Genomic DNA, 55,446 nt, shown 5'->3' on the forward strand with positions numbered 1-55,446 from the left:
CCGACGATGACTGCGTAGATGAGGCCGCTGCTGCTCACGCCTCACACGGTAGAGGGGTTTGCTTGGGGCCATCCGCCAATTGAGCCGGTGTGTCGCACGATCTGGCTGATATTTCGAACTTTTTTTGTGATCGATGCGATCAGCTGACTACCAGGGTCGCGAAATTATCCGATTCGGACGGTCGCACTCGGGCGCCGCACGCATCATTTTCGAACGTTTATTCAATTACCGGTCTTCCGCGTACTCCGGTCCCGTGACCGGTGCCAGCGCCGCAGCAGCCCCTCCGGGACCTCTTCCGCGGTGAGCGCGAAGACGAGATGGTCGCGCCAGGCTCCGTCGATGTGGAGATAACGCGGCCGGAGGCCCTCCTCGCGGAATCCGAGTTTCTCCACGACCCGGCGGCTGGGTGCGTTCTCGGGGCGAATGCAGACCTCGACACGGTGCAGCCCGACGGTGCGGAAACAGTGGTCCGTCACCATCGCCACGGCGGTCGGCATCACCCCGCGGCCGGCCACCGACTCGTCCACCCAGTAGCCGACGTGTCCGGAGCACATCGATCCCCAGGTGATGCCGGCCACCGTCAACTGCCCGACCAGCCGCCCCTGGTACTCGATGACGAACGGCAGCATCCTGCCCGCGTGGGCCTCGGACCTGAGGTGCCGCACCATCTGCCGGTAGGTGGGCCGGTGCGTGAGCGGGCCGCCGGGCGTCGGCGGCGGGATCGTCGCCTCCCACGGTCGCAGCCAGTCGCGGTTGCGCCGGTTGACCTCCCGCCAGGCCCGCTGGTCGCGCAGCCTTATCGGCCTGAGGACGATGTCGCCGTCCACCAGCTCCGCGGGCCAGGATGGGCTGTTCAGTTCGCACCCCCACCACTGGCGGGCCCGGGGTGGTCGCCGCCGCGGAGCTGGTCCACGGCGTGCGTCAGCAGCGGCTCCAGCACGGCGAGACCGTCCTTGACCCCGCCGGAGGAACCCGGCAGGTTGACGATCAGCGTGCCGCCCGCCACTCCGGCCAGGCCCCGGGAGAGCACCGCGGTCGGCACCTTGTCCCGGCCGTACGCCCGGACGGCCTCCGCGATGCCGGGGACCTCGTGGTCGATGACCGCCCGCGTCGCCTCGGGGGTGCGGTCGGTGGGCGAGATGCCGGTGCCGCCGGTGGTGACGATCACGTCGTAGCCCGCCTCGGCGCCCGCTCGCAGGGCGGCCTCGACGGGGTCGCCGTCCGGGACGACCTGGGGGCCGTCCACGGCGAAGCCGAAGCGGCGCAGGCCCTCGGCGATCAGCGGGCCGCCCTTGTCCTCGTAGACCCCGGCGGCGGCCCGGTTGGAGGCGGTGACCACGAGGGCGCTGTACGGCGCGAGAAGGGCACCCCCGATCGGTCCGTCCAGTGTCATGCCCGGCTCCAGTCGCCCGACTTGCCGCCCGTCTTCTCCTCCACGCGCACGTCCGTGATGACCGCTCCCTTGTCGACCGCCTTGACCATGTCGATCACGGTGAGCGCGGCGACGGAGACCGCGGTGAGCGCCTCCATCTCGACACCCGTGCGATCCGTCGTGCGCACCGTGGCGGTGATCTCCACGGCGTCGTCCGCGACCGACAGGTCCAGTTTCACACCGGAGACCGACAACGGGTGGCACAAGGGGATCAGGTCCGGGGTGCGTTTGGCGCCCATGATGCCCGCGATGCGTGCGGTGGCGAGGGCGTCGCCCTTGGGAACCCCCTCGCCGCGCAGCAGCTCTACCACTCGGGGCGTGACGAGGACGCGTCCGCTCGCGCGCGCGGTGCGTGCGGTCACTTCCTTGGCGGACACGTCGACCATCCGGGCGGCGCCCGCCTCGTCGATGTGCGTCAGCCGGTCCTGCGGGCCGTGCGCGTCCTGGCCGTGGTGCGGGGGTCGGTCCTGCGTACTCATGCTCGTGTGGCGCTCCCGGTCCGGGCCCGGCGCGGTGCGGCGCGTGGGCCTGCTGTGCGCGACACGGTACCGCCAAGCGGGCGGGCTCAGCCGAGCAGGACCACCTCGACGTCGGCGCCGGGCTCGACGGACTCGGTGTCCTCAGGGACGACGATCAGCGCGTCGGCGTGCGCGAGGGCGGCCACGAGGTGGGAGCCCGAGCCGCCGACCGGGGTGACCGAGCCGTCGGCGTAGCTGCCGCGCAGGAACTGCCGGCGCCCCTTCGGCGAGGTCAGTGCCTTCTCCGCGGCCAGGGACGCGGTGGCCGTCGGGCGGTGGACGTCGGTGAGGCCCATGAGGGTGCGGATCGCGGGGCGGACGAACAGCTCGAAGGAGACGTACGACGACACCGGGTTGCCGGGCAGGGCGAGCAGCGGGGTGTGGTCGGGGCCGATGGAGCCGAAGCCCTGGGGCTTGCCGGGCTGCATGGCGAGCTTGCGGAAGTCCACGCCGCTGCCCGGCTCGTCCTCGTCGGCGACGTGCGCCAGCGCCTCCTTGACCACGTCGTACGCTCCGACGCTCACCCCGCCGGTGGTGACCATCAGGTCGGCGCGGACCAGCTGGTCCTCGATGGTGGACCGCAGGGTCTCGGCGTCGTCGGCGACGGCGCCCACGCGGTACGCGATGGCGCCGGCGTCGCGGGCGGCCGCGGTGAGGGCGAAGCTGTTGGAGTCGTAGATCTGACCGTGGGCCAGTTCCTCGTCGGGCTGGACGAGTTCGCTGCCGGTGGAGAGCACCACCACGCGGGGGCGCGGGCGGACGCGGACCCTGCCCCGGCCGATCGCGGCGAGCAGCGCGATCTGCGGCGGGCCGAGGACCGTGCCGGCCTCCAGGGCGCGGTCGCCGGACCTGACGTCGCTGCCCTTCGCGCGGACGTGCGCGCGCGCCTCGGCCGGGCGGTACACGTGGACCTGGCCCTCGGCGCCCTCGGGGGCGAGGCTGCGGGCGCGCATTCCGGCCACCGGGCCCTCACCGAGCCCGCCGTCGGTCCACTCGACGGGGACGACGGTCTCGGCGCCGGGCGGGAGCGGGGCGCCCGTCATGATGCGGGCGGCCTGGCCGGGGCCCACGGACAGCGGGTCGGCCCGGCCGGCGGCGACGTCCCCGACGACCACCAGGGCGGCGGGGAACTCCTCGCTCGCGCCCGCGACATCGGCGACCCGCACCGCGTACCCGTCCATGGAGCTGTTGTCGAACGGGGGCAGGGAGAGCGGCACCGTGATGTCGTCGACCAGGACGCAGCCCTGGGCGTCGAGCAGGTTCAGCTCGATGGGTTCCAGGGGGCGGACGGTGGCGAGGATGTCGTCCAGGTGGTCCTGCACCGACCACAGCCGGTCCGGACCGAAGTCCGCGGGGGCGTGGTCGTGGCCGGTGTCACGGTGCGCTGCGCTGCTCAACGTCCCTACATCTCCTCGGCTACGTAACTGCGAAGCCAGGTCCGGAAGTCCGGGCCCAGGTCTTCACGTTCGCACGCGAGTCTGACAATGGCACGCAGATAGTCGCCGCGGTCACCGGTGTCATAGCGGCGGCCCTTGAAGACGACGCCGTGCACCGGGCCGCCGACCTTTTCGTCCTCGGCGAGCTGCTGGAGGGCGTCGGTCAGCTGGATCTCGCCGCCGCGGCCGGGTTCGGTCTTGCGGAGTATGTCGAAGATGTGCGGGTCGAGCACGTAGCGGCCGATGATGGCGTAGTTGGAGGGCGCGTCGGCCGGGTCGGGCTTCTCGACCAGTCCGGCGACCTTGACGACGTCGCCGTCCTCGGTGCTCTCCACGGCCGCGCAGCCGTAGAGGTGGATCTGCTCGGGCGCGACCTCCATGAGGGCGATGACGCTGCCGCCGTGCTGCTCCTGGACCTCGATCATGCGCTGCAGCAGCGGGTCGCGCGGGTCGATCAGGTCGTCGCCGAGCAGGACCGCGAAGGGCTCGTTGCCGACGTGCGGGGCGGCGCACAGGACGGCGTGGCCGAGGCCCTTGGGGTCGCCCTGGCGGACGTAGTGGATCATGGCGAGGTCGCTGGACTCCTGGACCTTGGCCAGCCGGCTCGCGTCCCCCTTCTTCTGGAGGGCGGACTCCAGTTCGTAGTTGCGGTCGAAGTGGTCCTCCAGGGGGCGCTTGTTGCGGCCCGTGACCATGAGGACGTCGCCGAGGCCCGCGGTCACGGCCTCTTCGACCACGTACTGGATCGCCGGCTTGTCGACAACCGGCAGCATCTCCTTGGGAGTGGCTTTGGTGGCCGGCAGGAACCGGGTACCGAGCCCGGCTGCGGGGATGACAGCCTTGCTGATCCTGGGGTGGGACTGAGTCATGCGCGCCACCATATCCGGTGCCAATAGGGAGAATCTGTGACTCCGGATGACTGGCGCTCATATGAGCGCATTAGAGCGGTACGGGAGCGACCTTTGAGTCACATCGGACCTACTGCCCAACCTGACAAGCGGACGTTGCGGCGGGAGTTCCTCGCGGTGAGGAACGGGCTGACGGCGGATGACGTGCGGGAAGCCGCGGAGTCGCTGGCCGCACGGGCGCTCGCGATGCCGGAGGTGGCGCAGGCGCACGCGGTGGCGGCATACGTCTCCGTGGGCGCCGAACCGGGCACCCTCGCGCTCCTGGACGCGCTGCGCGCGCGGGGGCTGCGCGTCCTGCTGCCGGCGCTGCTGCCGGACAACGACCTGGACTGGGGCGAGTACGCCGGGCCGGACTCCCTGACGCTCGTGCGGCACGGCGGGCGGATGGCCCTGTCCGAGCCCGCCGGCGAGCGCCTGGGGCCGGACGCGGTGACGGAGGCCGACGTCGTACTGCTGCCGGGCCTGGCGGTCGACGGGCGCGGCATGCGGCTGGGGCGCGGCGGCGGGTCGTACGACCGGGTCCTGGCGCGGCTGGACCGGGCTGGCGCGCGTCCCGCGCTGCTGGTGCTGCTGTACGACTCCGAGGTCGTCGCGCACGTCCCCGCCGAGCCCCACGACCGGCCGGTGGACGCGGTGGTGACGCCGTCGGGGGTGCGCAGGTTCACGTGAACGCGAAAGCGGCCCCCACGCGCGCGGGGGCCGCCTTGCGTCAGCCGGTGGCTACGGTTCCAGCACCGGTGGCTACGGCTTGAGCACCAGTGGCTACGGCTTGAGCACCAGTGGCTACGGTTTGAGCACCAGTGTGTCGCTCGTACTCGCGTCGACCGCCTTCTTCGAGAAGGCCCACGGCAGCAGCTCTCCGTCCGCCCACTTGTCCGTCTGGTCCGTGTAGTGGGCGCTGTAGGCGTGTCCGGAGGCGCCGGTGAGGTTGATCCACCGCGACTTGTCGAGGTCGCCGAGGTTGACCACCATCCGCATGGACGGCACCCACACCACCCCGTAGCCGCCGGCCGCGTTCCACCCGGAGGCGTTGACCGCCGCCTCGCCGCCGCTGAGCTTCCAGGGGCCGCGGTTGAGGGCGTACTTCAGGAAGCCGGGGCCCTCGGTGCCCAGGGTCTGGTTCTTCAGGAACAGGCGGTGCAGGCGGCCCCAGTTCCAGGTGTCGATGTCCTTGCCGAGCTTGGCGGTCAGCTCCCAGCGGGCGTCGATCATGGCGCGCTTGAAGAGGTCGTCGCGGTTGTGGTCGGCGCCCTTGCGGGTGCCGTTGGCCGGCGTCGTCCACCAGTCGCTCTTCGGCTTCTCCATCAGCTGGCGCACGACCTCGAACCAGCGGTCGCCGCCGTCCGGCTGCGCCTGGTCGGCGTCGCGCCGGCCGCACTCGCGGACCTTGTTGGTCTCGTCCGCGGGGCCGGTGGTGTTGACCGGGTCGACCCACAGGCACTGGCCCTCGACCCGCAGCTCCTTGGGCAGCTTGTTGCCGAAGGCGAGCTTGAGGAGGTTGCGCCACACGGCGTTGAAGTAGGCGGCGGCCGCCGAGTCGGCGTCCTGGGTGTAGTCCCAGCCCTCCAGCAGCTTCTGCGCCTCGCGGACGTCCTTGTCCTCGACGTCGATCTTCAGCAGCTGGGGGACGAGCAGCTTGGCCATCTCGCTGCTGTTGTCCAGCTGCATCTGGCGCATGTCGTCGGTGGAGATCTTGCCGCCGTCCTTGATCTTCTGCTCGATCAGGGAGGTGATCCGCTGGCTGCGGGTGCCGTAGCCCCAGTCCGTGGTCAGCGTGTACGGGTACTCGTCCGCGTCGACGACGGCCTGGTTGGCGGTCACGATGTAGCCGCGTTCCGGGTCGTACTCGTACGGCAGCTCGTCCGGGTCGATGTACTCGCCGGTCCAGCGGTACTTGGAGGTCCAGCCCGGTGCCGGGACCGAGCCGTCGTGGTCCTCGGCGCGCACCGGGATCTTGCCGGGCAGCGTGTAACCGATGTGGTCCTCGTCGGCGTAGACGAGGTTCTGCGAGGGCACGTCGAACAGGGCGGCGGCCTCGCGGAAGGAGTTCCAGTCCTTCGCCCGGTCCATCGCGAAGACGGCGTCCATGGTGGTGCCGGCGTCCAGCGCGGTCCAGCGCAGCGCGACGCCGTAGCCGTCGCCGCGGTCGGGGGCGGCGGTGTCGACGGTGGCCTTCTTGCCGACCTTCACCAGCTCGTCGTCGCGGTCGGAGAGCAGGGGGCCGTTGTTGGTCTCGCGGACGACGATCTTCTTGGACTCGCCGCCGGCGACCTTGATGGTCTCCTCGCGCGTCTCGAAGGGGACCACCTTGCCGTCGTACTGGTAGCCGCTGCCGGTGATCTTCTCCAGGTAGAGGTCGGTGACGTCGACGCCGGAGTTGGTCAGGCCCCAGGCGATGTCCTGGTTGTGGCCGACGACCACGCCGGGCATGCCCGCGAAGGTGTAACCGGCGACGTCGTACTGGCACTTCGCGGAGACGCTGCGGCAGTGCAGGCCCATCTGGTACCAGACGGACGGCAGCGACGGCGACAGGTGCGGGTCGTTGGCCAGCAGCGGCTTGCCGGTGATGGTGTGCTCGCCGGAGACGACCCAGGAGTTGGAGCCGATGCCGTTGCCGTTCACGCCGACGGCGGTGGGCAGGTCGTCCAGGACGCTCTGGAGGCCGGCCAGTTGGCCCTGCAAGGCGCTGCCGGTTCCGGTTCCGGTGCCGGCACCGATGCCATTGCCGGTGCCCGACCCGGTGCCGGTGCCCGTACCCGTCCCGGTGCCCGTGCCCGTGCCCGTACCGGACGAGGAGTCGTCACCGCCGCCGGACGAGCCGCCGCCGTCGAACGTCTCGGTGAGCTCGCCGTACTGGCCCTCCTGGACGATCGCCTTGTTCCGGTCGTACGGGTACGCCGGATACAGGTCCGCGATCTGCTTGGGACCGAGGCGGCTGGTCATCAGGGCGCGGTCGACCTCGTCCTGCATGTTGCCGCGCAGGTCCCAGGCCATGGCCTTCAGCCAGGCCACCGAGTCGACCGGCGTCCACTCCTGGGGCTTGTAGTCGTTGGTGAAGCCGAGGGCGGCGTACTCCAGGGAGATGTCCTCGCCGTCCTTGCCCTCCAGGTAGGAGTTGACGCCCTTGGCGTACGCCTGGAGGTACTTCTTGGTGGAGTCCGACAGCTTCTCGTCGTACTCCTTCTTCGCCACCCGGTGCCAGCCCAGGGTGCGCAGGAACTCGTCGTTGTCGACCTGGCTCTTGCCGAACATCTCCGACAGGCGCCCGGAGGTCATGTGGCGGCGTACGTCCATCTCGTAGAACCGGTCCTGCGCCTGGACGTAGCCCTGCGCCATGAACAGGTCCTCGTCGGAGGAGGCGTAGATCTGCGGGATGCCGTAGCCGTCGCGCTTGACGTCCACCGGCCCCGACAGGCCCTCCAGCGTGATCGAGCCCTTGGTCTGCGGGAAGGACGCGCGGACGGTGCTGATGGACCAGTACGCCCCGTAGGCGAGGCCGCCGATGATGGCCAGGACCAGCACGAGGACGAGCAGGCGCGCCTTGCGCCCCTTCTTCCTGCCGGACTTGCCGGGCTGCTGACCCGTGGAGGCGGTGTTGGTGGGGGGCATCGCTGTCCTTGCTGTCCTAACACGAGCGGCAGGGGCGGGCTGTGCTTTGTACTGAACGCTGGAGCAACTGTAGGCGCAGGGCCCACGCCCCCTTGACGCGGAGTCGGGTACCGGCACGTACGGGCGTTCGATCTTGCCAAGTCGAGCGTCAAGAAATCGTCAAGAGTTAGGTAAGGTAACGAAGTAGTTGTCCGCAGAGCACGCGGTCTCGTGTGCCATGGGGGTGTGCTTTCGCGCACCGCGCGGAAGCACTGGTCCGTGCTGTGATCCGCACCGTGGCCCGTGTCGCGATCCGTGCTGTGCGCCAGGGAAGGGAACGGCCGCTGACTGTCCACCACCTCAACCAGCTCCTGCTCGTCTGCTCGCTCGTCCTGCTCATCGCCGTGGCGGCGGTCCGGATCTCCTCGCGCAGCGGGCTCCCCAGCCTGCTCGTCTACCTGGCGATCGGCGTCGCCATGGGCCAGGACGGCATCGGCGACATCCAGTTCGACGACGCCGAACTGGTCCAGGTCATCGGGTACGCCGCCCTGGTCGTGATCCTGGCCGAGGGCGGTCTCGGCACGAAGTGGACGGAGGCGAAACCGGCCCTGCCGGCCGCCTCCGCACTGGCGCTGGCCGGGGTCGCGGTGAGCGTCGGCGTGACCGCGGCGGGAGCGCACTACCTGACCGGGCTGGAGTGGCGGCAGGCGCTGATCGTCGGGGCGGTGGTGTCCTCCACGGACGCGGCGGCCGTCTTCTCGGTGCTGCGCCGGATCCCGCTGCCCTCGCGGGTGACGGGCATCCTGGAGGCCGAGTCGGGCTTCAACGACGCCCCGGTGGTCATCCTGGTGGTCGCCTTCTCCACGGCCGGCCCGATCGAGCACTGGTACGTACTGCTGGGCGAGATCGCCCTGGAGCTGACCATCGGCGCGGCCATCGGACTCGCGGTCGGCTGGCTGGGGTCGCTGGGGCTGAGGCACGTGGCGCTGCCCGCGTCCGGCCTCTACCCCATCGCCGTCATGTCGATCGCCGTCGCGGCCTACGCGGCCGGCGCCATGGCCCACGGCAGCGGCTTCCTGGCCGTCTACCTCGCCTCGATGGTCATGGGCAACGCCCGGCTGCCGCACTGGCCCGCCACCCGCGGGTTCGCCGACGGGCTCGGCTGGCTCGCCCAGATCGGCATGTTCGTCCTGCTCGGCCTGCTGGTCACCCCGCACGAGCTGGGCGACGACATCCTGCCCGCCCTGGTCATCGGACTGGTGCTCACCATGGTGGCGCGCCCGCTGAGCGTCGTCCTGTGCCTGGTGCCGTTCCGGGTGCCGTGGCAGGAACAGGCCCTGATGTCCTGGGCCGGGCTGCGCGGCGCGGTGCCCATCGTGCTGGCGACGATTCCCATGGTGGAGGGCGTCGTGGGCAGCCGCCGGATCTTCAACATCGTCTTCGTCCTGGTGGTCGTGTACACCCTGGTCCAGGGACCGACCCTGCCGTGGCTGGCCCGCAAGCTGCACCTCGGTACGGGGGACGAGGCCGCCGACCTCGGCATCGAGTCGGCTCCGCTGGAGCGGCTGCGCGGGCACCTGCTGTCCGTCACCGTCCCAGAGGGATCCAAGATGCACGGCGTCGAGGTCAGCGAGTTGCGGCTGCCGGCCGGGTCCGCCGTCACACTGATCGTCCGCGACGGGAAGTCGTTCGTACCGCTGCCCACGACGGGACTGCGGCGCGGGGACGAACTCCTCGTGGTCGCCACCGACCCCGTCCGGGACGCCGCCGAGGCGCGGCTGCGCGCGGTCGGCCACGGCGGCAAGCTGGCGGGTTGGCTGGGCACCGGGGACGCGCGCGGCAACCACAGGTGAGCACGAGAGGCGAGCACGGTGAGCGTGAACGGCGGTCCCGGGCGAACATGAACGGCGATCCCGGGCGAACAAGAGCGGCGATCACAGGTGGACAAGAGCGGCAATCACAGGTGAACAAGAGAGGAGTGCGCGCTTTCACAGGTTGCGCCCGCCTTGATCCCTGTACGATGAAGGCGGCACCTGATCGAACCAACTCTGCCTGACGCAGAGCTGGCGCGACCGTATGGCGGCCGGCACGCCCCCTCCCCAACCGGGCTCCGGCATCTACCGCAGTCCGCGCAAGAGGACAGCTCTCGGCGCTCCCGCACGGCGACAGCCGCGAGGCGGACCGCGCTACCAGGCGGCAGAAAGGCACGGGCCGTGGCATCCACGGTCACCCCGTCGAAGAAGTCGCCGGAGGGGGCGCCGCACAGCGCGCCCGGCTCCGCCCGCCCCGGATACGGACAGCTGCTGCGCACCCGCGGCGCCTGGACGTTCCTGCTTCCCGGCTTCGCGGCACGCCAGCCCTTCGCCATGCTGACGCTCTCCATCGTGCTGCTCGTGCAGCACACCACCGGCTCCTACGGCGTCGCCGGCGCCGTCGCGGCCGTCACCGGCGTCGCCATGGCCGTGTTCGCCCCCTACACCGGACGGCTCGCCGACCGATACGGACAGCGCGCCGTCCTGCTCCCCGGCGTGCTCGTGCACGCCGCGTCCGGTCTGATCCTGACCGCCCTCGCGCTCGCGGACGCGCCCCTGTGGGCGCTGTTCGTGGCGGCCGTGCCCACCGGCGCCTCGGTGCCGCAGGTCGGGCCCATGGTGCGCGCCCGCTGGGGCGTGAAGCTCAAGGGCTCCCCCCTGATGGGCACGGCGGCCGCCTTCGAGTCCGTCACGGACGAGCTGACCTTCGTCCTCGGCCCTCTCATCGCCACCGCCCTGTGCACGGCCGTCGACCCGGCCGCGGGCCTGGTCACGGAGGCGGCGCTCACCCTGGTGGGCGGTCTGCTGTTCGCCGCCCAGAAGAGCACCCAGCCGGCGGTCGGCCGCGCCGACGGCGACCACGCGCGCGCGGAGCACGTTCCGGCGCTGCGCGTCCCCGGGGTGCGGGTCCTGATCGTGGTCTTCCTGGGCATCGGCTCCGTCTTCGGCGGCATGCAGGTCTCGCTGGCCGCGTTCACCGAGTCGATCGGCGAGCCCGGGCTGAACGGCGTCCTGTACGGGATCTTCGCCGCGGGCAACATGCTCTCCGGCCTGGCCTGCGGCGCCATCGCCTGGAAGGTCGCCCCGCAGCGGCGCCTCCTGGTCGGGTACGCCGCCCTCGCACTGACCGCGTCCGGCCTGTGGGCCGCGCACTCGGTGCTCGTGCTGGCCGGCCTCGGCCTGCTCGTCGGCATGTGCATCGCGCCCGCCCTCATCACCGGCTACACGCTGGTCGAGGGGCTGGTCCCGGCCGGCGCCCGCACCGAGGCCTTCACCTGGCTGACCGGCGCCGTGGCACTCGGCCAGGCGGCGGCCGTGACCGTCTCCGGACAGCTGGAGGACCGCTTCTGGGACGGCGCCGGATTCCTGGTGCCGATGGGCGGCACGGTGCTCGCGCTGGCGACGCTGGTGGCGCTGCGGTCGCGGCTGGAGACCCGGCCCCGGGAGCGTACGGTCGCACGTGGCGTCGGTCACCGCGAGCACGCCACAGTGGACTGATCCCGCGGAATACGTCACTATGGATCGTCGTTAGCACTCATCGAGTGAGAGTGCCAGGAGGAAGACAAGTGCCGACGTACCAGTACCAGTGCACCGAGTGCGGCGAGGGCCTCGAGGCGGTGCAGAAGTTCACCGACGACGCCCTCACCGAGTGCCCGAACTGCCAGGGCCGCCTGAAGAAGGTCTTCTCGGCGGTCGGCATCGTCTTCAAGGGCTCCGGCTTCTACCGCAACGACAGCCGCGGCAGCTCGTCCAGCAGCTCGACGGCGTCGAAGTCCTCGGCGTCCTCGACGTCCTCTTCTTCGTCGACGTCCTCGGACTCCGGTTCGTCGTCGGGGTCGTCGTCGAGCTCGGGTTCGTCGTCGAGCTCCGGCAGCTCCTCCTCCAGCACCACCGCCGCGTAAGGCCCACCAGGACTTCTTACGGGACCCTGTCGTCGTCCGACGACAGGGTCCTCGGCGTTTTCCGGGGCGGTTAGGGTGCGAGCATGGCGAACAAGGCGAGCAAGGTGAATGCCGAGATCGGCGTGATCGGCGGCTCCGGTTTCTACTCGTTCCTCGACGACGTGACCGAGGTCGAGGTGGAGACCCCGTACGGTCCGCCCAGCGACTCCCTCTTCCTCGGCGAGGTCGCCGGCCGGCGGGTCGCCTTCCTCCCCCGGCACGGGCGCGGCCACCATCTGCCGCCGCACCGGATCAACTACCGGGCCAACCTGTGGGCGCTGCGCTCGGTCGGCGCGCGCCAGGTCCTCGGCCCGTGCGCGGTCGGCGGCCTGCGCCCCGAGTACGGGCCGGGCACGCTGCTGGTGCCGGACCAGTTCGTCGACCGTACGAAGTCCCGCCCGTCGACGTACTTCGACGGGCTGCCGATGCCCGACGGCACGGTGCCCAACGTGGTGCACGTGTCGCTGGCCGACCCGTACTGCCCCACCGGGCGGGCCGCCGCGCTGAAGGCGGCCCGGGGGCGGGACTGGGAGCCGGTGGACGGCGGCACCCTGGTCGTGGTCGAGGGGCCGCGCTTCGGGACTCGCGCGGAGTCCCTGTGGCACCGGGCACAGGGCTGGTCGGTGGTGGGCATGACCGGCCATCCCGAGGCGGCACTCGCCCGCGAACTGGAGCTCTGCTACACCTCGCTGACCCTCGTCACCGACCTCGACGCCGGTGCGGAAAGCGGCGAGGGCGTCTCGCACGAGGAGGTTCTGCGGGTGTTCGCGGCGAACGTGGACCGGCTGCGGGGCGTCCTGTTCGACGCGGTGGCCGCGCTGCCGGCGACCGGCGAGCGGGACTGCCGGTGCGGGTCGGCGCTGGGCGGGATGGATCCGGGGGTCACGCTGCCGTAGGGCGGTGGTGGGGCCGGGAGGCCCGGGGGCGGGGGCGGGGGCGGGGACGGGGGCTGGGAGGCACACCGGGACCGGAAGGCCGGGAGGGACCGGGAGGCCGGGAGGCCCGGGGAGCGGGAGGCCCGGGGGCCCGGTGGGCCGGAACGCCCCCTTCGGGTGGGGGAGTTATCCACAATCGGCCGGGGACGCACGGGCTCCGGCGGGCGACGGCGAGAAGCCTCATCGTGGGAGCGCAAGCCGATCCCTCGTCGTCTCCTCGTCACAGGTGGTGGTCACCGTGTCCCGTTCCACCGTTCCCTCCCCGCTACCGCTCCCCCACCCGCTCGGCTCCGACGCGCCGCCCACGTGCGAGGTGCCGCACTTCGCCCCGGTCCGGGTGCGCGGCGGACAGCACCTGCTGCACCGGCTCGTACGCCACCGGCGGCGCGCCGTGGCCGCCGGGCTCGCCGTCACCGCCGCGGCGCTGGTCGTGGCGGGCCCGCACCCGGGCGCCGGCGCACAGGACACCCGACGGGCACGCGGGCACCCGGTGACGGAGCCGGAGAGGGAGAGGGAGGCGGCGGACGGTCGGCACGGCGCGCGACTCGTGACGGCGCCGGTGCGGATCGCCGACGCGGCCACGGTGCGGCTGCTCGGGCCGGGCGACCGGATCGACGTCGTCGCGGCCGGCGACGGCGGCGCGGGTGACGCCTCCGTCATCGCGCGCGGAGCTCTGGTGGCGGAGGTGCCGGAGCCCGTGGACGGGGCAGCGGCCGACGGGGCACTGGTCGTGGTCTCGGTGCCGCGCGCCACCGCTCACCGGCTGGTCGGCGCGAGCGCCCTGTCACGGCTGGCGGTGACGCTGTGCTGAGCCAGTCGAGTCGCCCGTCGAGTCGCCCGTCAAGTCGCTCGTCAAGTCGCTCGTTCGAGGGATCTGATTGGACAGGACGGCCCAGCGCTGACGTAGGTTGCGGAGCGTTTTGTTCCACACCCTGTCCGTGCGAGACCCGTTCGCACGAGACCTGTGCATACGAGGAGAGCCCCCGAGGTGAGCGAGAAGAACGAGCCGAGCGTCTGGCAAGGCTTCAAGGCCTTCCTGATGCGCGGAAACGTCATCGATCTGGCGGTGGCGGTGGTCATCGGCGCCGCCTTCACCAACATCGTCAACTCGGTGGTGAAGGGGGTCATCAACCCCCTGGTCGGAGCGTTCGGCACCAAGAGCCTGGACAGCTACAGCTCCTGCCTCAAGGGCCCCTGCACCGGTACCGGGGACGCCGCCACGGGCGTGCGGATCCTATGGGGTTCGGTGCTGGGCGCCACCCTCACGTTCGTGATCACCGCGGCCGTCGTCTACTTCCTGATGGTCCTGCCCATGGCGAAGTACCTCGCGCGGCAGGAGGCCCGCCGCAAGGCGAAGGAGAGCACGCAGGAGGTCATCGAGGTCTCCGAGCTGGAGGTGCTCAAGGAGATCCGGGACGCGCTGGTCGCGCAGCGCGGTTCCGGTCACGACCGCCCGTAGAACCGCCCACGGCGGGAGAAGGGGTCCGGCGGCGGTCGGGTGCCCGCACGGCTCACAGGTGGTGGGGCGGCTTCTCGTCGAGGAAGCGCTTCAGGTCGGCCGCGCTGTCACCCTCGGGCCGATCGCCCCACCCCCGGTCGGTGTCGTCCGAGGTCTGCTGGTCCAGCGGGTCGTCGAAGACCAGCGCGGGCCTGGGCGCGCGCGGCTCGGGTTCGGGGGCGGTGCTCATGGCTCCAGGGTACGGCCCCTCCGGTGCCCTCCGGGGGCGCGTCCGCGCCGTCTCTGCTGTGCTGGGAGCCATGATGTCCAGCCCTCCCCCGGCGAGCGCGTCCTCCGGCCCGCCCCACGTTCGGCCGCCGGTGCGCCGACTCGCGGCCCGCGGCCGGCACGAGGCGCACCGTGCCGCGACGCCGCTGGAACTCTTCTTCGACCTGTGCTTCGTCGTCGCGGTCGCCCAGGCGGGCGTCCAGCTGGTGCACTCCATCGCCGAGGGCCACGCCGGCCAAGGCGTCCTCGACTACGCGATGGTCTTCTTCGCCATCTGGTGGGCGTGGATGAACTTCACCTGGTTCGCCTCGGCCTACGACAACGACGACGTGCCCTACCGGATCGTCACCCTGGTGCAGATCGCCGGTGTGCTCGTCCTCGCGGCCGGGGTCTCGCGGGCCTTCGAGGACCACGACTGGACCGCCGTCGTCCTCGGCTACGTGATCATGCGGGTGGCCATGTCGGCGCAGTGGCTCAGGGCGGCCCGTTCCGCCGGGCCTCCCGAACGCGCCATGACCCTGGGATACGCCGGGGGCGTGCTGATCTGCCAGGTCGGCTGGCTGGGGCTGCTGTTCCTGCCGGAGGGCGGCCGGGGCTGGCTGTTCCTGGTGATGGTGGTGCTGGAGCTGTGCGTGCCGGCGTTCGCGGAGCGGAAGCATCCGTCGTCTTGGCACCCGCACCACATCGCCGAGCGGTACGGGCTGTTCACGATCATCGTGCTCGGCGAGACCATCGCCGCGGCCACGATCGCGGTAAAGTCGGGCATCGACGAGAACGACGCGCTGGGCGAACTGCTGCCGATCGCGGCCGGCGGGCTGCTGATCGTCTTCGCCGCGTGGTGGATCTACTTCGCGGTGCCCGTCCACGGTCGTCTTCGCACCAGCAGACAGTCGTTCCTGTGGGGCTACGGGCACTATCTGGTGTTCGCCTCGGCGGCTGCGATCGGGGCGGGCCTGGAGGTGGCCGTGGAGCAGGCGGTGGGCAAGGCGCACATCTCGACGCTCGCGGCGTCCGCGGCGGTGACCCTGCCCACGGCGCTGTTCCTGCTCACGGTGTGGGGTCTGCACGCGCGGTACTTCAAGGTGGGCGTCGCCGAGCAGTTGGTGCTGCCGACGGCCGCGCTGCTGGTGGCCTGCTGCACCTTCGCCGGTGACCTGGCGGTGCTCGCTTCGGGCATCGTCCTGGCTCTGGCCGTCGCGACCGGGGTGGCGCTGACCGCGCGGCGGAGTGTGCCGGAGCGGGGCACCGCGGCGTCCGCCGCCTGAAGTCCCGAGGCCCTCCGGTCTCCCCGTAGGCCCCGGCGGATCCCCCTCGGCACCAGGCGGAGCCCCCTCGGCACCCGGCGGAACTCCCCGCAGGCCCCCGGGAGCCCTCAGAGCCGCCTGCTCCCCCAGATGCCGCCTGACGTCCCCCTGGTTCCTCTTGATGCCGCTTGGTGCCTCTTGATGCCGCTGGATGCCGCCGCCAGGCGCCGGTGCCTGGACGAGACTGGCGGCATGACAGTTGACGCATTGACGGACGTGGCCGGTCTGCTGGTGGGGCACGCGACGCGCACCGGCGACGGGTGGCTCACGGGCACGACGGTGGTGCTCGCGCCGGAGGGCGGGGCGGTAGCCGCCGTGGACGTGCGCGGAGGAGGCCCCGGCACCAAGGAGACGGACGCGCTCGATCCGCGCAACCTGGTGCAGAGGGTCCAGGCGGTGGTGCTGACCGGCGGCAGCGCGTACGGGCTCGACGCGGCGTCCGGGGTGATGGCCTGGCTGGAGGAGCGGGGCCGCGGGGTGCGCGTCGGCCCGGACCCCGCGCACGTGGTGCCGGTGGTGCCCGCGGCGTGCGTCTTCGACCTGGGGCGCGGGGGCGACTTCCGGGCCAGGCCGGACGCGGCCACCGGACGGGAGGCGGCCGAGGCGGCCCACGCGAGCGCGCCGGGCGCGGGGGTGGCCGAGGGGTCTGTCGGGGCGGGCACGGGAGCCGTGGTCGGCACGCTGAAGGGCGGTATCGGCACCGCGAGCACCGTGCTGGACTCGGGGATCACGGTGGCGGCGCTGGTGGTGGCCAACGCGGCGGGGTCGGTGACGGATCCGGAAACGGGGGTCCTGTACGGGGAGTTTTTCCGGGGCGGACGGGTGGAGTACCCGGAGCCGGACGTCCACCAGGCGGCGGGGCGGCGTCTCGCCGAGGTCGCGGCGAGCAACGCGCCGCCCCCGCTGAACACCACGCTCGCCGTGGTCGCCACCGACGCGGACCTGTCCAAGGCCCAGGCGCAGAAGCTGGCCGGCACGGCACACGACGGCATCGCGCGTGCCGTGCGGCCGGTGCACCTGCTCAGCGACGGGGACACGGTGTTCACCCTGGCGACCGGGGAGCGTCCCCTCGACGCGGGGCAACCGCTCGCGCTGAACGAGGTGCTGGCGGCGGGTGCGGACATGGTGACGCGCGCGATCGTGCGGGCCGTCCGGGCCGCCGAGCCGGTGGACGGACCGGGCGGGGCGTGGCCGTCGTACGGGGAGCTCTACGGCAGGCCGTCCAGGGCGGGTTGACCGGATCCGGGCGCAGGTCTCCGGACCTCCGGGGCGGGCAGGGTGACTCCCCCGCCAAGTGGTTCTACGACCGTTCGCTCATCGGGGACCTCGTGATGTCAAGGACTCCCCGGACAACACGGTCGCGCCGGACAACGGAGTCAACGGCTGGAACATGACCTGGAGCGAGTGGATCGCCGGAAGCGCCGCCTCATCGGCCTCTGAGCAGCGGATTTTGACGGTTCGTCGGGTCGCGCGGGAACTTTTCGCGCGGCCCGCGCGTTTTTCGGGCGTACGTTTTCTCGGTTCCCGGACATGATGTCCGACCGAGGGGCTACGGTATGCACCCACAAGGTGACATGCAGCAACGCCGGGAGAAACCTTGAGCGTTCCGTACGAGACGGCAGCGTACGAACCACCCGAGTCGCCCGAGTCTCCGGAGGAGCACCTCATGCGACTGCTCGGTCGCGCACTGAACTCGTTCGAGCTGCCCGACGAGACGATACGGCAGCTGGACTGCGCGCTGGCGCACGACGGTTCCCTGCACTCCGCGCACCACAGCGCGGGGCTGCACCGCGAGACGTACCGGCACACCTGGCTGCTCGCCGACGGGTCGGCGGTCACGCTCTGGGAGCTGGTCCACAACACCGCCCCGGGCAGCGAGCCGCAGCACGAGGTGTACGTCGACGAGGAGGAGCTGCGCACCGCCACCGCGCGGCTGGCACTGCCGCCGGACACACCGGACTTCGAGCTGCCGGTGCAGGTGCAGTTGTCCCCGGCCCCCGCCCCGCGGCACGCCTACGTCCCCGACGCCTCGGCGGACCACGCCCGCCGGCTGCTGCGCCGCGCGGAGAACCCGGACCGGCCCGGCGCCGACGTCGCCGCGCGGCTGGCGACGGCGTCCGCGCACCAGATCACCCAGGCGTTCGGCGGCCCCGGCCGCGCGGGCCGCCCCCGGATCGGTTTCTCGCTCTACGAGCACGCGTTCCTGCTGCACGACGGCGCGGAGGTCTCTCTCTGGGAGGTCGAGCACACGGCCACGCCCGACGGGCGGCACATGTGCGAGGTGTACGACAGCGAGGACACCGCCCGCCGTGCGATGGAGCTGCGCGCGGCGCAGGTCTCCTGACAGACCTCTGGCAGATCTCCGGTAGATCTCCGCAGATCTCTGACAGGACCTCCCAGCGGACCTGCCGGCGGGTCTGCCAGCGGGTCTGCCAGCGGACCTGTCGGCAGGTCTGCCGGCAGGCCTCACGGAGGCGCTGGCAGAGGTCTTCCAGGAGCGCGGTACGTACGCCGCCGGGCCGGGTCCCCCGCGGAACCCGGCCCGTGAATCGTCGAACGAAGACCGCCCCTTACGCGGCCACCGGCCGCTTCGCCCCCGGCGTCGTGGCCGACGGGTCCGCGCCGCCGGGACCTTGGGCCACCGCGCCCGGCGTCGGCCTGCGCAGGCCCTTGAGGACGATCACCAGGCCCGTGGTGACGCAGACGCCCGCCGCGATGGCGACCAGGTAGAGCAGCGGGTTGCCGATCAGCGGAACCACGAAGATGCCGCCGTGCGGGGCGCGCAGTGTGGCGCCGAAGGCCATGGACAGAGCTCCGGTGACAGCGCCGCCCACCATCGAGGACGGGATGACCCGCAGCGGGTCGGCCGCCGCGAACGGGATCGCGCCCTCGGAGATGAAGGAGGCGCCCAGGACCCAGGCGGCCTTGCCGTTCTCGCGCTCGGCGGCGTTGAAGAGCCTGCTGCGCACGGTCGTGGCCAGGGCCATCGCGAGCGGCGGGACCATGCCGGCCGCCATGACCGCCGCCATGATCTTCATCGCCGAGTCGCTCGGGTCGGAGACCGCGATGCCGGCAGTGGCGAAGGCGTAGGCGACCTTGTTGACCGGGCCGCCGAGGTCGAAGCACATCATCAGGCCGAGCAGGGCGCCGAGCAGGATCGCGTTGGCACCGGACAGGTCGCTCAGCCAGTCGGTCATCGCCTTCTGCGCGGACGCGATGGGCTTGCCGATCACCACGAACATCAGGAACCCGACGACCGCCGAGGAGATCAGCGGGATCACCACCACGGGCATGATGCCGCGCAGGGCCGCCGGGATGCGTACCCGCTGGATCGCCATCACCACGGCACCGGAGATCAGACCGGCCGCCAGACCGCCCAGGAACCCGGCGTTGATGGTCAGCGCGATCGAACCGCCGACGAAGCCGGGGACCAGGCCCGGCCGGTCGGCCATGCCGTAGGCGATGTAACCGGCCAGCACCGGGACGAGGAAGGCGAAGGCCACGCCGCCGATCTGGAACAGCAGCGCCGCCCAGCTGTCCGCCTGGGACCACACGAAGTGGTCCATCACCGACGGCGCCTTGTTGATCTCGTAGCCGCCGATCGCGAAGCCCAGGGCGATCAGCAGACCGCCCGCGGCGACGAACGGGACCATGTAACTGACGCCGGACATCAGCCAGACGCGCAGCTTCGTCCCGTATCCCTCACCGGACCCGCCGCCGCGCTCGACGGGCGACGCGCCGGAGGAACCGGCGGCACCGGCCGCGCCGGCCGCCGTGACCTCGCCGCGGGCCGCCTTGTCGCGGACCTCGCCGATCAGCTCGCCGGGCCGGTTGATGGCCGCCTTGACGCCGGTGTCGACGGTGGGCTTCCCGGCGAAGCGGTCCTTCTCGCGCACGGGCACGTCGTGGGCGAAGATCACGCCGTCCGCCGCCTCGATGACCGCCGGGTCGAGCCGGGTGAAGCCGGCCGAGCCCTGGGTCTCGACGGCGACCTCGACGCCCGCCTCGCGGCCCGCGTTCTCCAGCGACTCGGCCGCCATGTAGGTGTGCGCGATGCCGGTGGGGCAGGAGGTGACGGCGACGACACGGAAGGGACGCTCGGGTTCGCGGGTCTCCTCGTCGGGGCTGCCCGTGGCGGTCTCGGCGGAGGCCGCCGCCGAGACCGCCACGGAGTCCTCGGCGCCTTCGGCAACGCTCTCGGCACCGGTCGGCTCCTCCCCGCGGATCAGCGCCGCGGCGGCCGACGCGTCGCCCACCGACCGCAGCGCGGCGGTGAACTCGGCGTTCATCAGCTGCCGGGCCAGTGCGGAGAGGATCGTCAGGTGGGCGTCGTCGGCGCCCGCCGGAGCGGCGATCAGGAAGATCAGGTCGGCCGGGCCGTCCGCCGCCCCGAAGTCGACGCCGGCCGCGCTGCGCCCGAAGGCGAGCGTCGGCTCGGTGACATGCTCGCTGCGGCAGTGCGGGATGCCGATACCGCCGTCGAGACCGGTCGGCATCTGCGCCTCACGGGCGGCCACGTCGGCGAGGAAGCCGTCCAGGTCGGTCACCCGGCCCTGGGCCACCATCCGCTCGGCGAGGGCGCGCGCCGCCGCTTCCTTGGTATCGGCGGACAGGTCGAGGTCGACCAGATCCGCGGTGATCATGTCGCTCATCGCGGGCTCCTTAGCTCGCGTATCGCCCGGAACACGGGGTGGTGGGCGGGGGCGGGGACGGGGACGGGGGCACTGCGGTGGGGACGGGGGCCCGGGCCACAGGGGTCCGGGACGGGGTGGGGGTTCATGACGCCGGCTCCTTCAGCGCGCGGTCCACCGGCACCTCCGCCGTGACCGTCACCGCTCCCGGGTCCAGGTCGGCCGGCGTCGGCATCACACTGCCGGGCAGCCGCACGGCGGCGGCGCCGTGCGCGACGGCGGAGGCGAGGGCGCCCGGACCGGCACCGCCGGCGACGAGGAAGCCGGCGAGGGAGGCGTCACCGGCGCCGACGTTGCTGCGTACGGCGTCCACGCGGGCGCTGCCGAACCAGGTGCCCGCGTCGTCCACGAGCAGCTGACCGTCGGCGCCGAGGCTGGCGAGCACCGACCGGGCGCCCAGCTCCCGCAGTTCCTCGGCGGCCTTCACGGCGTCGCCGACGGTGGCCAGGGGCCGCCCGACGGCCTCCGCCAGCTCCTCGGCGTTCGGCTTGACCACGTCGGGCCCCTCGCGCAACGCCTGGAGCAGGGCGGGCCCGGAGGTGTCCAGCGCGATGCGGACACCGGCGGCGTGCGCCCGGGCGACCAGGTCGGCGTACCAGGAGGGAGCGAGTCCGCGGGGCAGGCTGCCGCAGCAGGCGATCCAGTCCGCGCCGGGCGACTGCCGCCGTACGGTCTCCAGGAGCAGTTCCCGCTCGGCCGCCGACAGGTCGGGACCCGGTGCGTTGATCTTCGTCAGGACGCCGTCGGACTCGGCGAGCGCGATGTTGGCCCGGGTGACCCCGGCGATCGGCACCGGCGCGACCTCGATGCCCTGGGCGTCGAGCAGTTCGGTGACGAGGGTGCCGGACGGCCCGCCCAGCGGCAGCACCGCGACGGTGCGCCGGCCGGCCGCCGTCACCGCGCGCGAGACGTTCACGCCCTTGCCGCCCGGGTCCACGCGCTCGCCCGTGGCGCGGACGACCTCGCCGCGGTCGAGGGAGGGGACCTCGTAGGTGCGGTCCAGCGACGGGTTGGGGGTGACGGTGAGGATCATGCGCGTACTACTTCCGTGCCGGCGCGCTCGATGGCGGTGGCGTCTTCGGGGCTCATCCCGCTGTCGGTGATCAGCAGGTCCACGTCGCTCAGGGCGCCGAAGCGGGCGAAGTGCTCCTGGCCGTGCTTGGAGGAGTCGGCGACCAGCACCACGCGGCGGGCGGCGGCGATGGCGGCCCGCTTGACGGCGGCCTCGGCGAGGTCGGGGGTGGTCAGACCGTGCTCCACGGAGAAGCCGTTGGCCGCCACCACCAGCACGTCGGCGCGGATCTCGCCGTACGCGCGCAGCGCCCAGGCGTCCACGGCGGCGCGCGTACGGTGCCGCACGCGCCCTCCGACCAGGTGGAGTTGGATGCCGGGGTGGTCGGCGAGGCGGGCCGCGATGGGCAGGCTGTGGGTGACGACGGTCAGCGCGGTCTCCGGCGGGAGCGCGGCGGCCATGCGGGCCACGGTCGAACCGGCGTCGAGGATCATCGTGCCCTCGGTCGGCAGTTCCGCCAGGGCCGCCTTGGCGATCCGGTCCTTCTCGTCGGCGGCCGTCGACTCGCGCTCGGCGAGGTCCGGTTCGAAGTCCAGCCGCCCGGCGGGGATCGCGCCGCCGTGCACCCGGCGGAGCAGACCGGCGCGGTCGAGCGCCTTCAGGTCGCGGCGGATGGTCTCCGCCGTCACCTGGAACTCCTCGGCCAGCGACACCACGTCCACCCGGCCGCCGTCCCGGGCGAGCCGGAGGATCTCCTGCTGCCGCTCCGGTGCGTACATGACCGTTCGCCTCCGACCTGTGCCCGAACCTGTGGTTTCACTCGGAGATTACGCCCGGTATTCCAGAATGTAAACCGAAAACCGGAAGCGCTCGGACCCAAACAGACATGAACGGGCATCATGAAAGAAGGGGGCGGGCCCAGCACCGAAGTACCGGACCCGCCCTTCCGTCGCCGCCGCTCCGTCCCCGCCCTCACGTCGTCCCCTCAAGCACGCCGCGATCAGCGCGATCAGACCAGCGCGGGCTTCTTCTCCTCCGCCCGTTCCTCCTCCTGGGCCCCCTCCACGTGCTGGGCCGGCCGCCTGGGCAGCGCGAACATCAGCAGGAAGATGACGCCCATCACCCCGGCGACCCAGCCCAGCGCGTTCTGGAAGCCGTCCGCGTACTCCGGGCCGATGCGGGACGGGGCCAGGTGGTCGCTCATCGTGCCGAAGAAGACCACCGAGACCAGCCCCAGCCCCAGCGCGTTGCCCATCTGCTGCACGGTGTTGATGAGCCCGGACGCCGCTCCGGCGTGCTCACGGGGCACCTGGGACAGCACCGCGTCCGTCAGCGGCGCGACGATCAGCCCCATGCCGACACCCATCACGACGAGCGGCAGCGCCATCTGCCAGGACGTGATGCCGAGCCCGTACCGCTCCGACTCCCAGATGTAGAGCAGTACTCCGGCCGCCATCACCAGCGCGCCCGCCTGGAGCACCTTGCGCCCGAAGCGCGGGACCAGCTTCTGCACCGACACCCCGGCCGCCACGGAGACGGCGATCGAGAACGGCACGCCGGTCAGCCCGGCCCGCAGCGGGGTCCAGCCGAGCCCCTCCTGCATGTACAGCGTCCACACCAGGAAGAAGATGCCGAGCGCGACCCCGAAGACGGTCTGCACGGCGATGCCCGCCGCGAAGCTCTTCACCTTGAACAGGGACAGCTCGACCAGCGGCGAACCGTCCCGCGCGGTCTTCCGCCTCTCGTACGCCACCAGCACCGCGAGGACGACGACCGAGCCGGCCATCGACAGGTACCCCCACAGCGGCCAGTCCAGCTCGCGGCCCCGGGTGAGCGGGTAGACCAGCATCAGCAGACCGAGGGTGACCAGGCCGACCCCGACCAGGTCCAGCTTGAGGGCGCGCGGCGCCTTGGACTCCGTGATGAAGCGGCTGCCGAGGACGAGTCCCGCGATGCCGACCGGCAGGTTGATGAGGAAGATGGGCCGCCACTCGAGCCCGAAGAGGTTCCACTCGGTGAGCAGGGCGCCCAGCAGGGGACCGGAGACGGCCCCCAGTCCGACGATCGCGCCGAACAGCCCGAACACCTTGCCGCGTTCGTGCGCCGGGAAGGTGGCGTGCACGATCGACAGGACCTGCGGCACCATCAGCGCCGCCATGGCGCCCTGGAGGATGCGGGAGGCGACCAGCATCTCCGGGCTCACGGCGAGGCCGCACAGCGCGGACGCGACGGTGAAGCCGCCGATGCCGACGAGGAACACCCGCTTGCGTCCGTGGATGTCGCCGAGCCGCCCGCCGGTGATCAGGCCGGCGGCGAAGGCGAGGGCGTAACCGGCGGTGATCCACTGGATCTGGCTGAAGGAGGCGCCCTCGTCCTGCCGGATCGACGGGATCGCGATGTTCACGATGGTGACGTCGACCAGGTCCATGAACGCCGCGGTCATCACGATCGCGAGGGCGAACCAGCGACGTCGGTCGCCCGCGACGGGCTGGGCGGGTGCGGGCCCTGGGGTGTGCGTTGAGGTCATGGAGGAAAGCTATGGTCCCAATAGGACAGGTCGCGTCCTAGATGTGCGGCATCCTCGAACGCATGACGACGGACACTCCGGCCCGGCTCCTGACGCTCCTCTCCCTCCTCCAGACGCCCCGCGAATGGCCCGGCGGCGAGCTCGCCGACCGGCTCGGGGTCTCCCGCCGCACGGTCCGGCGGGACATCGACCGGCTGCGCGAGCTGGGCTATCCCGTGCAGGCGACCATGGGTTCCGACGGCGGCTACCGGCTGGTGGCCGGCAAGGCGATGCCGCCGCTCGTCCTCGACGACGAGGAGGCGGTGGCCATCGCGGTCGGGCTGCGGGCCGGCGCCGGTCACGCGGTCGAGGGCGTGGACGAGGCGTCGGTACGGGCGCTGGCCAAGCTGGAGCAGGTACTGCCGGGGCGGCTGCGTCACCGCGTCGCCACCCTCCAGGCCGCGACGACGCCGCTGACCAGCGGGGACGGTCCGAGCATCGCGCCTGAGACGCTGACCGTCATGGCGTCGACGGTGGCCGGGCGGGAGCGGCTGCGGTTCGCCTACCGCGCGGGGGACGGCGTCGAGTCGCGGCGCGTGACGGAGCCGTACCGGCTGGTGTCGACGGGTCGCCGCTGGTACCTGGTCGCCTACGACCTCGACCGGGACGACTGGCGGACCTTCCGGGTCGACCGGGTGAGCGAACCGTTCGCCACGGGTGCGCGGTTCGCTCCGCGGGAGTTGCCGACGGGGAGCGCGGCGGAGTACCTGCGGCGCTCGATGCAGCGGCGAGGCGACTCGTACGAGATCGTGGTCGCCTTCGACGCGCCGGCCGAGGTCGTCGCGGCACGGCTGCCGCAGTGGCTCGGAACACCGGAGCCGACGGACGGCGGCGCGTCGTGCGTCCTGCGGGCGACCGTGTCCGACGCGGTGGAGTGGATGGCGGTACGTCTCGCGATGCTGGGAGTGGACTTCCGGGTGCGGGAGCCGGCGGAACTGGTGGAGTGCGTACGGGGGTTGGGGGAGAGGTTGGTGAGGGCGGCAGCGGATCAGTGACCGATTCCCGCCGAGCTCGGCGCCACCACGCCCGGCGCGCCGCCAACCTCCGATCCGCCCCGCTCCGAACCCGCCAAGCTCCGCCCCCCCCATGCTCCGGCTCCGCCAAGCTCCGACCCCGCCACGCCCCGGCGCCGCCACGCCCCCGTACCGCCGAAGGACGGCACCGAAGCGCGCCCGTTCGCGCGTCGGCTACCCCGTGGGGCCGCCCTCCCAAGCGACCTCCCGCAGTACCCGGAGATTCCGCAACGCCAGCTCCAGTGGGCCCCCGGTCCTCACGCCGTCGGACGAGGGGTCCTCCGCGCAGACCGCCCAGTGCTCCACCGCCACGCGCACCGCCGCACTCGCCGCAGCTGCCGCGAAGTGCAGCTCGGGAGAGGCCCGCAGCCGCGCGGCAACGTTGTCGTCCCCCTGCGCCGTCCGCACCGCCAGCACCTCCACGAGCCCCCGCTCCGCCGTCTGGCAGACCTCCGCCCATACCTTCCGCAGCGCCGGGCTGGTCTCGGCCAGGCGGATGAGCGTGCGGGCCCACTGCCAGGAGGACGCCGACACCCCGGCGCCCGGCGTCAGCGTGTGCCGTACGGCGTACTCCAGGGCCTCGGGCGGGGACAGTTCGGCCGGGGCCTCGCGCACCGCCTGCGCCCAGCGTTCGGCGCCGAGGGCGTAGAGCGGGGCGACGGCCTCCTCCTTCGTCGCGAAGTAGCGGTAGAAGGTGCGCGGGGCGATCCCTGCGGCCCGGGCGATGTCCTCGGCCCTGGTGGCCCGCAGGCCCTGGCCGACGAAGAGACGGGCCGCCGCGCGGGCGATCTCCATCCGGGTCTCGGCCTTGCGCCGCTCGGTCAGGGACACGGGTGCCGGGCCGGGCGCGGGGGCCGCCGACGATGGTGGGGTGGTGCTGCTCACTTCGGCAGGCTATGCCGCTGTGGCAGAATCTGCCATTCGGCGGGCCACCCCGGGGTTCAGGTTCGGGGTGCCCCGCCTCCCGGACGGGAGGAGCCGGGCTGCGGCGCCCCGGGGGGAGAGGCGCCGAGCCCGGCTCGGGAGAGTCCCGGCGCCGGGGGGAGTGCGTCGGGACGTGGTCCATAGGGGCGGAAGGGGCCGGTTCGAGGCCGGTACCCGGGCCCGAACTGTTGGGCCCGGAGTTCTTGTTCCCGGGCCCCCGCCGGTTGAAGCAGCGTTGTACAGCCATGTTTGCGCGGGGTTCGGCCACCGGCGTACGCCCCACCCGTCACGTCACGCCCCCGCATCACGGCCTCCGGTGGCTCCGGCGGCGATCCGCCCCGGTGATCCGGCGACCGGGCCCGGCGGCGGTCCGACTCCGTCGCGTCGCCCGCCGGCCCGCCGCCCGCTTACGCCGCCGCCTCGAAGCCGGTGTCGCGGGCCAGCTTCTTCAGCTCCAGCAGCGCGTGCTTCTCGATCTGCCGGATCCGCTCGCGCGTGAGCCCGTGCTCCTTGCCGACCTCGGTCAGCGTACGCTCGCGGCCGTCGACGATGCCGTACCGCATCTTGATGATGGAGGCCGTGCGCGGGTCGAGGCGGCCGATGAGGTCGTCGAGCTCCTCGCTGCGCAGCAGCGTCATCACCGACTGCTCGGGCGACACGGCGGAGGTGTCCTCCAGCAGGTCGCCGAACTGGGTCTCGCCCTCGTCGTCCACCGACATGTTCAGCGAGACGGGGTCGCGGGCCCAGTCGAGTACGTCGGTGACGCGCTCCGGCGTCGAACCGAGCTCGGCGGCGATCTCGGCGGGCTCCGGCTCGCGGCCGTGCTCGCGGTTGAACTCGCGCTGCACGCGCCGGATCCGGCCCAGCTCCTCCACCAGGTGGACGGGGAGGCGGATGGTGCGCGACTGGTCGGCGATCGACCGGGTGATGGCCTGGCGGATCCACCAGGTCGCGTACGTCGAGAACTTGAAGCCCTTGCGGTAGTCGAACTTCTCGACCGCGCGGACCAGGCCGGCGTTGCCCTCCTGGATGAGGTCGAGGAGGGGCAGACCACTGCGGGGGTAGCGGCGGGCGACCGCGACGACGAGGCGGAGGTTGGAACGGATGAAGACGTCCTTCGCCCGCTCGCTCTCCTCGATCAGAGCCTCCAGCTCCTCCCGGGTGGCGTCCGCCCCGGTCTCCTCGTAGCCTTCGAGGACCTGCCGCGCGAACACACCCGCCTCGATGGCCTGGGACAGCTCGACCTCCTTGGCGGCGTCGAGCAGCGGCGTCCGTGCGATCTCGTCGAGGTACATGCCGACCAGATCGCGGTCGGCGAGCTCGCCGCCGCCTGCGCGGACGCTGGTTGCCGCGTCGGAGGTCCCGCCGGTGGCGGACTTACGACGGGCGACGGCACGGGTTGCCATGCGTGCTCCCTTGCGATGGTGGTTCAGCGGGTGATCCAGTGGACACCGGGCGCCGTGTGGGGTTGTCGTCTCCGGTCTCCTCGGTCCCGGATCCGGTCTCCGGTCCCTCTCGGGACTCTCCTCGGGTGCCCTGCATCCGATGGAAACAACGACTGGAATCCGGACAGAATTCCCAACCCGCCCCCCGATTTTTCTGATCATGCAGTACCCTGTGCCGCCACATGAGGAGGCACGATGCCGTCGGGACGTGCGGAGGTCCAGGTCAGGCCGGGGGTCGAGGACGATCTCAAGGCCCTCACCGACCTCTACAACCACTACGTACGTGAGACGCCCATCACGTTCGACACCGAACCCTTCACTCCGGAAGAGCGCCGCCCTTGGCTGCTCTCCCACCCTGAAGACGGCCCGCACCGGCTGAGGGTTGCCACGGACGCCGACTCACAGGAGATTCTGGGGTACGCCACATCCAGCCCCTACCGCGCGAAACCCGCGTACGGGACCTCCGTGGAGACCACCGTCTACGTCGCCCCGCGGGCCGGCGGCCGGGGCATCGGCACGCTGCTCTACGCGTCCCTCTTCGAGGCCCTGGCCGACGAGGACCTGCACCGCGCCTACGCGGGCATCGCACAGCCCAACGCCGCCTCCGCCCGGCTGCACGAGCGCTTCGGCTTCCGGCACGTCGGCACGTACCGCGAGGTGGGCCGGAAGTTCGGCCGGTACTGGGACGTGGCCTGGTACGAGAAGCCGCTCTAGCCCCTCCCGCGGTGCGCGCTCAGCCGCCCCTCCCGCGGTGCGCGCTCAGCCGAACTGTACCGACCGCTTCGCCAGCCCCATCCAGAAGCCGTCGATCACGGATTCACGCAGGTCCAGCTCGCCGGCCGCGTCCGCCGCCCCCATCGTCACGAACAGCGGGGCGAAGTGCTCGGTGCGCGGGTGGGCGAGCAGGCCCGCCGGGGACTTGCGGGCGAAGTCGAGCAGCCCGTCCACGTCACCGGCCTCCAGCGCGCGCCTGCCCCAGTCGTCGAACTCGGCGGACCAGGCGGGGGTGCCGCTCTGGCGCAGGGCGGCCAGGTTGTGGGTGAAGAAGCCGGAGCCGATGATCAGCACGCCCTCGTCGCGCAGCGGCGCGAGCCTGCGGCCGGTCTCCATCAGCCGCGCGGGGTCGAGGGTCGGCATGGAGACCTGGAGGACCGGGATGTCGGCGCCTGGGTACATCTCGACGAGCGGCACGTACGCGCCGTGGTCGAGGCCGCGCTCGGGGACGTCCTGCACGGGCGTACCGGGGGCGCGCAGCAGCTTGCGGACGGACTCGGCGAGCGCGGGGGCGCCGGGGGCCTCGTAGCGCACCCGGTAGTAGTGCTCCGGAAAGCCCCAGAAGTCGTACACCAGGGGGACGGTCCGGGTGGCGCCGAGGGCGAGCGGGGCCTCCTCCCAGTGGGCGGAGACGACGAGGATCGCCTTGGGGCGCGGGAGGGCGGCGGCCCACGCGGCGAGTTCGCCGGGCCAGACGGGGTCGTCGGCGAGCGGCGGGGCGCCGTGACTGAGATAGAGGGCGGGCATGCGCTCCTGAACGGTGGCGGACATGAGGGCGGCTCCCAGTACTTGAACTCTCAATCTCTCTGGACGTGAATCTACGCCTCATTTGTTTAAACTTCAAGAAGTGGTTGCGTACGATGGGTTACATGAACACGGCACCCATCCCGGCCTCCCCCGCCGAAGAGCCCCGCTGGCTCACCGCCGAGGAGCAGCGCGTATGGCGCTCCTACATCGAGGCCGCGACCCTCCTGGAGGACCACCTCGACCGTCAGCTCCAGCGTGACGCGGGCATGCCGCACGTCTACTACGGCCTGCTGGTAAAGCTCGCCGAGTCACCGCGGCGGCGGCTGCGGATGACGGAGCTGGCCCGGTACGCCAAGATCACCCGTTCCCGCCTCTCGCACGCGATCGCCCGCCTGGAGAAGAACGGCTGGGTGCGCCGCGAGGACTGCCCCTCGGACAAGCGGGGCCAGTTCGCCATCCTCACGGACGAGGGGTACGAGGTGCTGGGCCGGACCGCGCCGGGCCACGTGGACGCCGTACGCCAGGCCGTGTTCGACCGGCTCACGCCCGAACAGCAGAAGTCCCTCGGCGAGATCATGCGGATCGTCGCCGAGGGACTTCAGCCGAGCGAAGCGGGTGCGGACCTGCCCTGGCTGCGCTGAGCGCGCGGCCGGGGCAGGTCCTGGGAACCGTGCGGGAGGGGCGTCCCCTCCCCCCGCGCACGGATGGAACAGGTGGCCCGAAGACCCGAAGGAGTACCGCGTCCGGCGTCGTCAGTGGGCGACGACCGGCACCCGCAGCTCGTCCTCGGCCGCGTCACCCGAACCGGACCCCGTGACGGCGGTGCCGCCCGGGCGGCCGGCGTTGACGAAGGTCAGGGCGATCACGGCCGCCGCGACCAGGATGCCGACGGCGAACCAGATGGCGCTGGTGTAGCCCTGCACCTGGCCCTCCAGCTGGACCAGCTGCTGCTGGGACCGGGAGGCCGCACCGCCGATGTTGTCGGCGATGTAGGACGTGGTCGCCGAGGCGGCGATCGTGTTCAGCAGCGCCGTACCGATCGCGCCGCCCACCTGCTGCGAGGTGTTGACCATCGCGGAGGCGACACCGGCGTCCCGCGGCTCCACGCCCATGGTGGCCAGGGACATGGCCGGCATGAACGCCGTACCCATACCGAGGCCGAGCAGGAGCATGCCGGGCAGCAGGACGCCCGCGTAGGAGGTGTCGATCTCCAGCTGGGTCAGCAGCAGCATGCCGACGGCGGCGACCAGGAAGCCGGGGCCCATCAGCAGCCGGGGCGCGACCCGGGTCATCAGGCGGGTGCCGATCTGCGTGGAGCCCACGATCATGCCCGCGATCATCGGCAGGAAGGCGAAGCCGGTCTCCACCGGCGAGTAGCCCTTCACGATCTGCAGGTAGTACGTCAGGAAGAGGAAGAGGCCGAACATCGCGATGATCGCCAGGCCCAGCGAGAGGTAGATCCCGCCCCGGTTGCGCTCGGTGATCACGCGCAGCGGCAGCAGCGGGGCCTTGACCTTCGACTCGACGATCACGAAGGCGAGGAGCAGCACGGCGGAACCGACGAACATGCCGACCGTCACCGCGTCGCTCCAGCCGTTCGACTCGGCGCGGGTGAAGCCGTAGACGAGCGCGACCAGACCGAGAGTGGACAGGATCACGCCGGGGATGTCGAGCGGCGAGCGGTTGCGGCTGCCGCGCGGCTCACGGATGACGAGGTACGCACCGGCCGCCGCGACGATCGCGAACGGGATGTTGACGAAGAACGTCCAGCGCCAGTTCAGGTACTCGGTGAGGAATCCGCCGAGGATCAGACCCACGGCGCCACCACCACCGGCGATCGCACCGTAGATACCGAAGGCCTTGGCGCGCTCCTTGGCGTCCGTGAACATCACGGCGAGCAGGGAGAGCGCGGCGGGCGCGAGCAGCGCGCCGAAGACACCCTGGAGGGCGCGCGAGCCGAACATCATCGCCTCGTTGGTGGCCGCTCCGCCGAGCGCGGAGGCGACGGCGAAGCCGGCCAGCCCGAGGACGAAGGTGCGCTTGCGGCCCCACAGGTCGGCTATCCGGCCGCCGAACAGCAGCAGACCGCCGAAGGCGAGGGCGTAGGCCGTGACGACCCACTGCCGGTTGCCGTCGGAGATGCCGAGGTCCTGCTGGGCGGAGGGCAGGGCGATGTTCACGATGGTGGCGTCGAGGACGACCATCAGCTGGGCGAGCGCGATGAAGACGAGCGCTTTCCAGCGTCCGGCGTCCGGGACGCCGGGAGCCTTGACGGCTGTTTCAGACATGGGGATACCCACTTCGGGACTTCGTGACGGAAAAAGATGAGTAATAGGGACGGCTGGACCAGGGGCGACGGCTACGGGAGCCGTCGTCCTCCGGTCAGACGGTGAGTCTTCGCATGACTACTGATGCGACTATTGGTGTGACTATCGGTGTGACTGCTCGCGGGATGACTGGCGGGACTACTGGTCGCAGGGCCGGCGGAGGTCCTCCATGGTCACGGCCGCGCCCGGGAGGGCGGAGCGGGCGGGAGCCCGCAGCCCGTCCAGGAACAGCTGCAGGTGGCGGTGGACGAACCGGTCGGCGCTCAGACACCCCGTACCGGCCGGGGGCCGGCTGAGCTGGGCCGCGGCGATCATCAGATCGCCCACGCCCACGTCGCTACGGAGCTGACCGGCCGCCTTCGCCCGGTCCATGACCTCGGCGACGAGTCGCTCGACCCGTTCGCGCGCCGCTTCCAGGTCGGGGTGGTGCTGGTCGAACGTGCTGGACACCATGGGGCACAGGGCGCTGATCCGCTCGTCGACGGAGGCGTGCACGAAGCGCTCCAGCGCCTCGAAGGCGTCGCCGGACTCCGCGAGAGCGAGCTCGGCCGCCCGTGCCGTACGGTCCATGACCGAGCAGACGACCTCGCGGACGAGGGCGTCGCGGTCGGGGAAGTTGCGGTACACCGTGGCGTTGCCGACGCCGGCCCGGCGGGCGACGTCGTCGAGCGGCACGTCGGGCCCGTGCTCGACGAACATCTCCCGGGCGGCGGTGACGATCCGCTCCCGATTGCGCAGGGCGTCGGCGCGGGGCCGGGTCACCTTGTGCTGCTCGGGGGTTGCGGTCTGCACGGCGTACTCCTCGGATGCCTTGACTGGCGATCCGGGGAGGGAATCCCCGTTTCGCTCGGACACAGGGCTAAACGGGGAAACGATCCCCGGTTATTTCCCGAACCCGAAGAGATTCACTGTGACCTGCGTCACAACCTGCCTGCCTCCCTGAATGCGCCCTCCGGGCACGCCCCCGGTCGGCGGCTACCGGCGAGAAACCCACGATCGGCTCCTCCAGCGCGCGCCCACCCACCCCTCGGCACAGGGTGATCGCAAGGGTGCAGCCGGTGTCCGGCGGCTGCCGTGGTCCGGGAGGTCTGCATGCAGCCGCAGCAGCAGCGGGCGCCGCGCCGTCGGATACGCCCGCGCCGGCTGGCCGCGATCGCGACCGTCACCGTCGTGACCCTCGCCGTCAGCACCTCGGCCGGCACCGGCCGGCTCGCGCCGAGCACCACGGCGTCGGGCCCCGGCCCCGCCACCCTCTCCCGCTCCTCCGCGCACGCCCCCTGCATGATCAGCGGCGGCTCCGAGATCCAGATGTCCGAGGGCGTCCCGACCTCCGCCGGCTACGCCCGCCCGACCGGCACCGTACGCGCCCTCACCCTGATGATCGACTTCTCGGACGCGCCCGGCGAGGGCAAGGCGCTCGACCGTTACGCGGAGTTCTTCCCGCAGACCGAGGAATGGTTCCGCACCAGCTCCTACGGCCGCCTCGACTACCACCCCGAGACACCGATCCGGGACTGGCTGCGCATGCCGAAGTCGTTCGCCGAGTACGGCATAGAACGCGGCGCCCCCTTCGACCCCGGCTACCGGAACCTGGTCCAGGACCTGGTGGCGGCGGCCGACGCGAAGGTGGACTTCCGGTCGTACGACCTCCTGAACGTGCTGGTCACCCCGAACGCGGGCCCCTCCGCCCTGGACACGGTCCTGTCCGTCACCTTCGCCGGCAACACCGAGGCCCCGGTCGCCGACGGCGTCCCGGTGGCCAACGCGTCCTTCGTCTACTCGCGCCAGGACGACGGATCCGGCTCCTACGACGAGACCGGTTACCGCGTGCTCCCGCACGAGAACGGCCACGTCTTCGGCCTCCCGGACCTCTACACCCAGGAGGGCGGCGGGGCCGTCGGCCACTGGGACATCATGAGCGAGGACTGGGGCGCCAACAACGACCTCCTCGGCTGGCACAAGTGGAAACTGGGCTGGCTGGACCCCTCCCAGGTGCACTGCGCCGCGGCGCCCGGAACGACGGAGTACACACTGACCCCGCTGGCCCGCAAGGGCGGCGACAAGCTGGTGGTCGTCCCGCTGGACGGCAAGTCCGGCTACGCCGTCGAACTGCGCACCCGCGAGGGCAACGACGAGACGGTGTGCCGTCCGGGCGTACTCATCTACAAGGTCGACGCCGACGTGGACACGGGGATGGGCCCGGTGACGGTCTTCGACTCCCGCCGGGACAGCGGCGGCTGCACCCGCAGCCCGAACGTCCACGCCGAACTCTCGGACGCCGCCTTCACCCCGGGCGAGACCTTCAAGGACCCGCGCCGGGGCATCACGATCGCGGTGTCCGGGGCGGACCTGAAGGGCGATCACCAGGTGCGGGTCACCCGCGGCTGACGACCAGCTGACGACCGGCCCGTCCGGTGGCGGCGTTACGTGGCGGCATTACGGTAGCCCTGCCGCGACCGCCGTACCGGAGAGCCGATGCCCGCCAACACCACGAACGACGCCGCCCACGCGGAGGCTGTCGCCGCCCCCGGCACCGGGGGCGCCGGAACACGGAACGCGCCGCCCGGTGCGGTCCCGCCGACCGAGGCGCCCGGTACCGTCCCACCGGCTGCGGCGCCCGGTGCCGTCCCGCCGGCCGAGGCGGTCGGTACCGTCCCGCCGGCCGAGGCGGTCGCACCGCTGCTGCGCGGCATCGCCGTACTGCGGCGGCTGACCGAGGCGGACGACGGCGGCACGCTCAGCCTCAGCGGCCTGGAGAAGGCCACCGGCCTGGCCCGCGCCACGGTCGACCGCGTCACGGCCACCCTCGCGCGCATGGGATACGTCCGCCTGGACGGCCGCGACGTCACCCTCGCCCCCCGCCTGACCGAACTGGGCAACGCCTACCTCGCCGCCCTCCGCCTCCCCGACCTCCTCTCCGCCCGTGCCGACGCCCTGGCCGACGAACTGGACGAGTCGGTCTCCCTCGCGGTCGGCGACCGGGACGGCATCCGCTTCATCCACCAGGCCACCCGCCGCCGCGCGATGTCCCTGAGCTTCCGCATCGGCGACCTCCTCCCCGCCGAACGCACCGCGCCGGGCCCGCTGTTCGCCACCGAGTGGACGGAGGCCGACTGGCGCCACTGGCACGAGCGCCGGGCCGCGGACCCGGAGGACCGCACCTTCCCCGCCGTACCCCCACGCGACCACACCCCCGAGGACGACGACTTCGAGCACCGCACGGCCACCGCGGCGACCACCGACTACTCCCTGGACGACCAGCTGATCGAACCGGGCCTGGTCGCGGTCTCGGCCCCCGTACGGGACCCGGGCACCGGCCGGGTGGCCTGCGTGGCGAGCGTCGTGAGCCACACCAGCCGCCGCACGGCCGAGGACCTGCGCACGACCCTGCTCCCCCACCTCCGCACGGCGGTCACCGCGATGGAGAACGACCTGCGCACCGCCCCGCCACCGGAACCGGGAGCCCCCCGCTCCGGCCTGGCCACCTGGACGGCCGCGTCCAAACACGAACTGGGCCGGGAGTTCATCGAATCCCTGGCCCGCGGCCTGACGGTACTGACGGCCTTCGGCGAGGACCGCCCGGAGCTGACCCTCACGGAGGTCGCGAAGGCGACGGGCCTGGCCCGCGCGACAGCCCGCCGAGCCCTGATCACCCACGAACACGCGGGCCTGGTACGCCAGACCCCCGCCCACACCTTCACCCTCACCCCCCGAGTCCTCTCCCTCGGCTTCCCACCCCTCTCCCGCACCTCCCTCCCCCAGATCGCCCAGCCCCACCTGACCGCCCTCGCCGACCACGTCCACGAGTCCGCCTCGCTGGCCGTACTGTCGGACTCGGGCGAGGAGGTCCAGTACACGGCCCGCGCGTCGACAAGCCGCGTCATGAGCGCCCACATCACACTCGGCACCCGCCTCCCGGCCCACGCGACGGCACTGGGCCACGTCCTCCTCTCCCTCCCGGAGGCCCGCTCGCAGGGCTACGCCCTGGTCGACGAGGAACTGGAGGCCGGCCTGCGCTCCCTCGCCGTCCCGGTACGCGACCGCGAGGGCCGCACGGTGGCCGCGGTGAACGTCGCCATGCACGCCGCACGCCGAACGGCAGCGGACTGCGTGACGGACGTCCTGCCGCCCCTGAAAGAGACGGCGGAACACATCGAGGCCGACCTGCGCGTGGCGGGCCGCTTCCGCCGAGTCCCCCTCACCTGACCGGCCCGACGCCCTCCGACCCACCCGCTACACTGTCGGCGGTGGCACCTCCACACCTCACGGTGCCGCCACCGGCCTTCGTAGCTCAGGGGATAGAGCACCGCTCTCCTAAAGCGGGTGTCGCAGGTTCGAATCCTGCCGGGGGCACAGGAGTTGACCAGGGCAAAGGCCCCGGAAACCGCAGGTCAGATGCGGTCCGGGGCCTTTCTCGTGCCTCGATTCCCAGTCTCCCTACATGCTCCCTACAGCGTGAGTACGCCCTCACTACGGGGGCCCGTCTCCTGAATATCGCCTAAATGATCATGCTGTTTCCGCAGGTCGGCCCGGGCATGAGCAACCCCCGCACTCCCTTGGGGAGGCGGGGGTTGCGGTGTGCCGGGCCGCCACCGGGAGGGGGCTGCCGCAACTCGATGGCGCCCGGCACGTCTGCGCGACGCAGGAGCTGGTGGAACTCGCACGACGGTGAGCGGCCCGCCCTCGACGGGGGTGGCGAGAGCGGGCCGCGGTCGGGGGTCGCCTCAGGCTCGTGCCTGGACGATGAGGGTGCCGATCGTCCGGTTGCCGGGCGGCGCGGCGAGCACGTCGGCGCTCACGTCGGTGAAGCCGTGCTCCTTCAGTCGCCGCTCCCAGGCCTCGGGCTCGTAGTCCCAGCGCTTCACGACGAGCGGGTCCTCGTCGGTGCCGCGCGGGATGTACGAGGCCTGGCAGCCGTAGCAGCCCTGCACCGGCGGCCGCTGGGAGAAGACGAGCCTGCCGCCCGGGCGCAACCGCTCACGGATCGCGGGCAGCAGTACCGCGGGGTCGGTGAACCAGACGGCGCCGTACACCGAGTACACGGCGTCGAACCCGAGCTGGTCCTCCTCCAGGAACCGAACGGCTTCCACCCGGTGCAGCTTGAGCCCCGGCGCCTGGCCCCACCGCTCACGGGCCGCGACCAACTGCTGGGGTGAGACGTCTACGCCGACGGCGCGCAGGCCGAGCGTGGCGAGGTGCGCGGCGTTGCCGCCCTTCCCGCAGCCGAGGTCCAGGACCCGGCCGCCGGCCGGGGTACTGAGGAGTTCCGCGCCCGGGCCATGGTCGGGGTACTGGGTCCAGTTGAACCACGTCGTCTCGCCGCGGCTGTTCGTCGGCCGGCGCTCGGGGCGCTGCCGCGAGTAGGTGTCCCAGGCGATCGCCGTGTCTGTCACGTGATGCTCCGCTCCTCGGGCCAGCCGCCCGGCCGCAACGCCGGACGGCTGGAGTCTTGCACGACGGGCGTGTCTGCTACTTCCCCCTGCCACTGTTCGGGCTGTCGGTGCACCCGGCGTGGCACTGGGTGCAGTCGGCCATGGCCGGCCACAGTTCCTCGTCCACGGTGTACCCGGCGGTCGTGATCGCGGCGAGGGTCCGCTCGCGGGCGGCCTGCGCCCCGCCCAGCATCTCGTTGCCCTCGTCGGTGGGGACGTGGTGGACGAAGCCGCCGGCGACCCGCTCGCAGAACTCGGCGTAGTCGACGGTGTGCAGGATGAACGCGTGCCAGCCGTAGTCGACCAGCTCGCTGGGGGCGAGGGACTGGCCGGGCTGCTGGCCGGAGGCGGCGATGAAGGCGGCGGCCTGGCCGACGATCCGCCGGGCGGTCGACTCGCTGATCTCCGGGTGGTCGGCGGTGATGCGCCGGACGAGCCGGTCGGTCACCTGGGAGTCGACCAGGGCGGCCGGGTTGGTGGTGCCCACGGGGTGCTCTAACGCGATGGTCACGTCTTCCTCCTGTTGTGGACGGCGCCTCCGGTCGGAGGCGTCTGGCCCGCCCGCCGGTAGGGGGCGGGAGTCTGGGGGAGGCGCGCGGGCACGCAGCCGGACAGCGGCGGGCAGGCGTACATCTCGATGCTCAAGTCGTGGCTGCCGGAGCGGCCTTGGGCGCGGCCCGCGGACACGCCTCCGGTCACGGCGAGGGAGGCGCCGCAGAAGACGCAGGCCCACCCGGAGTACTGCGCCCAGGACAGAGCGGAGGCTGCGATCACGAGCGGCCTCCCAGCTGCCCCCACAGGCCGGTCTCGTCGGTGGTCAGCCCGGCCCTCTGGCAGAGCGCGTTGACGATGGACCAGCCGGGGCCGTGGCTATTGATGAGCGGCAGCGGGTCGAGACCCTGCGCGGTGATGCGGATGCGGGCGCCCGCGGTGGACAGCGTCATCTCGACGACGGGGGCGCCGGAGCCGAGGACGGCGGCGAACAGTTCGTTCGCGATGAGCGGGGCGTCGGGGTGCTCGACGCGGCCACGGGTCCAGAGGCGGACGTGGGGCGCCTCGATGGGCTCACCCTTGAACGCCTTCTGCCACGTGTGACCCGATTCGGGCATGACTGGACCCCGCAGACGGTGGCTATCTGAGTACGGATAGTGCTTATCTGTACTCAGATTGTCGCCGGAGTTGGCGCTGGTCAAGAGGGAGGGGAGAGTATGTGTACTCAGATTGACGCGATCACACGGAACGGTGGTACGGCAGTGGCACAGCCCGAGTACCTGCGCATCGCCGCTGAGCTGCGGCAGCGCATCGCCTCCGGCCAGCTCGCACCCGGCGACCAGCTGCCGACGCTGCCCGCTCTGTGTGCGTCATATGGCGTATCCGAGACCACCATCCGCAACGCCCTCCGGCTCCTGGCCACCGAGGGGCTGATCGAGACCCGGGCCCGCGCGGGTACCCGCGTCCGGCCGCGGCCGCCGATCCACCGCATGGCCGCCGACCGCTACCGGACCACGCCCGGCGCGAAGTCGACGCCGTACACCCGCGATCAGGGCATCGGCTGGTCCGAGTACCGGCTCGACAAGCGGTTCGAGCGGGTGAAGGCGGACGCCGAACTGGCGGGCCTGTTCGAGTGCGAGGTGGGCGAGCGGCTCCTCGCCCGGCACTTCGTGTTCCACGACAACGACCAGGCGACGCAGATGTCCACCAGCTACGTCCGGTGGTCCGATGTCGCCGGGACGCCGGTCGCCGACCCGATCAACGAGCCGTGGCCGGGCGGTACTCGCGCGCAGCTCGGCAGTCTCGGTATCCGCGTCACGGCGATCACGGAGTCGTTCACGGTGGGCATGCCGACCGAGCTGGAGGCGACGACGCTCCGGATCGGTGGCGGCGTGCCCGTGCTGCGGTACACGCGGCGGCACATCTCAGACACCGGGCGGATTGTCGAGGTAGCCCACCCGATCGTGCGGCGCGGCGACACCACCATCGTCGACTTCCGCATCGACCTCGAAGACTGACCCCGGACGCACGGAAGCGGTCCCGCCCTCCCGGGGCGAATTCCAGGGGTCGTTGCAACACGAGTGATCAACTGACTGTTGCCAGGAGGCGTGTCCTCCACGCGCTGTGATTCTTCAGCTCTCCTTGCGCCGCTCGTACGTGTGCTGGGCATGGCCATGCTCGGCCTCGCAGACCTTCTGGGCCGCGAGGACGGCATGTCTTCGACCCGTCGGCCTCGGTAGAGGCGTCATGCAAGCAACGACCCCGGGCTCGTGTCGTCAGCGGTGGATCGACCAGCCGCGTTCGCTGAGGGCTGCGCTCAGAGCGGGGGCCGCTGTGGGGCTCACCAGCAGTTGGACCAGGCCTGCTCGGCGGCCGGTCGCGTGGTCGATGTGTATGTCCTCGATGTTGACGCCCGCGCGGCCGGCGTCCGCGAAGATGCGGGCCAGTTCGCCCGGCTGGTCGCTGATGAGGACGGCCACCGTCTCGTAGGAGGCGGGTGCCTCGCCGTGCTTGCCGGGCACTCTGGCGCGGCCCGCGTTACCCCGGCGCAGGATGTCCTCGATGCCCGCCGCGCCGCCGCTGCGCTTGGCCTCGTCGGCGGACTGCAGGGCGCGCAGCGACTCGACGGTCTCCTCCAGGTCGGCCGCCACCCCCGCGAGCACCTCCGCGACGGGGCCCGGGTTGGCCGCGAGGATCTCGGTCCACATCCGCAGGTCGGACGCGGCGATCCGGGTGACGTCGCGGATGCCCTGGCCGCACAGTCGCACCGCTGTCTCGTCGGCGGTCTGGAGTCGCGCGGCGACCATTGACGAGACGAGCTGCGGGGTGTGCGAGACGAGGGCGACGGCCCGGTCGTGGGCGGCGGCGTCCATGATCACGGGTACGGCGCGGCAGAGCGCGACCAGTTCCAGGGCGAGGTTCAGCACCTCCGTGTCGGTGTCCGGCATCGGGGTGAGCACCCAGGGCCTGCCCTCGAACAGGTCGGCGCTCGCCGCGAGCGGGCCGGAGCTTTCCTTGCCCGCCATGGGGTGGGTGCCGATGTACGAGCCGAGAGGGAGGCCCCGGTCCTCCAGCTCGCGCCGGGGGCCGCCCTTGACTCCGGCGACGTCGGCGTAGCCGCGCGCCACCCCCGCGCGCATTGCCCCGGCCAGCACGGCGGCGGTGTGCGCGGGCGGCACGGCAACGAGTGCCAAGTCCACGGGGCCGGGGGGCGGCTCGTCGCTGCCGGCGCCGAGGGCCGCCGCCGTCCGGGCCCGGTCCGGGTCGTGGTCGGCCAGGTGGACGGTGATGCCGCGTCCGGCGAGCGTCAGAGCCGCGGACGTGCCGATCAGGCCGGTTCCTATGACCAGGGCGGTCCTCATCGGACGCCGTCCTCGTGCCAGGCGGCCACCACGTGGCGGAGGGGGGTTGCGAGCCCTTTGTGCGGCTGGTCGGTGTTCACGTGCTCCGTCCATGTTCGGGGAGGGGGCCCTTCACCAGGCCCAGGCCCAGGCCCAAGCCCAGGCCCAGGCCCGCGCCGGTCCGGTTCTTCAGGAACGCGCCGGTCCGGACGGCGGGCGTGGTGGGCGCGGTGGGCGTAGTGCCGGCGGCCGGCCCGGTTCGGGGGCGGCGTCAGTCGTGCCAGTGCTCGAGGACTCTGCGGCGGATGCGCTCCGGGTATGCCTCGGCGAAGGAACTGTGCGGGAGCCGACCCTCGCCGGGGGCGGGCAGCAGCCCGTCGTGGAAGACGATCGGGCCGGACTGGGCGGCGCGCTCCTCGTGGGTGTAGCAGTTCAGCAGCGGGTGGACGAAGCCGTACCACGCCTCCGCCCGGTCCAGGGGGTGGATCCGGGTGGCCAGCGCCCACAGCAGGTCGGTGTCGTCGGCCGGGTCGATGTCGTCGTCCAGGACGAAGGTGGCCGCCGTGGCGCGGCCCGAGTGGGACTCGGAGAGCACCTCGCCGATCCGGTGCGTGAGTTCGGCGGAGTCGACGCCGGGCAGCCGCTCCCGCCAGTCCCGCGGGACGGTGACCACCATCCAGTGCGACGCGGCGCGCAGCGGCGACCAGGCTGTGGTGACCGGCAGGCCGGCGGCGCGCAACTCCGCCAGAACCTCGGCCGCCTGACCGACGCCCGTCACGGTGTGGAACTCGTCCACCGGCCGGCCCTCGGCCACCAGCGGCCAGATCGGGTCGTCGCGGTGGGTGATGGCCTCGACCGTGTACACCGGCTGCATCGACGTCTCGGTGGAGCCGTATCCGGCGAACTCGCCGAACGGTCCCTCCCGCGCGTCACGGCCGACGGAAAGGTGCCCTTCGATGACGATCTCCGCGCCCGCGGGCACTTCCAGGTCCACCGTCTCGCACCGTACGACGTCGACCGGCTCGCCGTGCAGCGCCCCGATGTAGCCAGCCTCGTCGACCCCCGGCGGCAGCGGAACGCCCCCTACGAACGGGACGGCGGGGTCGCCGCCCTGCACCAGCGCGTACGGCATCGGCTCGCCGATCTTCACCCACTCCGACCAGATCATGCCGATGTGCTGCGCCGGGATCACCAGACCGGTCATGTGCTTGCCGTCGATCAACATGATCCGGGCGATCGACCAGTTGGTCCACCGGCCGTCCGGCGTCCTGGCGACGATGATGCCCCAGGTGTTGGCGTAGGGGCCGCCGTCGAACTCGTGGACCCGGGGCACCGGGAAGCGGTCGAGGGTGGCGTCGTCGCCCAGCAGCACGTTCTGCTTGCAGGGCGCGTCCTCTCGCGCGACCGGCCGAGGGGGGACGGGCTTCGCGTCGCGGGTACGGGCCAGGTGGTCGACCAGTTCGGCGGCGGTGGTCCCGGCGGGCAGGCCGACGGACAGGGAGACCCGGGCCAGCGGCTTGCCGGGGGCGGAGCTGAGCGCGGCGGGCGCCCCGAGCAGCCGGAAGCCCGGCGCGACGCCCTCCACGTTCTCGAACAGGGGGGCCGGTGACTGTCGTTCGCAGGACAGGCGGCTGATCGCGGCGGCCTCCAGGTCGGCGCTCACCGGCCGCGTGACGCGGCGCAGGTCGCCGAGCGCCTCCAGCGCGTCGAGGTAGCCGCGCAGCTCACCGAACCGGATCAGCGGCCTGGGGCCGGCCTGGGGGGCAGTCGTCGGGCCGGCCACGGGGCCGGTCGCCGTCCCGGCCGTGGGGCCGGGCGTGGGGCCGGGCGTGGGGCCGGGCGCCGGGCCGTTCGTAGACTCGGTCAAAGGCCTGTTCATGAAAGCGCGCTCCTCTGCTGCGTACCGTTGTGGCGCATCGCGGAGACGTCGGCCGCCAGGCCCGCCCGGCCGGCCGGCGGACGGGGGAAGCCCTCCCAGCGGCGGGCGCCGGTGGCCTCGAGGCCGAACTGGTCGAGAACCCGCGTAACGATGTGGTCGACGATGTCGTCGACCGACTCCGGCCGGTTGTAGAAGGCGGGCATGGGCGGCACGATCGAGACGCCCATGCGGGCGAGTTCCAGCATGTTCGCCAGGTGGATCTCGTTGAGCGGCGTCTCCCGCGGCACCAGGACCATCCGGCGCCGCTCCTTGAGCGTCACGTCGGCGGCGCGGCCCATCAGCCCTTCGGCGTACCCGGCCCGGATGCCGGCCAGCGTCTTCATACTGCACGGGATGATCACCATGCCGTCGGTGGGGAACGAGCCGGAGGAGATCGCCGCCCCTTGGTCGTCGGGCGAGTAGGTGACGTCGGCCAGCGCGGCCACCTCGCGGGCGCTCAGCCCGGTCTCCAGTTCCACCGTCGCGCGCGCCCAGCGGCTGAGCACCAGATGTGTCTCCACCCGCGGGTCGCGGTGCAACTCGGTGAGCAGTCGAACGCCGAGCACCGCGCCGGTGGCACCGGTCATTCCCACGATCAGCCGCATCCTGGCCCCCACCGCAATCTTCCGTGTACGGAATATCCTTGTACTGAATATACTGGTCGACATGACGAACACAAGCCCTCGGCCGCGGCCACAACTGGAAGAGGCGCTGCCGCATCAGCTGCGCCGGGCCGGACAGGCGTGGGCGGCGCTGTGGCAGCAGCGCCTGCCCGACCTGACCAGTCCTCAGTTCGCGGTGCTGCTCGCCCTGGACGACCACGGCAGCCTGGACCAGTCCGCGCTGGGCGCCCTGACCGCCGTAGACCGCTCTACGCTCACCGTTCTGCTGGACCGCCTGGAGGCGCGCGGCCTGGTGACCAAGGAGATGGACCCGGCGAACCGCAGGCGCCGCATCGTCGCCCTCACCGACGCCGGCCGCCGGCGTCTGGCCGAGGGGGTCGAGGAGGCCGCGCAACTGCACGCGCGGGTGGAGGAGTCGTTGGGCGAGGAGCGGACGAGGCAGCTGGTCGAGATGCTCCGTGTCATGGGGGACATGCCGCACCCCGCCTCCCCCGATAGGTCGCACCCCACCTCCTCCCGATAGGCCGCACCCCACCTCCTCCCAATAGGCCGCACCCCACTTCCCCTCAATAGAGGGATGGGCCCTCCGAGTCGCCGCTGGAAGTGTGATCAGCGAACCGACTGGCTCCGTCTGGGAGGGCTGACGCATGTACAGACCGGCAACCGCGCAACGGCTTGCCGGGCGCCTTTCCGGTCCGGTGCTGGGGCCGGGGGACGAGGGATACGCGGCCGAGGTCGCCGGGTTCAACCGGGTTCTGCGGCACCGGCCCGCGATGGTCCTCGGCGCACGGGACGCCACGGAGGTGCGCAAAGCCGTCGCCTTCTCGGCAGAGACCAGAATGCCGACGGCGGTCCAGGCGACCGGCCACGGCCCCTCGCGTGTCACCGAGGGGACCGGGCTGCTCGTCAACACCCGCCGGATGAACGGCGTGACCGTCGACCCCGCCGCCCGGGTCGCCCGGGCCGAGGCCGGCACGCGCTGGCGGCAGGTCGTCGACGCGGCCGCCGTCCACGGACTCGCTCCGCTCAGCGGCTCCTCACCGCTGGTGGGGGTGGTCGGCTACACCCTGGGGGGCGGACTGGCGCTGCTGTCCCGGGCCTACGGTCTCGCCGCCGACCACGTCACCGCGGTGGACATCGTCACCCCCGACGGACTCCCCCGCACCGCCACCGCGCGGCGGCACCCGGACCTCTTCTGGGCGCTGCGCGGCGGCAAGGGCAACTTCGGCGTGGTGACGGCCCTGGAGTTCGGGCTCGTGCCGGTCACCCGGCTCTACGGCGGCGGCCTCTTCTTCCCCGGCGACACTGCCGCCGAGGTGCTGCACGCCTGGCGGTCGTGGACGGAGTCCGTGCCGGAGGAGACCGCCTCCTCGCTCGCGCTGCTGCGGATGCCCGACCGGAGGCCGATCCCACCCTTCCCGCGGGGCGGGCTCCTGGTGCACGTCCGCGTCGCCCACCTCGGCCCGGGCGACGAGGGGGAGCGGCTGGTCAGGCCCCTGCGCGCCGTCGCCCCGACGCTCGCGGACACGCTGGGGGAGATGCCGTACACCCGCTTCGCGGACATCCACAACGACCCGGCCTTCCCCATCGCCTACGACGAACGCTCCGCCATGCTGGGCGAGCTGGGCCCGCACGCGGTCGACGACCTGCTCCGCCTCGCCGGTCCGGGCAGCGGCTGCACGGACGCCGTGGTCGAGCTGCGGCACATGGGCGGCGCGCTCGGCCGGCCGGCCGCGGAGCCGGGCGCGGTCGACCACCGCGACGCCCTGTACTGCCTGACCACGCTCGGACCGCCCGGCGGACGCCCGGGACGCGTCGTGGACGGCATGGCGCATCGCGGGACGGGCCGCGGCCATCTCAACTTCCTCGCCGGACCGGGCACCGCCCGGCTGGCCCACCAGGGCTACGCGCCCGCCGACTACGCGCGGCTGGGCGAGATCAAGGCGCGGTACGACCCGGAGAACCTCTTCCGGTTCAACCACAACATCCCGCCGCGCGTGCGGGCCCGCGAACGCCCCGCGTGAAACCCCCAACCACACGAAGACGCCGACTCGGCACACCTCATGAACCCTGGAAGGGACGACTCTCGATGACCACCAACAGCGCGGTGCAGGCGCCGCCGCGAACCGCACCCGGTGCGGGCTTGACCGGGCTCAGGCTCGGAGCCCTCTTCGGCCCCGTGATCTTCGGAGTGACCGCCGCGGGCGTGGCGCTGCCCGACGTCGCCATGGAGATGGAGGTCCGCCCGGCGGTCGCCGGCTGGGTGCTGACGGCGCACGCCCTCGCGCTCGGCGTGGGCACCGCGTTCTTCGGGCGGCTCTCCGAGAAGTGGGGTGTGCGCAACACCCTCCTCACCGGAGCGCTGTTCCTCGCCGTGGGCGCGGTGCTGTGCCTGGTCGCACAGGACTTCGGCACCTTGATCGCCGGCCGGTTCGTGCAGGCGGCGGGCTCCGGCGCGATGACCTCCAGCGCCCTCACGCTCGCCTCGGGAGCGGCGGCCGAACACCGGACGAAGATCCTGGCCATCTTCGGCGCGTCCATGGCGCTGTTCTCCTCCACCGCCACCCTCATGGGCGGCATGGTGACGGACTGGCTGGACTGGCGGCTGACCCTGGTGCTGCCGGCGCTCTCGCTCCTGCTGGTGCCCTTCTGCCTGGAGCTCGCGGCCTCCCGCCCCGGCTACGGCAAGGCCGTCGACGTGACCGGCGGCGTCCTGCTGGGCGCCGGTGCGACCTCCCTGCTCCTCCTCATCCAGGCGTCCTCCCTCGATCTCGGCACCCCGCTGGTGATCGGGCTGGCGGTGCTCCTCGTGGTGTCGGTGGCCGGCCTGCTGACGCGGATCGGCAAACGGCCCGACGGGTTCCTCCCGCGTGAACTGGCCACCGACCGGACCTTCCTGACCTCGGCGTTGATCGGCGTGGGCGGTTACGCCGGCCTGTTCGCCGCGATGTACGCGGTGCCGCAGATCCTCACCGTGCAGTACGGCTGGGGTGTGTTCAAGATCGGCGCCTGGCTGCTGCCGGGCGCGGTCGTCGGCGCCGTGGCCGCCCGCGTGGCCAGCAAGCTCACCGTCGGCAAGGGCGGCAGCCTGCTGCTCGCCGGGACCGCCGTCAGCTGTGCGGTGTTCCTGGGCATCGTCGGCCTCGTCGACGGCGGCATCGTCGTGATGCTCATCGGAACCTCCATGGGCATGGCGACGTTCGCCGCCACTCAGGTGCTCACCACCGCCGTGCTCTCCAGCCGTCTCGCGCCCGCCCAGCGCGGTGGCGCCATGGGTGTGCTCAACCTGCTGTTCTTCGTCGGCGGCGGCATCGGCTCGGCCGCAACCGGGACCCTCTCCGAGCACATGGACCTCACCAGCGCGCTCGCCGTCGTCGCGGCGCTTCCGCTGCTGGCCGGTCTGATCGCCCTGACGCTCCCGCCCGCCCGGGCGCAGCAGGAGGCCTGACGCGTACGGGGCAGAAGCCCGAAGGCAGAGCTTCGAAGGCAAGGGCCCGAAGGCAGAGGCCCAAGAGCACCGGCCCAAAAGCCGCGGCCTTGAAGGTGAAGACGCGGCACGCCCCTCCCCCTGGTCCTGTCCATCCAGGAGCAGAGGGAGGGGCGTTGTCGTGAACCGGTTCAGTAGGCCGCGACGCCAAGGTCGACGTCGCTCAGGTCCAGCCAGAGGGACAGGATCCGGCGCAGCCCGTCGCGTTCCGTGCGGAGCAGGTCGTTCTCCAGCCGCAGCTGCTCCAGCGGGTCGGCCGTGACGGTGTTCGGCGAGGTCCGTGAGAGCAGCGCGACGCCGGCCGGGCGGCGGCCCTGGTGACCGTCCGGGCGAGGGACGGCGTAGGCCGGCGGGTCCGCGGGGGGAGGTGAGCCCGCCGAGGGGAGCCGCCCCACCAGGATCGACTGGTGCAGGACGTGCAGGTCTCGGGCCGGCTCGATGCCGAGGTCTTCGGAGAACCGCGCCCTGACGGCGCGGAAGGTCTTCAGGGCGTCCGCCTGGCGGCCCGAGTGGTACAGCGCCAGCATCAGTTGGGCGCAGGCGCGCTCCCGGAAGGGATTCTCGGAGACGAAACCGGTCAGATCGCCGATGATCCGCTGGTGGTGCCCGAGCTTCAGCGCCACGTCGAAGTACTCCTCCTGCACGGTCAGCCGGTCCTCGTGCAGCCTGACGACGAGCGCGCCCAGCGCCGGGCTGTCGAGGCCGGCCGCGACCGGTCCGCGCCACAGCGCGAGCGCCGACTTCAGCAGCCTCTCGGCGCGCTCCAACTGGTCGTCGCGGACCATGGCCCGCCCCTGGGAGACGAGCCGCTCGAATGTGAACAGGTCCAGGGCGTCCTCGCCGTGAACGCTGATCCGGTAGCAGGAGGGATGGGTCTCGATCACGCTGTCGCGCTCGCCGCCCCTGAGCAGGCGGCGGAGGCCGGAGACGCAGATGCGGATCTGTCCGTGGGCGGACGCGGGCGGCTTGTCGTCCCACATCACGTCGACGAGCCGGTCGAGGCTGACCATCTGATTCGGCTGCAGAAGCAACGCGGCGAGTAATTTCTGCCTGCGGATGCCGCTTATTTCTATTCGCTCCCCGCCGTTCGTCACGAGTAGCGGGCCAAGTATCTGGAACACGTGGTCGGCGCACATATCTATACCCCCGGTAATGATGTGCGAGAAAATGGCGCACGGACGCGTGCAGACCCATAGCTGCGCCAATGCAGTTGCCATCGGCATCACGTGAATGTCGATGGCAACTGTCGTCAGCGGCACAGGACCACGGTCGTGCGAGCTGTTTCCTGGACCTCTGAAGAACCTACTCGTAGACGTAGAACTTCGTGTGATCGAGCAGATCGGCCGGAGTCATCGTGTACCAGGGCGCGAGCTTGGTGTGCAGCGAGGGCACATCCGGGTGCTCTTCCACCGGAAGGTACTGAGGAACGTCCGGGTGCTGCTTCTGCCAGATCGACCAGGCCTTGTCGAGGAAGGAGTGGTGCATGAAGAAGATGGGGTCGTTCGGCGACCCGATGTACAGCATGTGGCCGCCCACCCAGGTGTGGCCGGCGCCGTGCAGCTTGCCCAGGTTGGCCTCGTGGGGGAACTTCGCGTACCCCTCGAGGTGGTTGCGCAGGGACTGCGTCTCGGTGCCGTACCCCGAGGTGTAGTTGTAGGGCGGCGTGTCGTACGTCGGCAGGGCGAGGGTGTCCTCCAGCTCCTTCGTCGTCGGCAGGACGGGGTTCGTGGTGCCGAAGTCGCGGACCAGGTAGTCCCGGTCGTCCGCGGTGTAGTTGCCGTTGAACGCCGGGTGCTCGTCACCGACCGGGACGACGCTGACGTTCAGCTTCCAGCCGTTGCAGCGGGCGAACGGGCCGGTCATGACCCTGCCGTCGCCGGGCCGGCCGTTGCCGCCCATGAAGTCGTCGGCCCACAGGGGCGAGTCGGGACTCTGGTCCTTGGTCCAGTCCCAGTACGGGATGGTGACGGTGGGGTCGAACCGCTGCATCGCCCGCTCCAGGACCAGCAGGTACTGGCGGTGCCACGGGAACAGGCCCGGGCCCATGTGGCCCCAGCGCTTGCCGACGCCGCCGTCCTTGTCCAGGTAGTCACCCGAGTTGATCTTTATGTGTATTCGGACCAGCTCGTCGTAGACGCCTGTCTCCTTGACCCGGAGCAGGGCACGGATGAATCGTCTCTTCTCCGCGCGGGTCATGTCGAGGTGGTTCTTGCGAACGGGAACCATGGGCTTCTTCCTTCTCGGTTCTCTCGCGTCCGGGTCAGGCATGGTGGTGGCCGCCGGAGGGCAGCAGGTTCGCCCCCCGCAGCTCGTCGACGGCCTGGCGGCCGGCGGCCAGCGGGGTGGCCTCGAACCGGTAGTGGCACATCGAGCTGAGGTACGCGCCCTCGCCCAGCTTCATCAGGTGCAGTTCCCGGCCGTCTATCCGCACCTGCTCGGTGCTCTTCGACACGGTGATCGTGCGGCCCTTGTACTGCTCGGTGTACAGGTCCCCCGACGCTTCCCCGGCCGCCCGGGGGACGGCCGCGTCTTCGTTCGAGGCGGCCCAGGTGTTGCCCGCGTGGATGACGGCGGCGGGCGCCGCCGCGACCGCGACGGCGCCCGCCATGCCCTTCATCACGTCACGTCGTTTCACTGCTGTCCTCCTGATTGAACAAACCATCAAACAGTGGTAAACGTCCCGGCCAGCCTTGCAATGGGATGTATCGGCGGGATATCGCGCCGGTGGTACCGCGCCCGCGGGTGCGCCGCGCGGCTCTTCGCGAGATCAGGCCTGCCGGGGACGCGGCGCGATGTTGTGGTTGAACCGGAAGAGATTGTCCGGATCGACCCGGGCCTTGATCTCTGCCAGCCGGGCGTAGGTGGCCGGTTCGTAGCCGCTCTCGGTGAGGTCCGCCGCGTCGGGACTGGCCAGGAAGTTGAGGTAGCGGCGCCCGGTGCCCCACGCCGCCATGCCGTCCACCACGAGCGGGGGCCGGTTGTCGGGCAGCGAGAGGGTCGACAGCGCGAAGGCGGCGTCCCGGTGGTCGACGGCGTTGGGCGTCTTCGGCGGCCGGCCGACCGCGCCACCCAGCTGCCGTAGCTCCACGGCCAGGTCGATGCAGTCGGCGCCGGGGCCGGCCAGCTCCAGCAGCGCGCCCACGGCCGCCTCGTCCAGCTCACGGAGCATCATCGACCGCTCGCCGTAGGGGATCGGCTCGGTGGGGTCGTTGTGGATCTCTCCGCACCTCGTGTACGGCATGTCGGCCAGCGTGTCGACGACCAGCGGACCGGCGGCGCGCAGCGGCCCGACCAGCTTGTCGCCGTCCTCGGCCGAGCCCAGGTAGGCGATCCGGACGTGCACGGTCAGCCGGCCGCGCAGGAAGGGCGGGATCGACTCGACGTCCGGCAGCCGCAGCAGTGCCAGTGAGGAGGTGAGGTCCTCCGGCACGGTCGCGGTCCACTCGCGCCAGGCGTGCAGCACCTCAGCGGCGGCCTCGCCGGCGAAGAACAGTCCGCCGCCGTACAGGCGCTCCACCGGGACGAGGCCGAACTCCAGGGCGGTGACGACACCGAAGTTGCCCTTGCCGCCGCGCACGGCCCAGAAGAGGTCGGTGTCCTGCTCGGCGGTGGCCCGGTGCGACTGTCCGTCGGGGGTGACGATCTCCAGGGCGGTGACGTGGTCGGCGGCGTAGCCGTACTTGCGGGCCATCAGCCCGAGGCCGCCGCCGAGCGTGTAGCCGATCACGCCGGTCAGCGGCGACGAGCCGTTGAGCGGGGCGAGGCCGTGCTCGGCGGCCGCCTCGATCACCTCGAACCACTGCGTGCCGCCCTCGACCCGGGCCGTCCGCGTGACCGGGTCGATGTGCACGCCGCGCATCCCGCGGGTGCTGATCAGCAGTCCGCCGTCCGCCGCGGTGGACGGGCCGTGGCCGGTGGCCTGGACGGCGACCGGCATCCCGCGGGCGGCGGCGAAGGACACGGCCTCGCGCACGTCCTCGGCTCCCGCCACGACCGCCAGCAGGTCCGGAGCGTGCTCGGTGATCTGGTTGAACCCGTCCGTCTCCGGGGCGAAGTCGTCGTCCCCCGGCAGCAGGACCCGGCCCCGGAGCCGTTCGGAGAGCTCCGCCGCGGCCGGCTTCTCGATGCTCTTGCCTGTCGTCATCCTCAGTCCTCCCGGACCCGGTTGTGTGGCGGGACGGAAAGGACTCTGCCAACGGCGGGGGCCGGGTCCCATCCCCCGTTTGAGGAGGATGCGGCGACCGGCCGCCGGACCGGGCCCGGCGGCCGTCGCCGTTACGGGAGGGAGGCGGCCCCGTCGAGGATCCGGTGCCCTGCGGGCAGCTCGCCGCGCATCGCCGCGCCGAGTTCCTCCAGGTCCTCGTGGACGAGCGCCTGGGGCCCGTCGCACAGCGCGGTCGCCGGGTCGGGGTGCACGTCCACGATGACCCCGTCGGCGCCGACTGCCAGCGCCGCCCGGGTCAGCGGAAGCACCAGGTCGCGCCGCCCGCCCGAGTGCGAGGGATCGACGATGACGGGAAGGTGCGACAGCCGCTGGACGATGGGCACGGCAGAGATGTCCAGGGTGTTGCGGGTGGCCGTCTCGAACGTCCGGATGCCGCGTTCGCACAGCACGATGTCGAGGTTGCCGCGCTGCGCGACGTACTCGGCGGCCATCAGCCACTCCTCGATGGTCCCGGACATCCCCCGCTTGAGCATGACCGGCTTGTCCACGTCGCCGACGGCCTGCAGCAGCGCGAAGTTCTGCGCGTTGCGGGTGCCGATCTGCAGCATGTCGGCGTACGAGGCGACCAGTTCGACGTCGTGGGCGTCGACCACCTCGGTGACCACGGGCAGGCCGGTCTCGGCGCGCACGTCGGCGAGGATCCTCAGCCCGGCCTCGCCCAGGCCCTGGAAGGCGTAGGGAGAGGTCCTGGGCTTGAAGGCACCGCCCCGCAGGACGGTCGCGCCGGCCGCCCGGGCCATCAGCGCCGCCCGCAGCGTCTGCTCCGGCGTCTCCACCGCGCAGGGCCCGGCGATCAGCGTCGGCGCGCCGGGGCCGATCGGCGCCCCGCCCACCCGGACCACCGAGCGGTCCGGGTGGCTCTCCCTGCTGATCAGCTTGTACGGCACCGAGATGCGCACCACTTCGGCGACCCCGCGCAGTGCGCCGAGGCTGAGCGTGCCGAACTGCTCGATGTCGCCGACCAGTCCGACGACGGTGCGGCTGGTCCCGCGGCTCACGAAGGCGTCGCCGCCCGCTGACTCGACCCGCGCGACGACCGCGGCGACGTCCGACGCCGTGGCCTGTGCGGCCATCACGATCACCATGTCTCAACCCCGGACAACGGCCTGCCCCCAGTCCTCGTCGGGCCCGAACAGTTTGCGCGGCTTCATGGCGTCCAGTTGCTCCGCCAGCAGCGCGGTCGGCACCAGCGTGCCCTCGGGCACCGCGCCGGCCACGCAGGGCACCCCGAGTTCCGCCTCGACGGACGCGGCGAGCGAGGCGGCGGCCTCCGCGCCGTCCGGGCCGGGCGCCTCGAACTCGACGACCAGGCGGTCCCGTTCGGCCCTGGCCCGCCAGAACAGCACGCCGTGGGAGGCGGGCAGCCGGTAGACCATCTCCTCCACCTGGATCTGCCCGAGGCGCCGCCCGGCGACCGTGTAGCCCTGGCCGAGCCGCCCCATGACCCGCACGGTGGGGAGCTGCCACCCGCAGGGGCAGTCCTCGTACCGCAGTTCCACCAGGTCTTCGAGGTTGTAGCGCACCAGCGGCATCGCCTCGCGGTACAGCGGGGTGATGACGAGCTGACCGGCGCCCTCGGCGGTGATGCGCCCGGTCTGCGGGTCGTAGATCTCCGGCAGCACCCGGTCGGCCCAGAAGTGCATCCGGCCGTACGGGCAGTCGCTGCCCAGCGGGCCGACCTCGGTGCAGCCGTACTCCCCGATGACCGGGGCGCCCCAGATCTCCTCGATCCGGCGGCGGCGCGCGTTGCTCATCGGCTCGCCCGCCACGTACAGCGCCCGCAGCGACTTGAAGGAACCGGCGGGGCAGCCGGCGGCCTTGGCCGCGGCGACCCACAGCAGGCACTCGCTCGGCGTCGACCAGGTCAGCGTCACCTCCAGGTCGCGTAGCACGCGTACGACCCGCGAGTAGGGCACCGCGAGCGAGCGGCAGTCGCCGGGGACGACGGTCGCGCCCCCGCGCATGGCGGCCCAGTGGGCCATGTGCCCGGCGAGCACCAGCCCGTAGGGGATGCGCACCAGCATGGTGTCCTCGGGACCGAGCGGGACGGTCTTGCGGACGAACCGGTCGGCCAGGTCGGTCCACTCCGCCTCGGTGAAGTAGGCGGGGGTCGGGTTGCCGGTGCTGCCGCTGGACTCGTGGTAGGTGGCCAGGCGCTCCCTGGGCACGGCGAGCATGCCGAAGGGGTAGCTGTCACGCAGGTCCGACTTCCCGGTGAGGCCCACCGTGGACAGTCCCTGCCCGGCCTCCAGCCGCTCGGCGTAGAACGGCGAGTCGAGAGCGTGCCGCAGCGTCGGCCCGATCCGCTCCCGCTGGTGCGCCCGCAGTTCGTCGAACGTCTTCCAGTCGCCGATGGCCGGCAGCGCGCCGGCCGCCGGACCGGAGGCGGCCGCTTCGGTGTTCAGGGCGACGGTCACTGATTGCCTCCCTCCCGGGCGGCCTCGGTGATGGCACCGGAGGCGATCATCTCCACGACCGCGGTGATATCGCCGTCCATCTGCCGGTCCTTGGCGGCGAAGGGGACCTCTTTGCGGATGCGCGCGTGCACGGCCCTGGTGCGCGGGCTCATCTCGTCGACGCCGCGCAGCTCGACGGCCTGGCAGGCGGCGAGGAGATGGATGGCGGCGACCTCACGGGTCAGTTCGATCACGTTGCGCGCGTCGCGCGCCGCGATCGGGGCCATGCTGACCTTGTCCTGGTTGTGGGCCTCGGTGGAGCGGGAGAACGTGGAGGCCGGACCCGCGTGTTTGAGCGCCTCGGCGGTGAGCGCCGAGCACGCGATCTGCATGCCCTTGAAGCCGTGCTGGAGCCCGGCCTCGGTGTCGTCGTCGTCCACCCGGGTGATCAGGTTCGGGGTGAGGCCGTTGTTGAACTTCTCGTCGACCAGGAGCGCGAGCTGCCGGTCGAGCAGGTCCGCGACGCCGGCGACGGCCGTCTTCAGGGAGTCCATCGCGGTGACGACGTGCCCGCCGTAGAAGTTGCCGCCGCTGTACACGGCGCCCGTGGAGGGGTCGAACAGCGGGTTGTCGCTGGAGGAGTTGATCTCCACGGTCATCCAGGTGCGGACCCAGTCGAGCATGTCCCGCAGCACGCCGTTGACGTGCGGGGCGCAGCGCAGCGAGTAGCGGTCCTGGATGCTGCGGGCGAGCTTCTGGTAGTGCCGGCCGTCCAGCGGGACGTTCAGGTCGACGACCTGGTCGTACGTCATCGCCAGCGAGGAGCCTTCGAGCATCTCGTGGATGAACGCGGCGCTGGCGCCCTGGCCGCTGTGCGGCTTCTCGTTGTGGATGAACGGCGCGTAGTGGCCCCGGTTGCCGAGCATCCCCTCGCTGGCCAGCGCGGTGCAGATGTCGGCGACGTCGGCGAGTTCGGCCGCCGCCTCGGTGTTCAGGACGGCGAACGCCGAGCTGAAGGAGGTGCCGTTGATCAGCGCCAGCCCGTCCTTGGCCTCCAGCGTCACCGGTTCGAGGCCCAGCTCGGCCAGCACCTCCGCGGTCTGGCGGGTCTCGCCGCGGTGGCGCACCTTGCCCTGGCCCGTCAGGGCGTTGGCGAGGTAGCAGAGCGGGACCAGGTCGCCGCTGGCGCCGACCGAGCCGCGCTCGGGGACGGCCGGGAGGATGTCGTACCGGAGGAAGTCGAGGAGCAGGTCCACGACGGGGAGGCTGACGCCGGAGTTTCCCCGGGCCAGGCAGTTGGCGCGGATCAGCACGGTGGCGCGCACGACCTCGTCGGAGGCCAGCGGGCCGGTTCCGTTCAGGTGGTAGCGGATCAGCTCGTTCTGCAGTCGTGCGGTCTTCTCCGGTGATATCTGCCGGTTGACGCTGTCACCGAATCCCGTCGTCACCCCGTAAATGGGCTTGCCGGTCGCGAGGATCTCCAGCTTCAGGTTCCGGGAGGCGTTCATCGCCCGCAACGCGTCCTCGGAGACCGCGAATTCCGAGCCTTCGCGGGATGCGGCGGCCACGGTCTGGGCGATGCTCAGGCCGTGCCCGTCAATCTTCATGGTCGTCACTTTGTGGACACCTTTCTCGCCGGTTGCCCACGAGTCTTGACCGCTGATGTTTCCCGTCGATATCGGAAAGGCGCCGCACGCGATATGCGGATGAGACGCCGAAGATACCCGCCCTCTTCAGGGTTGATCCAAGACCGGCACGGAGAAATGAGGAACCCCCATGATCTCCAATGGCGCGTTCGGCAGGCGGCTACGCCTGCGGCGCCTCTACCGAAACGATTCCGAACGGCTGCTGATCGTGCCGATGGACCATTCGGTGAGCCAGGGACCGATCACCGGCGGCGAAGGGCTCGACGCACTCGTGGGCCGGCTGGCCACCAACCGGGTGGACGCCATCGTCCTGCACAAGGGCAGTCTCCGGCACGTCGATCCCGCCTGGTTCGGCAGCACCTCGCTCATCGTCCATCTGAGCGCCAGCACCGTGCACGCTTCCGACCCGGACGCCAAGTACCTGGTGGCCGGCGTCGAGGAGAGCCTGCGGCTGGGCGCGGACGCGGTGAGCGTGCACGTCAACCTGGGTTCGGACGGCGAGCAGCGGCAGGTGTCCGATCTGGCGGTGGTGGCCGAGGCCTGTGACCGCTGGAACGTACCGCTGCTGGCGATGATGTACCCCCGCGGCCCCAGGATCAGCGATCCGCGCGACCCCGCGCTGGTGGCGCACGCGGTGACCCTGGCCGCCGATCTCGGCGCGGACCTGGTGAAGGCCCCGTACGTCGGCTCGGTGACGGAGATGAAGGAGATCGTCGCCCGCTCTCCCGTCCCGGTCATCACCGTCGGCGGTCCGCGCAACGACGACGAGGGCCAGGTCCTTGCCCACGTCGGCGAGGCGCTGAGCGCCGGCGTCGCGGGCGTGGCCATGGGCCGCAACGTTTTCGAGGCGCCCGATCCCGGCGTCATGGCCGGGAAGCTGGCCGACCTCATCCACAGTGAGTGACCACGAGGAGCCCTGCACATGAAGCTCAGTTGGCTGGACATCCGAGGCGTCGACGAGGCACGGGACGCCATCGTCCAGGAGGCGCTGCACCAGCGGGTCGACGGCATCGTCGCGGCGGACCCGGCATCCCTGGAGGGCCTGCCCCCGACCGTCACCAAGGTGCT

The 55,446-nt window shown here is 71.9% G+C and carries 52 protein-coding genes and 1 tRNA gene (2 of these 53 running past the window's edge); 22 read left to right on the forward strand and 31 right to left on the reverse strand.

Translation table 11 applies throughout. The features are described 5' to 3' along the window. The 6 genes from glpR to galU all read right to left on the reverse strand — a co-directional run. On the reverse strand, positions 1–38 hold the start of the coding sequence (glpR, locus tag ACIQ6R_RS18250) for a gephyrin-like molybdotransferase receptor GlpR (RefSeq protein ID WP_404222420.1). 1,222 nt of this gene lie to the left of the window's left edge; only the first 38 of its 1,260 coding nucleotides appear in the window; it begins with the start codon at positions 36–38; its stop codon lies off the left edge, out of view. 183 nt (positions 39–221) lie between these two features. After that, positions 222–830 carry a GNAT family N-acetyltransferase gene (locus ACIQ6R_RS18255; RefSeq protein ID WP_375909785.1) on the reverse strand — a complete coding sequence of 203 codons (609 nt, stop codon included), beginning with the start codon at positions 828–830 and terminating at the stop codon, positions 222–224. Between the two features lie 23 nt (positions 831–853). Then, positions 854–1,393 (reverse strand): molybdenum cofactor biosynthesis protein B, encoded by a 540-nt coding sequence (locus ACIQ6R_RS18260; RefSeq protein ID WP_404222422.1) that lies wholly within the window; start codon positions 1,391–1,393, stop codon positions 854–856. Continuing rightward, positions 1,390–1,911 (reverse strand): cyclic pyranopterin monophosphate synthase MoaC, encoded by a 522-nt coding sequence (moaC, locus tag ACIQ6R_RS18265; RefSeq protein WP_404222423.1) that lies wholly within the window; start codon positions 1,909–1,911, stop codon positions 1,390–1,392. The genes ACIQ6R_RS18260 and moaC overlap by 4 nt, the downstream gene beginning before the upstream one ends. Positions 1,912–1,997: 86 nt before the next feature. Further along, positions 1,998–3,347, reverse strand: a complete 1,350-nt coding sequence (gene glp / locus ACIQ6R_RS18270) for a gephyrin-like molybdotransferase Glp (RefSeq protein WP_404175642.1) — start codon at positions 3,345–3,347, stop codon at positions 1,998–2,000. 5 nt (positions 3,348–3,352) lie between these two features. After that, a complete protein-coding gene (galU, locus tag ACIQ6R_RS18275; RefSeq protein ID WP_404222424.1) occupies positions 3,353–4,255 on the reverse strand; it encodes a UTP--glucose-1-phosphate uridylyltransferase GalU in 903 nt (300 codons plus the stop codon). Between the two features lie 93 nt (positions 4,256–4,348). Between galU and ACIQ6R_RS18280 the strand changes: the two genes are divergently transcribed. Beyond that, positions 4,349–4,963 (forward strand): 5-formyltetrahydrofolate cyclo-ligase, encoded by a 615-nt coding sequence (locus tag ACIQ6R_RS18280; protein ID WP_404222425.1) that lies wholly within the window; start codon positions 4,349–4,351, stop codon positions 4,961–4,963. A gap of 114 nt (positions 4,964–5,077) precedes the next feature. Here ACIQ6R_RS18280 and ACIQ6R_RS18285 read toward each other — a convergent pair whose 3' ends face one another. Next, positions 5,078–7,903 (reverse strand): penicillin acylase family protein, encoded by a 2,826-nt coding sequence (locus tag ACIQ6R_RS18285; protein WP_404222426.1) that lies wholly within the window; start codon positions 7,901–7,903, stop codon positions 5,078–5,080. 275 nt (positions 7,904–8,178) lie between these two features. On the opposite strand from ACIQ6R_RS18285, the gene ACIQ6R_RS18290 reads away from it, so the two are divergent. From ACIQ6R_RS18290 to mscL, 6 genes are all read left to right on the forward strand, one after another. Beyond that, the gene (locus tag ACIQ6R_RS18290) at positions 8,179–9,735 is read left to right on the forward strand and encodes a potassium/proton antiporter (protein ID WP_404222427.1); all 1,557 of its coding nucleotides are present in this window, start codon (positions 8,179–8,181) and stop codon (positions 9,733–9,735) included. Positions 9,736–10,095: 360 nt separating this feature from the next. Next, a complete protein-coding gene (locus ACIQ6R_RS18295) occupies positions 10,096–11,412 on the forward strand; it encodes an MFS transporter (RefSeq protein ID WP_404222428.1) in 1,317 nt (438 codons plus the stop codon). A gap of 68 nt (positions 11,413–11,480) precedes the next feature. Further along, the gene (locus tag ACIQ6R_RS18300; RefSeq protein WP_404175662.1) at positions 11,481–11,816 is read left to right on the forward strand and encodes an FmdB family zinc ribbon protein; all 336 of its coding nucleotides are present in this window, start codon (positions 11,481–11,483) and stop codon (positions 11,814–11,816) included. A gap of 83 nt (positions 11,817–11,899) precedes the next feature. Beyond that, positions 11,900–12,751, forward strand: a complete 852-nt coding sequence (locus tag ACIQ6R_RS18305) for an S-methyl-5'-thioadenosine phosphorylase (RefSeq protein ID WP_404222429.1) — start codon at positions 11,900–11,902, stop codon at positions 12,749–12,751. 352 nt (positions 12,752–13,103) lie between these two features. Then, positions 13,104–13,601, forward strand: a complete 498-nt coding sequence (locus ACIQ6R_RS18310) for a hypothetical protein (RefSeq protein WP_404222675.1) — start codon at positions 13,104–13,106, stop codon at positions 13,599–13,601. A 177-nt stretch (positions 13,602–13,778) separates the two neighbouring features. Beyond that, entirely contained in the window at positions 13,779–14,249 is a 471-nt protein-coding gene (gene mscL / locus ACIQ6R_RS18315) for a large conductance mechanosensitive channel protein MscL (RefSeq protein ID WP_404175668.1), read from the forward strand. A 52-nt stretch (positions 14,250–14,301) separates the two neighbouring features. Here mscL and ACIQ6R_RS18320 read toward each other — a convergent pair whose 3' ends face one another. Further along, on the reverse strand, positions 14,302–14,478 hold the full coding sequence (locus tag ACIQ6R_RS18320; RefSeq protein ID WP_404222430.1) for a hypothetical protein: 177 nt from the start codon (positions 14,476–14,478) through the stop codon (positions 14,302–14,304). 73 nt (positions 14,479–14,551) lie between these two features. Here ACIQ6R_RS18320 and ACIQ6R_RS18325 point away from each other — a divergent pair, with 73 nt between their 5' ends. The 3 genes from ACIQ6R_RS18325 to ACIQ6R_RS18335 all read left to right on the forward strand — a co-directional run bounded on the left by ACIQ6R_RS18325 (position 14,552) and on the right by ACIQ6R_RS18335 (position 18,164). Further along, on the forward strand, positions 14,552–15,781 hold the full coding sequence (locus tag ACIQ6R_RS18325) for a low temperature requirement protein A (RefSeq protein ID WP_404222431.1): 1,230 nt from the start codon (positions 14,552–14,554) through the stop codon (positions 15,779–15,781). Positions 15,782–16,012: 231 nt separating this feature from the next. Then, positions 16,013–17,056, forward strand: coding sequence for a P1 family peptidase (locus tag ACIQ6R_RS18330; RefSeq protein ID WP_404222432.1), 1,044 nt, complete (start codon positions 16,013–16,015; stop codon positions 17,054–17,056). Positions 17,057–17,417: 361 nt separating this feature from the next. Beyond that, a complete protein-coding gene (locus tag ACIQ6R_RS18335) occupies positions 17,418–18,164 on the forward strand; it encodes a DUF6227 family protein (protein ID WP_404222433.1) in 747 nt (248 codons plus the stop codon). Positions 18,165–18,390: 226 nt separating this feature from the next. Here ACIQ6R_RS18335 and ACIQ6R_RS18340 read toward each other — a convergent pair whose 3' ends face one another. The 4 genes from ACIQ6R_RS18340 to ACIQ6R_RS18355 form a co-directional block, all read right to left on the reverse strand. After that, positions 18,391–20,472 (reverse strand): fructose-specific PTS transporter subunit EIIC, encoded by a 2,082-nt coding sequence (locus tag ACIQ6R_RS18340; protein WP_404222434.1) that lies wholly within the window; start codon positions 20,470–20,472, stop codon positions 18,391–18,393. Between the two features lie 124 nt (positions 20,473–20,596). After that, a complete protein-coding gene (gene pfkB / locus ACIQ6R_RS18345; RefSeq protein ID WP_404222435.1) occupies positions 20,597–21,544 on the reverse strand; it encodes a 1-phosphofructokinase in 948 nt (315 codons plus the stop codon). Further along, a complete protein-coding gene (locus ACIQ6R_RS18350) occupies positions 21,541–22,302 on the reverse strand; it encodes a DeoR/GlpR family DNA-binding transcription regulator (protein ID WP_404175686.1) in 762 nt (253 codons plus the stop codon). The genes pfkB and ACIQ6R_RS18350 overlap by 4 nt, the downstream gene beginning before the upstream one ends. Positions 22,303–22,532: 230 nt before the next feature. After that, a complete protein-coding gene (locus tag ACIQ6R_RS18355) occupies positions 22,533–24,050 on the reverse strand; it encodes an MFS transporter (RefSeq protein WP_404222436.1) in 1,518 nt (505 codons plus the stop codon). 62 nt (positions 24,051–24,112) lie between these two features. Here ACIQ6R_RS18355 and ACIQ6R_RS18360 point away from each other — a divergent pair, with 62 nt between their 5' ends. Then, entirely contained in the window at positions 24,113–25,084 is a 972-nt protein-coding gene (locus tag ACIQ6R_RS18360) for a helix-turn-helix transcriptional regulator (RefSeq protein ID WP_404175692.1), read from the forward strand. Positions 25,085–25,276: 192 nt separating this feature from the next. On the opposite strand, the gene ACIQ6R_RS18365 is transcribed toward ACIQ6R_RS18360, so the two are convergent. Together ACIQ6R_RS18365 and ACIQ6R_RS18370 are read right to left on the reverse strand one after the other, a co-directional pair. Further along, positions 25,277–25,987 (reverse strand): TetR/AcrR family transcriptional regulator, encoded by a 711-nt coding sequence (locus tag ACIQ6R_RS18365; protein ID WP_404222437.1) that lies wholly within the window; start codon positions 25,985–25,987, stop codon positions 25,277–25,279. A 446-nt stretch (positions 25,988–26,433) separates the two neighbouring features. After that, entirely contained in the window at positions 26,434–27,432 is a 999-nt protein-coding gene (locus ACIQ6R_RS18370; RefSeq protein WP_404175697.1) for an RNA polymerase sigma factor RpoD/SigA, read from the reverse strand. Between the two features lie 234 nt (positions 27,433–27,666). On the opposite strand from ACIQ6R_RS18370, the gene ACIQ6R_RS18375 reads away from it, so the two are divergent. Then, positions 27,667–28,185, forward strand: coding sequence for a GNAT family N-acetyltransferase (locus tag ACIQ6R_RS18375; RefSeq protein WP_404222438.1), 519 nt, complete (start codon positions 27,667–27,669; stop codon positions 28,183–28,185). A gap of 45 nt (positions 28,186–28,230) precedes the next feature. Here the strand turns inward: ACIQ6R_RS18375 and ACIQ6R_RS18380 are convergent, their stop codons facing one another. Next, positions 28,231–29,016 (reverse strand): dioxygenase, encoded by a 786-nt coding sequence (locus tag ACIQ6R_RS18380; RefSeq protein WP_404175703.1) that lies wholly within the window; start codon positions 29,014–29,016, stop codon positions 28,231–28,233. A gap of 98 nt (positions 29,017–29,114) precedes the next feature. Here ACIQ6R_RS18380 and ACIQ6R_RS18385 point away from each other — a divergent pair, with 98 nt between their 5' ends. After that, positions 29,115–29,633, forward strand: a complete 519-nt coding sequence (locus ACIQ6R_RS18385) for a MarR family winged helix-turn-helix transcriptional regulator (protein ID WP_404175706.1) — start codon at positions 29,115–29,117, stop codon at positions 29,631–29,633. Between the two features lie 111 nt (positions 29,634–29,744). Here the strand turns inward: ACIQ6R_RS18385 and ACIQ6R_RS18390 are convergent, their stop codons facing one another. Then, positions 29,745–31,280, reverse strand: a complete 1,536-nt coding sequence (locus ACIQ6R_RS18390; protein WP_404175709.1) for an MFS transporter — start codon at positions 31,278–31,280, stop codon at positions 29,745–29,747. A gap of 177 nt (positions 31,281–31,457) precedes the next feature. Next, on the reverse strand, positions 31,458–32,111 hold the full coding sequence (locus ACIQ6R_RS18395) for a TetR/AcrR family transcriptional regulator (protein WP_404175712.1): 654 nt from the start codon (positions 32,109–32,111) through the stop codon (positions 31,458–31,460). Positions 32,112–32,411: 300 nt separating this feature from the next. On the opposite strand from ACIQ6R_RS18395, the gene ACIQ6R_RS18400 reads away from it, so the two are divergent. The 3 genes from ACIQ6R_RS18400 to ACIQ6R_RS18410 all read left to right on the forward strand — a co-directional run bounded on the left by ACIQ6R_RS18400 (position 32,412) and on the right by ACIQ6R_RS18410 (position 35,672). Next, complete coding sequence (locus tag ACIQ6R_RS18400) at positions 32,412–33,707, forward strand: M6 family metalloprotease domain-containing protein (protein ID WP_404222439.1); 1,296 nt, start codon at positions 32,412–32,414, stop codon at positions 33,705–33,707. A gap of 87 nt (positions 33,708–33,794) precedes the next feature. Then, positions 33,795–35,525 (forward strand): IclR family transcriptional regulator C-terminal domain-containing protein, encoded by a 1,731-nt coding sequence (locus ACIQ6R_RS18405; RefSeq protein WP_404222440.1) that lies wholly within the window; start codon positions 33,795–33,797, stop codon positions 35,523–35,525. A gap of 74 nt (positions 35,526–35,599) precedes the next feature. Further along, positions 35,600–35,672 (forward strand) — tRNA-Arg (locus ACIQ6R_RS18410). Positions 35,673–36,043: 371 nt separating this feature from the next. On the opposite strand, the gene ACIQ6R_RS18415 is transcribed toward ACIQ6R_RS18410, so the two are convergent. The 4 genes from ACIQ6R_RS18415 to ACIQ6R_RS18430 form a co-directional block, all read right to left on the reverse strand. After that, entirely contained in the window at positions 36,044–36,712 is a 669-nt protein-coding gene (locus ACIQ6R_RS18415) for a class I SAM-dependent methyltransferase (RefSeq protein ID WP_404222441.1), read from the reverse strand. Between the two features lie 76 nt (positions 36,713–36,788). Then, positions 36,789–37,262, reverse strand: coding sequence for a glycine-rich domain-containing protein (locus tag ACIQ6R_RS18420; RefSeq protein ID WP_404222442.1), 474 nt, complete (start codon positions 37,260–37,262; stop codon positions 36,789–36,791). Further along, positions 37,259–37,525 carry a hypothetical protein gene (locus ACIQ6R_RS18425; protein ID WP_404222444.1) on the reverse strand — a complete coding sequence of 89 codons (267 nt, stop codon included), beginning with the start codon at positions 37,523–37,525 and terminating at the stop codon, positions 37,259–37,261. Before ACIQ6R_RS18425 ends, ACIQ6R_RS18420 begins: the two co-directional genes overlap by 4 nt. Beyond that, positions 37,522–37,860, reverse strand: a complete 339-nt coding sequence (locus ACIQ6R_RS18430) for a hypothetical protein (protein WP_404222445.1) — start codon at positions 37,858–37,860, stop codon at positions 37,522–37,524. The genes ACIQ6R_RS18425 and ACIQ6R_RS18430 overlap by 4 nt, the downstream gene beginning before the upstream one ends. 144 nt (positions 37,861–38,004) lie before the next feature. Between ACIQ6R_RS18430 and ACIQ6R_RS18435 the strand changes: the two genes are divergently transcribed. Then, the gene (locus tag ACIQ6R_RS18435; RefSeq protein ID WP_386658204.1) at positions 38,005–38,760 is read left to right on the forward strand and encodes a GntR family transcriptional regulator; all 756 of its coding nucleotides are present in this window, start codon (positions 38,005–38,007) and stop codon (positions 38,758–38,760) included. A 258-nt stretch (positions 38,761–39,018) separates the two neighbouring features. Here the strand turns inward: ACIQ6R_RS18435 and ACIQ6R_RS18440 are convergent, their stop codons facing one another. The 3 genes from ACIQ6R_RS18440 to bagM all read right to left on the reverse strand — a co-directional run bounded on the left by ACIQ6R_RS18440 (position 39,019) and on the right by bagM (position 42,606). Continuing rightward, positions 39,019–40,104: a prephenate dehydrogenase gene (locus ACIQ6R_RS18440; RefSeq protein WP_404222446.1), complete on the reverse strand. Its 1,086-nt coding sequence runs from the start codon at positions 40,102–40,104 to the stop codon at positions 39,019–39,021. Between the two features lie 250 nt (positions 40,105–40,354). Beyond that, on the reverse strand, positions 40,355–41,962 hold the full coding sequence (gene bagN, locus ACIQ6R_RS18445; RefSeq protein WP_404222447.1) for a bagremycin/ferroverdin biosynthesis UbiD family decarboxylase BagN/FevL: 1,608 nt from the start codon (positions 41,960–41,962) through the stop codon (positions 40,355–40,357). Next, positions 41,959–42,606, reverse strand: a complete 648-nt coding sequence (bagM, locus tag ACIQ6R_RS18450) for a bagremycin/ferroverdin biosynthesis UbiX family decarboxylase BagM/FevK (RefSeq protein ID WP_404222448.1) — start codon at positions 42,604–42,606, stop codon at positions 41,959–41,961. Before bagM ends, bagN begins: the two co-directional genes overlap by 4 nt. A 61-nt stretch (positions 42,607–42,667) precedes the next feature. Between bagM and bagL the strand changes: the two genes are divergently transcribed. The 3 genes from bagL (at position 42,668) to bagJ (ending at position 46,072) form a co-directional block, all read left to right on the forward strand. Then, on the forward strand, positions 42,668–43,147 hold the full coding sequence (bagL, locus tag ACIQ6R_RS18455) for a MarR family transcriptional regulator BagL/FevM (RefSeq protein ID WP_404222449.1): 480 nt from the start codon (positions 42,668–42,670) through the stop codon (positions 43,145–43,147). Between the two features lie 124 nt (positions 43,148–43,271). Beyond that, positions 43,272–44,648, forward strand: coding sequence for a bagremycin/ferroverdin biosynthesis FAD-dependent oxygenase BagK/FevA1 (gene bagK, locus ACIQ6R_RS18460; protein ID WP_404222450.1), 1,377 nt, complete (start codon positions 43,272–43,274; stop codon positions 44,646–44,648). A 65-nt stretch (positions 44,649–44,713) separates the two neighbouring features. Continuing rightward, a complete protein-coding gene (gene bagJ / locus ACIQ6R_RS18465) occupies positions 44,714–46,072 on the forward strand; it encodes a bagremycin/ferroverdin transporter BagJ/FevB (protein WP_404222451.1) in 1,359 nt (452 codons plus the stop codon). Between the two features lie 170 nt (positions 46,073–46,242). Here bagJ and bagI read toward each other — a convergent pair whose 3' ends face one another. The 7 genes from bagI to bagA form a co-directional block, all read right to left on the reverse strand. Beyond that, on the reverse strand, positions 46,243–47,205 hold the full coding sequence (gene bagI, locus ACIQ6R_RS18470) for an AfsR/SARP family transcriptional regulator BagI/FevR (RefSeq protein WP_404222452.1): 963 nt from the start codon (positions 47,203–47,205) through the stop codon (positions 46,243–46,245). A 208-nt stretch (positions 47,206–47,413) separates the two neighbouring features. Continuing rightward, positions 47,414–48,337, reverse strand: coding sequence for a bagremycin/ferroverdin biosynthesis o-aminophenol oxidase BagH/FevF (gene bagH, locus ACIQ6R_RS18475; RefSeq protein WP_404222453.1), 924 nt, complete (start codon positions 48,335–48,337; stop codon positions 47,414–47,416). 34 nt (positions 48,338–48,371) lie between these two features. Then, positions 48,372–48,746, reverse strand: a complete 375-nt coding sequence (gene bagZ, locus ACIQ6R_RS18480; protein ID WP_404222454.1) for a bagremycin/ferroverdin biosynthesis copper chaperon BagZ/FevE — start codon at positions 48,744–48,746, stop codon at positions 48,372–48,374. Positions 48,747–48,878: 132 nt separating this feature from the next. After that, entirely contained in the window at positions 48,879–50,255 is a 1,377-nt protein-coding gene (gene bagG, locus ACIQ6R_RS18485) for a bagremycin/ferroverdin biosynthesis FAD-dependent oxygenase BagG/FevA2 (RefSeq protein ID WP_404222455.1), read from the reverse strand. A gap of 131 nt (positions 50,256–50,386) precedes the next feature. Further along, on the reverse strand, positions 50,387–51,421 hold the full coding sequence (bagF, locus tag ACIQ6R_RS18490; protein WP_404222456.1) for a phospho-2-dehydro-3-deoxyheptonate aldolase BagF/FevY: 1,035 nt from the start codon (positions 51,419–51,421) through the stop codon (positions 50,387–50,389). 3 nt (positions 51,422–51,424) lie between these two features. Next, on the reverse strand, positions 51,425–52,753 hold the full coding sequence (bagE, locus tag ACIQ6R_RS18495; RefSeq protein ID WP_404222457.1) for a bagremycin/ferroverdin synthetase BagE/FevW: 1,329 nt from the start codon (positions 52,751–52,753) through the stop codon (positions 51,425–51,427). Beyond that, positions 52,750–54,339 carry a bagremycin/ferroverdin biosynthesis tyrosine ammonia-lyase BagA/FevW gene (gene bagA, locus ACIQ6R_RS18500; RefSeq protein WP_404222458.1) on the reverse strand — a complete coding sequence of 530 codons (1,590 nt, stop codon included), beginning with the start codon at positions 54,337–54,339 and terminating at the stop codon, positions 52,750–52,752. The genes bagE and bagA overlap by 4 nt, the downstream gene beginning before the upstream one ends. A 169-nt stretch (positions 54,340–54,508) precedes the next feature. Between bagA and bagB the strand changes: the two genes are divergently transcribed. Together bagB and bagC are read left to right on the forward strand one after the other, a co-directional pair. Next, positions 54,509–55,282, forward strand: coding sequence for a bagremycin/ferroverdin biosynthesis DhnA-type aldolase BagB/FevI (gene bagB, locus ACIQ6R_RS18505; protein ID WP_310872882.1), 774 nt, complete (start codon positions 54,509–54,511; stop codon positions 55,280–55,282). An 18-nt stretch (positions 55,283–55,300) separates the two neighbouring features. Continuing rightward, positions 55,301–55,446, forward strand: the 5' end (the start) of a protein-coding gene (gene bagC, locus ACIQ6R_RS18510; RefSeq protein WP_404222460.1) for a bagremycin/ferroverdin biosynthesis 3,4-AHBA synthase BagC/FevH. Its footprint extends 961 nt past the window's final position; 146 of the gene's 1,107 nt are visible here — the first part of the coding sequence; it begins with the start codon at positions 55,301–55,303; the stop codon falls past the right edge of the window.

Source organism: Streptomyces sp. NPDC096048, from assembly GCF_044763415.1.
Lineage (GTDB): Bacteria > Actinomycetota > Actinomycetes > Streptomycetales > Streptomycetaceae > Streptomyces.

Excerpts from the sequence above, each read along its gene's own strand:
- ACIQ6R_RS18260 (WP_404222422.1), bottom strand. The coding sequence starts at position 1,393 with ATGACACTGGACGGACCGATCGGGGGTGCCCTTCTCGCGCCGTACAGC.
- moaC (WP_404222423.1), bottom strand. The coding sequence starts at position 1,911 with ATGAGTACGCAGGACCGACCCCCGCACCACGGCCAGGACGCGCACGGC.
- galU (WP_404222424.1), bottom strand. The coding sequence starts at position 4,255 with ATGACTCAGTCCCACCCCAGGATCAGCAAGGCTGTCATCCCCGCAGCC.
- ACIQ6R_RS18285 (WP_404222426.1), bottom strand. The coding sequence starts at position 7,903 with ATGCCCCCCACCAACACCGCCTCCACGGGTCAGCAGCCCGGCAAGTCC.
- ACIQ6R_RS18305 (WP_404222429.1), top strand. The coding sequence starts at position 11,900 with ATGGCGAACAAGGCGAGCAAGGTGAATGCCGAGATCGGCGTGATCGGC.
- ACIQ6R_RS18320 (WP_404222430.1), bottom strand. The coding sequence starts at position 14,478 with ATGAGCACCGCCCCCGAACCCGAGCCGCGCGCGCCCAGGCCCGCGCTG.
- ACIQ6R_RS18325 (WP_404222431.1), top strand. The coding sequence starts at position 14,552 with ATGTCCAGCCCTCCCCCGGCGAGCGCGTCCTCCGGCCCGCCCCACGTT.
- ACIQ6R_RS18330 (WP_404222432.1), top strand. The coding sequence starts at position 16,013 with ATGACAGTTGACGCATTGACGGACGTGGCCGGTCTGCTGGTGGGGCAC.
- ACIQ6R_RS18340 (WP_404222434.1), bottom strand. The coding sequence starts at position 20,472 with ATGAGCGACATGATCACCGCGGATCTGGTCGACCTCGACCTGTCCGCC.
- pfkB (WP_404222435.1), bottom strand. The coding sequence starts at position 21,544 with ATGATCCTCACCGTCACCCCCAACCCGTCGCTGGACCGCACCTACGAG.
- ACIQ6R_RS18350 (WP_404175686.1), bottom strand. The coding sequence starts at position 22,302 with ATGTACGCACCGGAGCGGCAGCAGGAGATCCTCCGGCTCGCCCGGGAC.
- ACIQ6R_RS18355 (WP_404222436.1), bottom strand. The coding sequence starts at position 24,050 with ATGACCTCAACGCACACCCCAGGGCCCGCACCCGCCCAGCCCGTCGCG.
- ACIQ6R_RS18360 (WP_404175692.1), top strand. The coding sequence starts at position 24,113 with ATGACGACGGACACTCCGGCCCGGCTCCTGACGCTCCTCTCCCTCCTC.
- ACIQ6R_RS18370 (WP_404175697.1), bottom strand. The coding sequence starts at position 27,432 with ATGGCAACCCGTGCCGTCGCCCGTCGTAAGTCCGCCACCGGCGGGACC.
- ACIQ6R_RS18375 (WP_404222438.1), top strand. The coding sequence starts at position 27,667 with ATGCCGTCGGGACGTGCGGAGGTCCAGGTCAGGCCGGGGGTCGAGGAC.
- ACIQ6R_RS18380 (WP_404175703.1), bottom strand. The coding sequence starts at position 29,016 with ATGTCCGCCACCGTTCAGGAGCGCATGCCCGCCCTCTATCTCAGTCAC.
- ACIQ6R_RS18385 (WP_404175706.1), top strand. The coding sequence starts at position 29,115 with ATGAACACGGCACCCATCCCGGCCTCCCCCGCCGAAGAGCCCCGCTGG.
- ACIQ6R_RS18390 (WP_404175709.1), bottom strand. The coding sequence starts at position 31,280 with ATGTCTGAAACAGCCGTCAAGGCTCCCGGCGTCCCGGACGCCGGACGC.
- ACIQ6R_RS18400 (WP_404222439.1), top strand. The coding sequence starts at position 32,412 with ATGCAGCCGCAGCAGCAGCGGGCGCCGCGCCGTCGGATACGCCCGCGC.
- ACIQ6R_RS18405 (WP_404222440.1), top strand. The coding sequence starts at position 33,795 with ATGCCCGCCAACACCACGAACGACGCCGCCCACGCGGAGGCTGTCGCC.
- ACIQ6R_RS18430 (WP_404222445.1), bottom strand. The coding sequence starts at position 37,860 with ATGCCCGAATCGGGTCACACGTGGCAGAAGGCGTTCAAGGGTGAGCCC.
- ACIQ6R_RS18440 (WP_404222446.1), bottom strand. The coding sequence starts at position 40,104 with ATGAGGACCGCCCTGGTCATAGGAACCGGCCTGATCGGCACGTCCGCG.
- bagN (WP_404222447.1), bottom strand. The coding sequence starts at position 41,962 with ATGAACAGGCCTTTGACCGAGTCTACGAACGGCCCGGCGCCCGGCCCC.
- bagM (WP_404222448.1), bottom strand. The coding sequence starts at position 42,606 with ATGCGGCTGATCGTGGGAATGACCGGTGCCACCGGCGCGGTGCTCGGC.
- bagL (WP_404222449.1), top strand. The coding sequence starts at position 42,668 with ATGACGAACACAAGCCCTCGGCCGCGGCCACAACTGGAAGAGGCGCTG.
- bagK (WP_404222450.1), top strand. The coding sequence starts at position 43,272 with ATGTACAGACCGGCAACCGCGCAACGGCTTGCCGGGCGCCTTTCCGGT.
- bagJ (WP_404222451.1), top strand. The coding sequence starts at position 44,714 with ATGACCACCAACAGCGCGGTGCAGGCGCCGCCGCGAACCGCACCCGGT.
- bagH (WP_404222453.1), bottom strand. The coding sequence starts at position 48,337 with ATGGTTCCCGTTCGCAAGAACCACCTCGACATGACCCGCGCGGAGAAG.
- bagG (WP_404222455.1), bottom strand. The coding sequence starts at position 50,255 with ATGACGACAGGCAAGAGCATCGAGAAGCCGGCCGCGGCGGAGCTCTCC.
- bagF (WP_404222456.1), bottom strand. The coding sequence starts at position 51,421 with ATGGTGATCGTGATGGCCGCACAGGCCACGGCGTCGGACGTCGCCGCG.
- bagA (WP_404222458.1), bottom strand. The coding sequence starts at position 54,339 with ATGAAGATTGACGGGCACGGCCTGAGCATCGCCCAGACCGTGGCCGCC.
- bagB (WP_310872882.1), top strand. The coding sequence starts at position 54,509 with ATGATCTCCAATGGCGCGTTCGGCAGGCGGCTACGCCTGCGGCGCCTC.